The 57,671-nt window shown below is 49.7% G+C and carries 50 protein-coding genes and 2 tRNA genes (1 of these 52 running past the window's edge); 14 read left to right on the forward strand and 38 right to left on the reverse strand.

Annotated elements, in window-relative coordinates; genetic code table 11:
• Positions 1-326: 326 nt before the first annotated feature.
• Positions 327-680 carry a DUF3397 family protein gene (locus EKM70_RS03275; RefSeq protein WP_125545222.1) on the reverse strand — a complete coding sequence of 118 codons (354 nt, stop codon included), beginning with the start codon at positions 678-680 and terminating at the stop codon, positions 327-329.
• Positions 681-913: 233 nt separating this feature from the next.
• Here EKM70_RS03275 and EKM70_RS03280 point away from each other — a divergent pair, with 233 nt between their 5' ends.
• Positions 914-1,036, forward strand: coding sequence for a DUF4044 domain-containing protein (locus tag EKM70_RS03280; protein ID WP_125545224.1), 123 nt, complete (start codon positions 914-916; stop codon positions 1,034-1,036).
• 149 nt (positions 1,037-1,185) lie between these two features.
• Here EKM70_RS03280 and EKM70_RS03285 read toward each other — a convergent pair whose 3' ends face one another.
• The 4 genes from EKM70_RS03285 to EKM70_RS03300 form a co-directional block, all read right to left on the reverse strand.
• A complete protein-coding gene (locus EKM70_RS03285; RefSeq protein ID WP_125545226.1) occupies positions 1,186-3,504 on the reverse strand; it encodes an FtsK/SpoIIIE family DNA translocase in 2,319 nt (772 codons plus the stop codon).
• 23 nt (positions 3,505-3,527) lie between these two features.
• Positions 3,528-4,040, reverse strand: coding sequence for a tRNA (cytidine(34)-2'-O)-methyltransferase (locus tag EKM70_RS03290; RefSeq protein WP_125545228.1), 513 nt, complete (start codon positions 4,038-4,040; stop codon positions 3,528-3,530).
• Positions 4,041-4,399: 359 nt separating this feature from the next.
• The gene (locus EKM70_RS03295) at positions 4,400-5,257 is read right to left on the reverse strand and encodes a methyltransferase domain-containing protein (protein WP_125545230.1); all 858 of its coding nucleotides are present in this window, start codon (positions 5,255-5,257) and stop codon (positions 4,400-4,402) included.
• The gene (locus EKM70_RS03300) at positions 5,244-6,425 is read right to left on the reverse strand and encodes an AI-2E family transporter (RefSeq protein WP_125545232.1); all 1,182 of its coding nucleotides are present in this window, start codon (positions 6,423-6,425) and stop codon (positions 5,244-5,246) included. The genes EKM70_RS03295 and EKM70_RS03300 overlap by 14 nt, the downstream gene beginning before the upstream one ends.
• Before the next feature lie 79 nt (positions 6,426-6,504).
• Between EKM70_RS03300 and EKM70_RS03305 the strand changes: the two genes are divergently transcribed.
• Complete coding sequence (locus EKM70_RS03305; RefSeq protein WP_164506314.1) at positions 6,505-7,137, forward strand: copper homeostasis protein CutC; 633 nt, start codon at positions 6,505-6,507, stop codon at positions 7,135-7,137.
• A 156-nt stretch (positions 7,138-7,293) separates the two neighbouring features.
• Here EKM70_RS03305 and asp1 read toward each other — a convergent pair whose 3' ends face one another.
• The 9 genes from asp1 to EKM70_RS03350 all read right to left on the reverse strand — a co-directional run bounded on the left by asp1 (position 7,294) and on the right by EKM70_RS03350 (position 23,341).
• Complete coding sequence (gene asp1, locus EKM70_RS03310; RefSeq protein ID WP_125545234.1) at positions 7,294-8,793, reverse strand: accessory Sec system glycosyltransferase Asp1; 1,500 nt, start codon at positions 8,791-8,793, stop codon at positions 7,294-7,296.
• 2 nt (positions 8,794-8,795) lie between these two features.
• Positions 8,796-10,346: a glycosyltransferase family 4 protein gene (locus tag EKM70_RS03315; RefSeq protein ID WP_125545236.1), complete on the reverse strand. Its 1,551-nt coding sequence runs from the start codon at positions 10,344-10,346 to the stop codon at positions 8,796-8,798.
• Between the two features lie 15 nt (positions 10,347-10,361).
• Entirely contained in the window at positions 10,362-11,876 is a 1,515-nt protein-coding gene (locus EKM70_RS03320; protein WP_125545238.1) for a glycosyltransferase, read from the reverse strand.
• A gap of 36 nt (positions 11,877-11,912) precedes the next feature.
• Positions 11,913-12,116, reverse strand: coding sequence for a hypothetical protein (locus EKM70_RS03325; protein ID WP_125545240.1), 204 nt, complete (start codon positions 12,114-12,116; stop codon positions 11,913-11,915).
• Positions 12,117-12,131: 15 nt separating this feature from the next.
• Positions 12,132-13,526 (reverse strand): glycosyl transferase family 1, encoded by a 1,395-nt coding sequence (locus EKM70_RS03330; RefSeq protein ID WP_225416365.1) that lies wholly within the window; start codon positions 13,524-13,526, stop codon positions 12,132-12,134.
• 456 nt (positions 13,527-13,982) lie between these two features.
• A complete protein-coding gene (locus EKM70_RS03335) occupies positions 13,983-20,273 on the reverse strand; it encodes a KxYKxGKxW signal peptide domain-containing protein (protein WP_225416371.1) in 6,291 nt (2,096 codons plus the stop codon).
• A 696-nt stretch (positions 20,274-20,969) separates the two neighbouring features.
• Positions 20,970-21,875 carry an RluA family pseudouridine synthase gene (locus EKM70_RS03340; RefSeq protein ID WP_125545244.1) on the reverse strand — a complete coding sequence of 302 codons (906 nt, stop codon included), beginning with the start codon at positions 21,873-21,875 and terminating at the stop codon, positions 20,970-20,972.
• Positions 21,875-22,675, reverse strand: coding sequence for an NAD kinase (locus tag EKM70_RS03345; protein WP_125545246.1), 801 nt, complete (start codon positions 22,673-22,675; stop codon positions 21,875-21,877). The genes EKM70_RS03340 and EKM70_RS03345 overlap by 1 nt, the downstream gene beginning before the upstream one ends.
• A gap of 3 nt (positions 22,676-22,678) precedes the next feature.
• Complete coding sequence (locus EKM70_RS03350; protein ID WP_125545248.1) at positions 22,679-23,341, reverse strand: GTP pyrophosphokinase; 663 nt, start codon at positions 23,339-23,341, stop codon at positions 22,679-22,681.
• A gap of 317 nt (positions 23,342-23,658) precedes the next feature.
• Between EKM70_RS03350 and EKM70_RS03355 the strand changes: the two genes are divergently transcribed.
• Positions 23,659-24,309 carry a DsbA family protein gene (locus EKM70_RS03355; RefSeq protein ID WP_125545250.1) on the forward strand — a complete coding sequence of 217 codons (651 nt, stop codon included), beginning with the start codon at positions 23,659-23,661 and terminating at the stop codon, positions 24,307-24,309.
• Positions 24,310-24,427: 118 nt separating this feature from the next.
• Positions 24,428-25,288 (forward strand): DegV family protein, encoded by an 861-nt coding sequence (locus EKM70_RS03360; protein ID WP_125545252.1) that lies wholly within the window; start codon positions 24,428-24,430, stop codon positions 25,286-25,288.
• A 75-nt stretch (positions 25,289-25,363) separates the two neighbouring features.
• On the opposite strand, the gene pepF is transcribed toward EKM70_RS03360, so the two are convergent.
• From pepF to EKM70_RS03390, 6 genes are all read right to left on the reverse strand, one after another.
• Entirely contained in the window at positions 25,364-27,181 is a 1,818-nt protein-coding gene (gene pepF / locus EKM70_RS03365; protein ID WP_164506315.1) for an oligoendopeptidase F, read from the reverse strand.
• A gap of 62 nt (positions 27,182-27,243) precedes the next feature.
• A complete protein-coding gene (locus tag EKM70_RS03370; RefSeq protein ID WP_125545256.1) occupies positions 27,244-28,338 on the reverse strand; it encodes a competence protein CoiA in 1,095 nt (364 codons plus the stop codon).
• Positions 28,339-28,430: 92 nt separating this feature from the next.
• Positions 28,431-29,078, reverse strand: coding sequence for a tRNA (guanosine(46)-N7)-methyltransferase TrmB (gene trmB / locus EKM70_RS03375; RefSeq protein WP_125545258.1), 648 nt, complete (start codon positions 29,076-29,078; stop codon positions 28,431-28,433).
• A gap of 60 nt (positions 29,079-29,138) precedes the next feature.
• The gene (locus EKM70_RS03380; protein ID WP_125545261.1) at positions 29,139-29,930 is read right to left on the reverse strand and encodes a phosphotransferase family protein; all 792 of its coding nucleotides are present in this window, start codon (positions 29,928-29,930) and stop codon (positions 29,139-29,141) included.
• Between the two features lie 58 nt (positions 29,931-29,988).
• A complete protein-coding gene (locus EKM70_RS03385) occupies positions 29,989-31,215 on the reverse strand; it encodes an ABC transporter permease (RefSeq protein WP_125545263.1) in 1,227 nt (408 codons plus the stop codon).
• Positions 31,212-31,946: an ABC transporter ATP-binding protein gene (locus EKM70_RS03390; protein ID WP_125545265.1), complete on the reverse strand. Its 735-nt coding sequence runs from the start codon at positions 31,944-31,946 to the stop codon at positions 31,212-31,214. The genes EKM70_RS03385 and EKM70_RS03390 overlap by 4 nt, the downstream gene beginning before the upstream one ends.
• Positions 31,947-32,079: 133 nt before the next feature.
• Between EKM70_RS03390 and EKM70_RS03395 the strand changes: the two genes are divergently transcribed.
• The 3 genes from EKM70_RS03395 (at position 32,080) to EKM70_RS03405 (ending at position 33,894) form a co-directional block, all read left to right on the forward strand.
• A complete protein-coding gene (locus tag EKM70_RS03395) occupies positions 32,080-32,538 on the forward strand; it encodes an HIT family protein (protein ID WP_373875083.1) in 459 nt (152 codons plus the stop codon).
• Between the two features lie 2 nt (positions 32,539-32,540).
• The gene (locus tag EKM70_RS03400) at positions 32,541-32,861 is read left to right on the forward strand and encodes a hypothetical protein (protein ID WP_125545267.1); all 321 of its coding nucleotides are present in this window, start codon (positions 32,541-32,543) and stop codon (positions 32,859-32,861) included.
• Positions 32,862-32,973: 112 nt separating this feature from the next.
• Complete coding sequence (locus EKM70_RS03405) at positions 32,974-33,894, forward strand: peptidylprolyl isomerase PrsA (RefSeq protein ID WP_125545269.1); 921 nt, start codon at positions 32,974-32,976, stop codon at positions 33,892-33,894.
• Between the two features lie 73 nt (positions 33,895-33,967).
• Here EKM70_RS03405 and EKM70_RS03410 read toward each other — a convergent pair whose 3' ends face one another.
• From EKM70_RS03410 to EKM70_RS03450, 9 genes are all read right to left on the reverse strand, one after another.
• Positions 33,968-34,933 (reverse strand): 3'-5' exoribonuclease YhaM family protein, encoded by a 966-nt coding sequence (locus EKM70_RS03410; RefSeq protein ID WP_125545271.1) that lies wholly within the window; start codon positions 34,931-34,933, stop codon positions 33,968-33,970.
• Between the two features lie 10 nt (positions 34,934-34,943).
• Entirely contained in the window at positions 34,944-37,571 is a 2,628-nt protein-coding gene (locus EKM70_RS03415) for an ATP-binding protein (RefSeq protein WP_125545273.1), read from the reverse strand.
• Positions 37,561-38,784 carry a metallophosphoesterase family protein gene (locus EKM70_RS03420; protein ID WP_125545275.1) on the reverse strand — a complete coding sequence of 408 codons (1,224 nt, stop codon included), beginning with the start codon at positions 38,782-38,784 and terminating at the stop codon, positions 37,561-37,563. Before EKM70_RS03420 ends, EKM70_RS03415 begins: the two co-directional genes overlap by 11 nt.
• An 87-nt stretch (positions 38,785-38,871) precedes the next feature.
• Positions 38,872-39,216, reverse strand: coding sequence for a YlbF family regulator (locus EKM70_RS03425; RefSeq protein WP_125545276.1), 345 nt, complete (start codon positions 39,214-39,216; stop codon positions 38,872-38,874).
• Between the two features lie 92 nt (positions 39,217-39,308).
• Positions 39,309-41,402, reverse strand: coding sequence for a PBP1A family penicillin-binding protein (locus EKM70_RS03430; RefSeq protein ID WP_125545278.1), 2,094 nt, complete (start codon positions 41,400-41,402; stop codon positions 39,309-39,311).
• Positions 41,403-41,573: 171 nt separating this feature from the next.
• A complete protein-coding gene (locus EKM70_RS03435) occupies positions 41,574-42,041 on the reverse strand; it encodes an arginine repressor (protein WP_125545280.1) in 468 nt (155 codons plus the stop codon).
• Between the two features lie 157 nt (positions 42,042-42,198).
• Positions 42,199-43,890 (reverse strand): arginine--tRNA ligase, encoded by a 1,692-nt coding sequence (gene argS, locus EKM70_RS03440; RefSeq protein ID WP_125545282.1) that lies wholly within the window; start codon positions 43,888-43,890, stop codon positions 42,199-42,201.
• Between the two features lie 317 nt (positions 43,891-44,207).
• Positions 44,208-44,278, reverse strand: a tRNA-Gly gene (locus EKM70_RS03445).
• A 79-nt stretch (positions 44,279-44,357) separates the two neighbouring features.
• On the reverse strand, positions 44,358-44,585 hold the full coding sequence (locus tag EKM70_RS03450) for a DUF2187 domain-containing protein (protein WP_125545284.1): 228 nt from the start codon (positions 44,583-44,585) through the stop codon (positions 44,358-44,360).
• A gap of 320 nt (positions 44,586-44,905) precedes the next feature.
• Between EKM70_RS03450 and EKM70_RS03455 the strand changes: the two genes are divergently transcribed.
• The 3 genes from EKM70_RS03455 to EKM70_RS03465 all read left to right on the forward strand — a co-directional run bounded on the left by EKM70_RS03455 (position 44,906) and on the right by EKM70_RS03465 (position 47,144).
• Positions 44,906-46,141 carry a peptidoglycan recognition protein family protein gene (locus EKM70_RS03455; RefSeq protein ID WP_125545286.1) on the forward strand — a complete coding sequence of 412 codons (1,236 nt, stop codon included), beginning with the start codon at positions 44,906-44,908 and terminating at the stop codon, positions 46,139-46,141.
• Positions 46,142-46,208: 67 nt separating this feature from the next.
• The gene (locus EKM70_RS03460; RefSeq protein ID WP_125545288.1) at positions 46,209-46,739 is read left to right on the forward strand and encodes a dihydrofolate reductase family protein; all 531 of its coding nucleotides are present in this window, start codon (positions 46,209-46,211) and stop codon (positions 46,737-46,739) included.
• 63 nt (positions 46,740-46,802) lie between these two features.
• Positions 46,803-47,144 (forward strand): DUF1516 family protein, encoded by a 342-nt coding sequence (locus tag EKM70_RS03465; RefSeq protein ID WP_125545290.1) that lies wholly within the window; start codon positions 46,803-46,805, stop codon positions 47,142-47,144.
• 102 nt (positions 47,145-47,246) lie between these two features.
• Here EKM70_RS03465 and EKM70_RS03470 read toward each other — a convergent pair whose 3' ends face one another.
• The 4 genes from EKM70_RS03470 to EKM70_RS03485 form a co-directional block, all read right to left on the reverse strand.
• A complete protein-coding gene (locus tag EKM70_RS03470; protein ID WP_125545292.1) occupies positions 47,247-47,960 on the reverse strand; it encodes an aspartate/glutamate racemase family protein in 714 nt (237 codons plus the stop codon).
• 6 nt (positions 47,961-47,966) lie between these two features.
• Positions 47,967-49,223 (reverse strand): carboxylate--amine ligase, encoded by a 1,257-nt coding sequence (locus EKM70_RS03475; RefSeq protein ID WP_125545294.1) that lies wholly within the window; start codon positions 49,221-49,223, stop codon positions 47,967-47,969.
• 165 nt (positions 49,224-49,388) lie between these two features.
• Positions 49,389-51,272 (reverse strand): asparagine synthase (glutamine-hydrolyzing), encoded by a 1,884-nt coding sequence (asnB, locus tag EKM70_RS03480; protein ID WP_125545296.1) that lies wholly within the window; start codon positions 51,270-51,272, stop codon positions 49,389-49,391.
• Positions 51,273-51,418: 146 nt separating this feature from the next.
• On the reverse strand, positions 51,419-52,123 hold the full coding sequence (locus tag EKM70_RS03485; protein WP_125545443.1) for a Crp/Fnr family transcriptional regulator: 705 nt from the start codon (positions 52,121-52,123) through the stop codon (positions 51,419-51,421).
• A 132-nt stretch (positions 52,124-52,255) separates the two neighbouring features.
• Here EKM70_RS03485 and EKM70_RS03490 point away from each other — a divergent pair, with 132 nt between their 5' ends.
• Positions 52,256-53,665, forward strand: a complete 1,410-nt coding sequence (locus tag EKM70_RS03490) for a C69 family dipeptidase (RefSeq protein WP_125545298.1) — start codon at positions 52,256-52,258, stop codon at positions 53,663-53,665.
• Positions 53,666-53,732: 67 nt separating this feature from the next.
• Positions 53,733-53,972, forward strand: coding sequence for a hypothetical protein (locus tag EKM70_RS03495; RefSeq protein ID WP_057879102.1), 240 nt, complete (start codon positions 53,733-53,735; stop codon positions 53,970-53,972).
• Between the two features lie 160 nt (positions 53,973-54,132).
• Here EKM70_RS03495 and EKM70_RS03500 read toward each other — a convergent pair.
• The 3 genes from EKM70_RS03500 to EKM70_RS03510 form a co-directional block, all read right to left on the reverse strand.
• Positions 54,133-54,216 (reverse strand) — tRNA-Leu (locus EKM70_RS03500).
• Between the two features lie 62 nt (positions 54,217-54,278).
• The gene (locus EKM70_RS03505; RefSeq protein ID WP_125545301.1) at positions 54,279-54,563 is read right to left on the reverse strand and encodes a heavy metal-binding domain-containing protein; all 285 of its coding nucleotides are present in this window, start codon (positions 54,561-54,563) and stop codon (positions 54,279-54,281) included.
• 5 nt (positions 54,564-54,568) lie between these two features.
• Positions 54,569-55,066 (reverse strand): VanZ family protein, encoded by a 498-nt coding sequence (locus tag EKM70_RS03510; protein WP_125545303.1) that lies wholly within the window; start codon positions 55,064-55,066, stop codon positions 54,569-54,571.
• Positions 55,067-55,565: 499 nt separating this feature from the next.
• On the opposite strand from EKM70_RS03510, the gene EKM70_RS03515 reads away from it, so the two are divergent.
• Positions 55,566-56,039, forward strand: coding sequence for a MarR family winged helix-turn-helix transcriptional regulator (locus EKM70_RS03515; protein ID WP_125545305.1), 474 nt, complete (start codon positions 55,566-55,568; stop codon positions 56,037-56,039).
• 59 nt (positions 56,040-56,098) lie between these two features.
• Here the strand turns inward: EKM70_RS03515 and EKM70_RS03520 are convergent, their stop codons facing one another.
• A complete protein-coding gene (locus EKM70_RS03520) occupies positions 56,099-56,773 on the reverse strand; it encodes a CPBP family intramembrane glutamic endopeptidase (protein ID WP_225416366.1) in 675 nt (224 codons plus the stop codon).
• A gap of 266 nt (positions 56,774-57,039) precedes the next feature.
• Positions 57,040-57,336 carry a hypothetical protein gene (locus EKM70_RS03525; protein WP_125545307.1) on the reverse strand — a complete coding sequence of 99 codons (297 nt, stop codon included), beginning with the start codon at positions 57,334-57,336 and terminating at the stop codon, positions 57,040-57,042.
• Between the two features lie 269 nt (positions 57,337-57,605).
• Here EKM70_RS03525 and EKM70_RS03530 point away from each other — a divergent pair, with 269 nt between their 5' ends.
• A protein-coding gene (locus EKM70_RS03530) for a glycoside hydrolase family 65 protein (protein WP_125545309.1) crosses the window boundary here: on the forward strand, positions 57,606-57,671 show its start. The gene runs 2,652 nt beyond the window's last position; 66 of the gene's 2,718 nt are visible here — the first part of the coding sequence; the start codon lies at positions 57,606-57,608; its stop codon lies off the right edge, out of view.

Consider the following 57,671-nt stretch of genomic DNA (forward strand, 5'->3'; position numbering starts at 1 on the left):
GTGCTAGTGCGCCACGTTGAAAACGTGATAAAGTAGATGTACCCAAAGTAATCACTCCCTATATTGGTTGGAATTAGCTACTACCATTGTAAGTGATTGCTTTGGGCTTTTTAATTTCTGTTCGGATTAATTATAGAATTTGCCAAGTTAAACCTGTCAGTATGATTTCTCGTTCTTTTAAGGTAAGATGATGATACAGGCTCATAGTCTGAGTCCTCCTTGTAATGGTGTTGTGGTGATTCCATTTTACAAGGGCTCAGGCTATGAGTCTTCTTTTATGTTCTAATTAGCGTTGCACTTCAATTGTAAATTCGTCATGCATAAAATTAGCTGATGGCCAACAGGAAGCAAACCGTAAACCCTAGCAACCAATATAAGTCGGTCAACCGCCAGAAAGTCTTGAAAAAAGTGGGATAGAGGATCTCGTGGTCCTGAACCGCCTGAATGATGGTCACCAGGATACCAATTGCCATCCAACCAATCACCAGCCAGGGTAAGACCAGCCCCGCCCCATGCGGGATGAGGGCCAACGCGCAGACCAAGAATAAGGGGGCCATGAGGTCCCAGACACTCAATCCGGTTGGCCAACGCTGTCTGAGCAACCCCTTCACCCCACGAATTATGATGTAGCCAATTGCCAGTATGGCCAGTTTCCCGGCTGGCGATGACCAAAACGACATTCTACTTCCCCCCACAACTTCTGTTCTAATCCCGCCGATTGCCTAGCGCTTCAGACAGTCTCTGAACGGACAAGTACCGGCGACTCTTCGTTATATTATAGGGATTTCCATCACCAGTTGCAATTCACTTTTATAACAAGTCGTTGACAACTTTGCCGCGACTGTTGCATTTCACCCCCACCCACGGTAAACTAATTGAGTAAATTGGGACGCAAAGAGGTGGCTATTCGCGCATGGAAAAGAAAAAGAAATCAACATTTCAAAAAATTACCAATGTCTTCGTTTGGATCATGATTATCGCAACTATCGGCTCCTTAGTCTTCGGGGCAATTGCATCCCTCGGTTGGATGGGCTAATCATATCTGTCGCTACCTTCGTTCGTAGGGTGGCGCTTTTTTTTGCCGGCATCTAGCAAACTCACTTAACAAACAAACTGGCTGCAACTTAAAAATGCCATCACCAGCAATCGGAATTAACCAGATTGCCTGTGATGGCATTTTAAATTCTATTCGTTAGGATCCGTCTTATCGGGTTGCTTGTACACCTGGCGGGGCTTACTCCCCTCCTGAGGGCCAATATACCCGCGTTGCTCCAGGTCATCCATGATCCGAGCGGCACGATTATAGCCAATCCGGAACCGCCGCTGTAGCAGCGATGTACTGGCCTTCTGTTGGTCCACTACAAAGGCTAAGGCATCATCAAACAGGTCGTCATCGCTGTCGCCAGCCTCCTCCTGCTTGAGTTCCTCATCGGTAACCATCATATCTTCATCGTAATCCGCCGTCTGCTGCTGTTTGATAAAGTCCACGACATTCGCCACGTCCTCATCCGGGATAAAGGCCCCCTGAACACGCACGGGTGAATTGGCATCGACGGGTTGATAAAGCATGTCCCCGCGACCCAGCAGCTTTTCAGCACCGTTGGTATCGAGAATCGTCCGCGAATCAATCCCACTGGAAACCGCAAAGGCAATCCGAGACGGGACGTTGGCCTTAATCAAACCAGTGATAACATCGACAGATGGCCGTTGGGTAGCCAAGATCATGTGGACCCCGGCCGCTCGTCCCATCTGAGCGAGGCGAATAATCGCATCTTCAACTTCGTTAGAAACCGTCATCATCAAATCAGCCAATTCATCCACGACGACCACGATATACGGCAACGTTGGCCGGGCCTGATCGTCTTGGGCATTGGCCTTGCGGACGAAGGCATTGTACCCGGAAATCTTCCGTTGCCCAAATTGAGAGAACAGCTCATAGCGTCGTTCCATTTCGGCTACCACCTTGTGTAACGCCCGGGCCGCCTTCTTAGGCTCCGAAACCACCGGTGTCAATAGATGTGGAATCCCATTGTAAACGCTGAGTTCAACCTTCTTGGGATCAATCAACATCAGCTTCACTTGGTCGGGCCGGGCATTCATCAGCATACTGGTAATAATCCCGTTGATGGCCACGGACTTCCCACTCCCGGTCGCCCCGGCGATCAGCAAGTGCGGCATCTTTGTGAGGTCCATGGTGACCACTTCACCCGTAACATTCCGCCCTAATGGCACTTCTAGGGGCTTATTCGGATGCGCGGGTTGCGCCTCAACCACGTCCCGAAAGGCAACGGTTGAGACTTCCTTATTAGGCACTTCAATGCCAATCAACGACTTTCCTGGAATGGGTGCCTGAATCCGGATACCCTTAGCCGCTAGCGCCAAGGCGAGGTCATCGGCTAGATTAACAATGCGCGACACCTTGACCCCGATAGCGGGATGAAGTTCATATTCCGTCACCGATGGCCCCAGGCTGACATTCTTAACCTCAGCATCGACACCAAAACTATCCAGTGTCTGTTTCAAAATCTTGGTATTGGCATCAATGGCATTAACCTCATCCGTCTGATCGGTCGGTGGAACCTGCTTTAACAGCTCAGAAGTAGGTAATTGATAGTTTGGATCGACCGGCGTTCCACTAGTTAAATCGGGATCCGCCTCAGGTGTTGGCTCCTCCTCAACCGGTGCTGGCTTGGGCTTCGCTGTCGGCCGCTCATTAGCCACCGTGATGTGATAGCTAGGTTCGCCATCCTTAGGTTGGGGCTTAGGTTCGGGAAAATCCTTTTTCTCGGGATCGGCAATCGCCGCCGGCTGTGGCTTACGCGAACGCGCCTGATGCTTTTGTTTAGCCGCTTCACCACCGCGTCTCAGAGCTTGACCACTGGCGTGCATCCCCCGGGACAACACGCCCCAGACGGTCTTGATCCAGCGTTGCAGGTCGGCGAAAGGAATCTGAAAGAACACAACAACCCCACCCGCCATGATGATCCAGGCAGCAACCTGTGCCCCCACCAGGGCGATCAACCAGGCCACAATACTGAGTTCTAGGGCCCCAATGACCCCACCACCCAGTTGGCTGGTTAGACCACCCGTGAATAGATCGGCCAGACCCGCATGCCAGATGGTTGGAATAAATTGCGCATGTTGATTGGCTGTGACAAAGTGGGTCGCCGTGATCCACAGTAGCCAGCCAGCATAAATTAAGCCACCGCCGACCAAGTAATGGCGCGCTAGCCGAGGCCAGGTCCCGGTGACAAGTAACGCCGCGCCTAAGGCTCCGATAACCACCAATCCAAATTGATAGCTATCCCCTAGAAACAAGCGAACTAAATTCGCACACAGCGTTCCCAGAAGTCCCAGATGAAATAATCCCAGGGCCACCAAGGCAATCAGCACCAAGCCGATCACATTACTGGTATACGGAAACGGTTGGTGACTCGTTCGCCGACGCTTAGCTGGACGCCGTTTCGTGGTCTTACGACGCGTTGTTTTTCGTTTGGTCGCCAAAGAACGGCCTCCTTTCAATCAAGTTACTTCAGTTTATCATGGGGGTATTGGTGTACCCGCTCTAATCCTGGAAAGCTCTGCTGACGCAGAACTTCGTAAATAACGATGGCCGCCGAGTTCGACAAGTTCAACGCCCGAATATGGCTATCGTCTTGTGGAATCCGAATGCACTTCTCCATGTTTTTCCGCATGAAAGGTTCCGGCAACCCCGTTGTCTCCTTCCCAAAGAGGAAGTAGTGGTCGTTGTCATTAAGCTGGTAGTCCGGATCGGTGTAGTCCTGATCCGCAAATTTTGAGACTAAGTAGAGCTGGGATAGATCTGAAATAGAATCCATAAAAGCTGGTAGATTTTCGTGATAGCGAACATCCACCTTATCCCAGTAGTCGAGGCCGGCACGCTTCAGGTGCGCATCGTCTACGGAAAAACCCAAAGGCTTGATTAAATCTAAAATGGTATCGGTTCCCGCACAGGTCCGGGCGATGTTTCCTGTATTAGCCGGAAACAATGGTTCGAATAAGGCAATGTGATTCGTCATAACTCTCTTCTCCGTTCTGCTGGTTAAGTCTGTCTTCCGATTTGCGGGCAAATTCCCCGCACCGTCTCATTATTATAGTCACGTCTGACGCGCTTTGACAAGGGACCATCGCGACTATTTTAGTGGTCAAAGCCACTGGTCAAGTCCGCCTTTTTTCACCGAGGCAACGCACCTACCATCCCCTGTCACATAAAAAAGCAGTTCCTCGGTGTTGAAACGGCGAGGGGCTGCTTTAGTGAAGTGCACCTTGTCAGCCACCAACAGCTATTCGCTGATGTCGACTGCCAAACGATTTCTCATATTCAATATAACACCGTGTTGTGAGCCGCGCAAGTGCCCTGCTCTGCGCATAATGCCCATTATTCCGCGGCTTTTTGGGCGATCAGCAAGGTGACATCGACCGTAATGTTGTCAAACGGTTCGGCCTGAATGGCAGCCAGCCGTTCCGGTGTGGCTCCCCAATGCATAGGTGTCATGACGGTTAAATCACTGAACAATGCCGAAGATACCGGGAACTGGTAGCGAATCCGTTTCGTTGTGGCATTAGGATAATGTTGTTCGAAGAGTCGCAAGACCTTCCCATTATCGTAAGTGGCGTGGGCACTCCCAGCTGGAAAGATGCTGTGCCGCAATTCGATCAGGTAATCCGCATTCGGAATCACCTTAAGAAGCTGACCACCGGGAGCTAACACCCGATTGAATTCCTGATAGGCCGAGGGTGAGAACAGGTCAAGGATGGTGGTAAAGGCCCCGTCGCTAAAGGGCATCTTGGCCAGATCGGCAACGCAGAAGAACGCCGAACTTGCTAGTTGTGTCCCCAGATTGATTCCCGCCTTTGAGAGGTCGAAACCAATCGCGGTGTCTCGTTGATCGCGTTGCGCCAAGACATCTGCCAATGGCGTTCCCTCACCACAACCGACATCCAAGATCGTCTGGGGGTTAGCTGGCATGTTGGCCGCGAACTCTTGGGTAATTCCCGCAAATAGACCCGCCTGCAACAGACGGCGCCGGGCAGCTAACATGTCGTTGTCATATTCACTGGCCACCGAACGCTGCATGAAATACAACGTCCCCTTTTTGGAAAGATCCACGCTATGCCCGTTGGGACACACGAGGCTGTGACCAACCACCGCATCATATGGGGTCAGACAGACTGGACAACGAAAGAGCCCCGTGTTGGCGGTTAGAAAGGCCGCCGCCTCATCAATTTTCTTCATTTGAATTTGCTTCCTTTTCCGTAACTGGCGGGACTTCAACGTAACCGCCCGCAAAATTTTGATACCAGTGGAAGCCTTCTGTGGCAACCACTCGGATAACCGCATAGCCCGGAATTCCTAGGACCACACCCAACACACCAAACGCCTTCCCGGCTAATAACAGGATAAAGATGATCGTGAGCGGGTGAATCTTGAGGGAGCTGCCCAATACCAGTGGTGAGATGAAGCGGCCTTCGACGGTCTGTTCCACCACGAAGACAATCAGGACCTTCACCAACATCCAAGGTGACATAAAGGCTGCCACCACAACGGCCGGTATCATCGCTAGAAACGATCCGAGATACGGTACCAGGTTCAAAACCCCGGCTAAAATCCCCAGTAACAGGGCAAACTTCAAGCCAACGATTAGAAAACCAACGTAGAACAAGACAGCAACAAAGAAAGCAACGATTAACTGTCCACGAACATAGTTACTGACCTGTCGATTCATTTCGACCAGTAAATGTTTGGTCGTGTCCCGATACTTAATTGGCAGTATCTTGACTAAATGATCGGGTAATTGATGGCCATCGCGCAGGAGATAAAATAGGATGAACGGTGCGGTGACAATCGCCACCACCACCGAAGCCACTCGGCTGACAATGCTTCCTACCGAGGAGAAGGTCGTCTTGGCCAAACTAGAGGCTGCCGTGGAGGAGCTATCTGAGAGCTGCTGATTGAATTGGTCGAGTTGCGACTTCAGGCCGCTCAACCGATCGTCCTCGAGCCACAGAGAGGCGGTTCTCGTGACCTCTTGCCAGTAGTGTGGCCACTCCGTCACCAGGGTTGTCAATTGTTTCTGAACCATGGGAATGAGGCTTCCAATCCCCCAGACCAACAGTGCCGCGACAATCACAAAGAGACCGGTAATCGTCCAGGTACGCCCGATCCCCCGCTTTTCGAGGCGATCGACCACCGGATTCAAGAGATAGAACCCCACCCCTGCAATGATGACGGGTAATCCCACGATCTGCCAGACCAAAACAAGCGGCGTCGCGAGCCATGGGACTTTACTTAACACTAACAAAATGAGTAAAATGAGGAGCGTGATTGTTAATCCTGATACCAGGCGGTTGTTAACCACCCAGTTCCAGAACCACGACCGATTTTTTTGAGACTCTGTCTTCAAGGGCTTCACTTCCGTTAATATAGTGGGTATATTGTACCATACCCCATAGACCGGTGACGACTCTTGCGGAGAGAAAGGAATGAGACATTTGCGAATTATCGAACCATTACTGGAAAACTATGCGGATCTACCCAACGCCATTGAGGCCGGTGCTAAGCGCATTGCCCTCGCCGACAACCTCGCCGTTGGTGGCACCACCATTAGCAAGGGGGTCATGGGTGAGGCCGTTCGTTACGCCCACGAACACCAAGTTACCTTAGACGTCCTCATCGCCCCTAGAGGGGGCCACAGCCCCTACAACGACGTCGAAATCAAGATGATGGAGGCCGACTTACTTGAGGCTCAGCAATTAGGAGTCGACGGGGCAATCTTTGGGGCTTTGACCACACAACAAACCCTAGATGTCGAGGCCCTCAGCCTTCTAATCGCCGCGGCTGGTGGCATGACCATCACCTTCAGCACCGCCTTCGACGACATCCGGCCCCAAGACCGGGGAACTGCCGTTGACTGGCTCAGCACCCAAGGCTTTGACTACGTTTTGAGCACTGGAAATGCTAGTGAGGACCGGTTAGCCGACTGGACTGCCTCCAAGCGTCTCCTAGACTCCGTCAACCTGACCCTGGTTCCTAGCGGCCTGACCGCACAGGAGATTGAACCCGTGGCCAAGGAACTCGGCGCTAACTTTTTCTTTGGGACGGACGTTCTCAACTAACTTTTGACCATACGAAAGGCCCTTCATGTCATCGATTGACGTGAAGGGCCTTTTTCTAGTGAACCCCTTGGCAATTCGTGTTGGCCGACGAAACCGCATTTTCATCGACGTTCACTAACTCCCAATCATCCCAACTGTTCACTGCCCACAGTCTACTTACTCCGCCAGATCGGCCAGCAAGGCTTGCCACTTCTGACGGGTAGCCGTTGCCGAATAGTCATTGGCACGTTTTAGACTGTTTTTCATGTAGCGACGCTGGAGTTTAGGATCCTTTAAGTAATCACGAACCTTCCAATAAAGCAGATCCTGGTTGTTTCGTTCGACGAGATTTCCATTCTCACCGTCGACCACCATTTCATTAGGTCCATACCGAATGTCATAGCTGATGACTGGTACGCCGAAACTCAATGCTTCCAGGGTAGTCAACGAGAACCCCTCTTCGACACTCGTCACCATTTCTAGTGAAGCCTGCTCGTATTCCGCCGTAAGGTCCGGAAGATAGCCGCGGAAGAAGACGTGATCGGTCAACTGGTGCTCGGTCACATAGTCCCGCAGACGTTGTTCTTCGACCCGACTGCCGAAACCAAAGAGGTGTAACTCAATGTCCGGAAATTCATCGACCAACCGTCCCACCACTTGAACCTGTTCCATGACCTGTTTTTCTGGTGATAACCGCGCCACACCAATGATCCGGTGGGGCTTTTTCTTACGCAAATTGACCCGTTGTTTCGTGGTATAACCAACTGGAATCACCACGACTGGTGGCAGATTTGGGAAGCGTTCCATCAGATCCGTCCGCTGTAGGCTGGTCGAAACCACGATGCGGTCAAACTGTTCCGGATGATCCAAGACGTAACGATAGGTATTTTTCAGAGGCCCTTCAATCACGTTGGCTTGATCCCGAGCGTGGGTACTGTGGAAGACTGCACACACCGTCACATCCGGTCGTGTGGCCCCAAATGCCGGCGCCAGTGGACCGTTCTTATCGCTGAAGTACACGTCGCCGGCCTGATAGAGTTCGTTAAAGAAGAACGTTTGTAGCTCGCGTTCCGTGTCAAAGAACCACTGTTGACCACGATAATCATTCAGAATAATCTGATGCAACTTCGGTTCGCCGGGATTATTGGTATAATACTTTTCTATTTTGACGTGTCCTGCAGTATCCAGGTACACTTCGTTTTGAACCTTCTGATTGTCATGCAGATAGCTCACCCGACTCAGAAAGCCACGACTGTCGTAGTGTTCTCGCTTAACCTTCATGCGCTTGGCATCGAAGTAGTTCAGGTAAACCAACTGTTTCAATGACTCATCGCGGAAGTGGGCGTACATTAGGAATCGTCCTTCGGTGGTAAAAATCCGAATGTCGGGAGCCGAAGCCACCTCTTGTAACCGAAAATGGCAGGTTTCTTCCCAATATTTACACCAGTCAATGGCCTTGACTGGCACACTCACCGTATCTTGAAAGTAGTCGTAAAGGCTGAAACAATCGGGACCAATACCGAAACGTTCGGCATTGGCATGAATACCCGGATTGTATCGGGTATAGACACACTTGGCGGGAAGATTGGCCGCCTTAAAAAGCTTCAGACGGTTAACCTGGCCTTGCTCAATCCCTGTTAGTTTGGCATTAAAATACACCGCCACAAAATAATTCATGATTAGGCCTCCTCAGCCACGGCGCGTTGGGCCTGCGTCTGGCGATCAAAGTAGTCTAACAGAACTTGCCACTTAGCAAAGACCGCATCTTCCGAATACCGTTGCGCGTTCTGATAAGCTGCCGCACTGAAGGCTGCCAAACGATCTTGGTCACCCAGTAAGGCAATCATGTCGTCAGCCAAGCCCTGAACGTCACCATCAGTCGTTAACAAACCACTCTCGCCATTAGCAATGATATCGCTCGGGCCATACTTCACATCGTTGGCAATCATGGGAACCCCATGTGACTGTGCTTCCAGTAACATCAAGGAGAATCCTTCCGCCCGACTCGGTAATAATCCCAGCTGAGCACGGTCATAGACTGCCGCAATGTCGTGGGTGTAGCCCTTGAAGGAGATGACATCACTTAGCCCACTGTCGGCTACCTGCTGCTTGAACTTCTTCTCGACATCTCCGTTGGCATACCCCCACAACTCAAGGCGCGCATCCGGGAACTTCTGGTGAACTTGAGCGAAGGCTTGAATCGAATGATTTTGTTGCTTTTCGGGAGCCAAACGAGCCACATGAACCACGAGGTGCTTCTGGCGTTTGCTAAATGGCTCCTGTGGTGCAGCTACCTGTTCATCGGTCACATAGCCAACGGGAATCGTAAATGCCGGAATGTCAGTGCCAAAACGATCAGCCACGTCTTGGGACTGTTCTGGCGTTGCTGAAATCACAGCATCCCACTTGTGCCAGTTCATCAAGGCATTTTGATAGTTGTTATTGAGTGGCGAATGAATCATATCGGTTGGATCCGCGACATGGTCATTATGCAGGTGTAAGACCTTGAAGGCTGGGGTCTGCATGTTAAAGAGTGCCCAGTCACATTCCACGGTCCGGTCACAGATATAGACATTGGTTTCCCCATTGGCATTCAATTCGTCGTAGAAGAACCGGGTCAACCCGTTCATCCCATTGAAGGTCCGGCTACTGCCGTCACCATAATTCAGAACCCGCCACGACAGATGTTCCTTACCCGCGTGGTCGATCAGATGACATTTTTCGATATGCACTAGACCATCTGGACCGAAGTACTGCTCCTGGACGATCTTGCCGTCCCAATCAAAGAGCTGTTCCAAACACTTGAAACCACGCGTGTCCCACCAAACCATCTTGAGGGTCCGGCCGTTCACGTCAAAGTACTGAATATTACTAATCTCATCCTCGGTATCCTTACGTAGGTAGATAATCATTAACATCTTCCCCTGCGTGAACACCTGGATCTGATTGTCTTTTCGCGTACTGGTCGTGTTACGTGGTAATGAAAAATCATTGAGAGTCAGTGGCTTACCAGCCACCTCTTCACTCCCACAGAAGAATTCAAATAAGTTCACGAAGTTTTCTCGTGGAATACCGGCCTGTGCCAGAATATTGGTCAGTTCCATTGAGAAGATTCGCGTCACAATTTTTGCTGGGATGCCGTTCTTATGGAAGAGATGGAGCCGATTAATTTCCGCGTGTTCAATCCCTGATTTTGAGTATTGCATGTTGTCATTTAAGAAATAATACATGAGGCGTCCTCCCTTCTATGCCTGTAAGAAACGTTGCCAACGGTTCCAGACTCGACGCTGGGTCCAGGTTGCATTAGCGGTCTGATAAGCCGCATGGCTCATAACCTGTAGCTTCTGCGGATTGCTGAAGAGGTCCACCACGTGCTCAGCCATTGCCAGTGAGTTCCCGCGATCAATCAGATAGCCATTGTCCCCGTCTGTAATGAGGTCTCTTGGCCCATAATTGAATGGGTAACTGACCACTGGAATGCCGTGACTCATGGCTTCAAACATTCCCATAGGCCCTCCGTCTGCGATCGACATGTTCACCAGAACTTGGTAAGTATCGTACTTCTGTGATAGTTGTGGATCGTAGTCCTTAAAGGTCACATTGTGTTCCAGATGGCGTTCGCTAACCAGATCAACCATCTTCTTTTGGTACTCATGATCCCCGTAACCGTAGAGGTCAAATGTCGCGCCAGGAACCCGATCCTGAACTAAGGCAAACATCCGTAGCAACTGCTCTATCTGCTTGTCTTGGGCAATCCGGCCAACATATAGCAAGCTGTTGACTCGACGATCGGTCGGTGCAATCTCATCACGACCATCCTTAGCAAGTGGCGCCATCGTAACCGCCGGCAGATCAGTTACATTAGCTTCAGGGAAACGGGTCCGCAAGTGTTCGGCCTGTTGGGCCGTCCCTGTGATAAAGCCATCGAAGTGCCGGAAGTGCTCAAAGGCCGGCTTCAAGAAGCCATCCAGGTCACCATGGATCGGATCATCAGGTGAGACGGCATGATTAATTGGCAGGTAAATATACTTCCGTGAGCCATCATCCAGATTGAGAAGCGGCCGAACTCCGGTACCTGGTCGATCACTGATGAAGGTCGTCGTTCCGGCATCCTGCTTGCTAAGTTCTGCCAAGAAGAATTCAAATAAGTCATCCTGATTCTGGAAGAACCGGTCACCCTGGCCTTGATAGTCCTTCAAAATAACCCGCGAGACCAGCGGATTCCCGTTAGTGTCGGGAACGCTATAAATTTCAATTGCGGTTTGACCAGTCGGCGTGTAATACCGTTCCAGAACTAATTTTCCATTCTGCCCAAAGTATTGTGTGGCCGAACGGAATCCCCGCCAGTCCCACAGGTCCGTTTCAATCAGGTTCCCCTGATTATCCGCATGTTCATGATAGAAGACCCGGCCAATGGTTCCCGGGATGAATCCAACGCGTCCGAGATTGTCATCACCATTGAGTACTTGACTGAAGTTAGCCCCCACAACCACTTCGGTTTCTACTGGCAGGCGTAAGTCATCGGTTCGCACAACCGTCGTTGGCACCGCCGTCGCCTGTTGGAAGAAGTCAAACATGTTGACAACTTCATTGTCGGCAATGCCAAACGTTGTCAACGTCCGGTGTAACAACCGATCGTAAATCTTCGTCACAATCTTGGCGGGTTCTTGATAATGGTTAAAGAGTTTCACCCGGTTCATTGCGGTATGTTCCACACTCGAATTCTTTTGCAAGATGTATTCATTAATAAAGTAATACACGACTGCCACCTCATTCTTTTCGACTAATTATTCCCGTTACTCTTCCCAGGGATACTTACCTTCATCATTTTTCTCCGTGTGTTTCATCATGTATTCCGTGCGCTCGTCCATCCGCTTACGGGTCTTCCGCTTATGTATGGACCGGAAAACCAAGACAACGATTCCTAAAACAAAATAGATGGATAGCCGTAGGAAAAATTGAATCTTCTTGTACGCAAAGATACTCGTTAAAACTAGCATGCAAGTGACTCCTCTCTAATACTTATAGTCATAGTAACTAATTAATCCGGATAGGAAATGTTCACAATCATCAATCCGCGTTCGGAAATGGTCGTTGCGGGCGTAGAAACCGCCGACCAATTTGGCTGGATGGTAGAAGTACATCGCCACCTCAGGGAAGAAACTACCGGTCAACAGCTCATATTCAGCTCGATACTGCCAAACAGAGCGCAGTGTCGCAACATCATAGGGTGCTAGCAGATCGTCATTGCCCGTAGCCTGGATGGTATCCGTCATCTTAACGGCTGCCGTCAGTAATTCTAAACGCGTCGGGTAAGGCATCAGTTTGTGCTTAATGTTTTCCAAGTCCTCAAAAGCATTCTTCAACCCCATCGCCATATAGTCACGGTTGTTGCCAAAGATTCCTAAGGCATCGTTGACGGCATAGGCGATCCAGTGGTCATGATTGCGGCCATAATCGTGGGCCACCATGAAGTCCAAGGTCTCCTGAATCAAGTTCTTCACGCGTTCCTCATGCGTCATCGCGTACAACCGAGACATGGCAAAGACAATTTCACCTTCATAATAGATAATTCGAAAGGCATCCTTGACGCTCAAGTCTGATCGTAACACATGATTGAATCTACCATCGGCCTGACGAAAGGCTTCGATACCTCTGAAGGCTTGCAGCGCTGGTTTCTCAAATTGCGTCTCGTGAGTCACTTCTTGATACTTGCACAAGGCCAGAATTAGCATGGCTTGCGCTCCAAGCTTCAGCTCCGCCTCGCCCTCTTTGGGTTGTTCGACAACAAACAGGGCATCGTCTTTCACCATCGTCAAATGCTCAAGACCCCATTTTAAAGCACGCTTGGCTTGTTTAAGATCATCATGGCGCTTAGTAAACGTAATCGCTTCCAATAAAGCATAAATCGAAGAGAAGTGCCGCACACTATTATAGTTACTTAAAACCCGTTTGATGCTGGGGAAGTAACCATAAATGAATCGACCATCAGACTTGATTTGATTCTTCAGGTAGGTTTCACCTAGCCCCAAGTAATCCACAATCTCTTGTTTAGGTTCAGCCAACTGGCGAACGCCCAGTAATTGTGGGTGGTTATCTTCTAATCCCCAGACACGATTTCCATCCGTGAAAACACCACTAGTCGTAAAGGTCCAAACACTATCGCCGGATTGAATATCAACATCGTTATTTCCATTACGTTTCATGAGATATTCGGTAATTGCTGAATAGTTCACGGTTGCTTTTGCCGTTGTCTTGCCGACTTTATAGTCTTGAGCCGGTTCGAAAAACTCATGACCATTAATCTCCATTTCTAGCAATGCCGTCCGGAAGTCTTCATCGAAACTGACCCCCCCCCCGCCAGAAATTAGCACGTGTGATTCTAGCCAAATCTGTCGTGAATTTTTCACGACTAATTTGCTGAATAGAGTGAATGGTTTCTACCCGAACCCAGGATGCTGACATCGCTTGGGTTAGCCGATGTTCAACCTGAATCCAAGCCTTCTTAAACGAGTCGGCACGGATGACCGTCACGGCCGCACGATGCCTTTTATCGGAAATAGACACCACCAACGTGGATTGCCCCGTTACGCGATTCTGAAGATTACCGCGGTTAATTAATTCCCCTTTCAAACGCTTAATTAAAGCCTTTTTCATCTAATTTCACGCCCCCATAAATCCTTAGTGTTTTACGTGAAAGCCCAATAGAAAATTAGTCTAACTAAATCTCATTCACTATAAACTAATAATACTATTTCTTTCGCGTATTGTCGATTAATAGCCTCGACCTATGTATGAATCCCCACAGTTTGACCTGTGGGGATCCGCTCATGTAACGTTGCCGTTACACTTTGTTCATTGTGTTACTAAACCGTGTGATCATCGTCACTGCCATTTTGACGGTGCTTGCGACCGAAGAACCACCATGAACCACCCGTTGCGGCAGCAATCGCTGCGATGATTGCACCCCAGAGTGTGGTGTGATTGTCCTCATTGTTATCAGTCGTTGGTGTTGCATCGGCAGAGTTACCAGAGTGCTGGACATCGCTACCATCACTAGTCTTGGCGTCCCCTGACTTGTTTTGCTTGTCCGAATCGTCATGACTCGCATCATCGGAGATACCAGTTGTTCCAGCGGCCGTCAAGTCAACTGGTGCTGCTTGGCCTTGAGCCGCATCACCGGCGTAACCCAACGTGGTTGCCGTGCCACCTGCAGTGCCCGAAACATTGGTACCAGAACCCGTGCCATTGTTCGAACCACCATTTGTGCCACTGCCGTTACCCATGCCGGAACCAGAACCTGAACCTGAGCCTGAACCGGAACCACCGTTCCCGCCATTTCCACCGTTTCCAGCATTCCCATCAGAATCGTTATCTGAGTCACTGTCTGAGTCAGAATCACTGTCGGAATCGGAGTCACTATCCGAGTCTGAGTCACTGTCAGAGTCTGAGTCGCTGTCGGAATCCGAATCACTGTCGGAATCGGAATCACTGTCGGAATCGGAATCGCTGTCGGAATCAGAGTCACTGTCGGAATCGGAATCACTGTCGGAATCAGAGTCACTGTCGGAATCAGAGTCGCTATCTGAATCGGAATCGCTGTCAGAGTCGGAATCACTGTCAGAGTCGGAATCACTGTCAGAGTCGGAATCACTGTCAGAGTCCGAGTCACTATCGGAATCCGAATCGCTATCTGAGTCGCTGTCTGAGTCCGAGTCACTATCCGAATCAGAGTCACTGTCGGAATCGGAATCACTATCTGAATCAGAATCGCTATCTGAGTCTGAGTCACTGTCGGAATCAGAGTCACTGTCGGAATCAGAGTCGCTGTCGGAATCAGAGTCGCTATCTGAATCAGAGTCGCTATCCGAGTCCGAATCACTGTCGGAATCGGACTCGCTATCTGAATCAGAGTCACTGTCGGAGTCCGAATCGCTGTCAGAATCCGAGTCACTGTCGGAGTCCGAATCGCTGTCAGAATCCGAGTCACTATCTGAATCGGAATCACTGTCGGAATCGGAATCGCTGTCCGAGTCAGAGTCGCTGTCGGAATCCGAATCGCTATCGGAATCGGAGTCGCTGTCGGAATCAGAGTCACTGTCGGAATCGGAGTCGCTGTCGGAATCAGAGTCACTGTCGGAATCCGAATCGCTATCTGAATCAGAGTCACTGTCGGAATCGGAATCACTATCTGAGTCAGAGTCACTATCTGAGTCCGAATCACTGTCGGAGTCTGAATCGCTATCTGAATCAGAGTCACTGTCGGAATCAGAGTCGCTGTCGGAATCAGAGTCGCTATCTGAATCCGAGTCACTGTCGGAGTCTGAATCGCTATCCGAGTCCGAATCGCTATCGGAATCAGAGTCACTATCCGAGTCCGAATCACTGTCGGAATCGGAATCGCTGTCTGAGTCTGAGTCACTATCCGAATCAGAGTCGCTATCTGAGTCCGAATCACTATCTGAGTCCGAATCAGAATAACTGTCCGAATCTGAGTCACTGTCGGAATCAGAATCACTATCCGAATCGGAGTTGTCGTCAATTGCTGCGGCTACACCCGCCCAGTATTTAGCATCACTGGCTGCAGATGCGGCACTATCCTTAGCTGCTTTGGCTTCATCCGCTGCAGCTTTTGCCTTCTCAGCGGCAGACTTAGCAGCGGCGTTATCGCCGGCCACGTTCTGTGCTGCGTTTGCTTCGGATTGTGCTGCCTCAGCATTTGATTGTGCCGTTGAAGCTGCGGCTAAAGCTGAACTGGCTGCGGACGCTGCGGACGCCGCGTTAGAAGCAGCATCTGCAATTTCAGCATTCGACGTATTAGCAGTGGCATACTTATTAGCAACATCAGCATATGAGCTAGCCAATTTTGCATACTCTTCAGCATCGGCCGCTTCTGAAGCTGCGGCTAAAGCTGCGTTAGAAGCATCGTCACTATCCACGGCGTTAACCGTCAGGTAGGCACGTCCTAAGTCGACGGTAACCGTCGTTCCCAGAGTCGTCTTAGCCGTAATTCTCAAGAAGTAGTAACCGGCTTGCGAAGTCTTTACATCGGATAAATTAAGCGTATCTTCCGTTTGACCATCCAACTTCACAATGTCAGTTCCATCAGCAGTTGTTGAGTAGTACCACTGGTAAGTAATCTTGGAAGCATCCCCAGTGTTACCCGCACCAGCATCTGGTTGGAAAGTGACGGAGTTCCCGGCATCAACTGCCTGGTCTTCAAGTCCGTTACCCACTTGGATAACCTTGGAATCAGAATAGGTTGTCCCATCGGCGTTCGTTACCGTAGCTGTAATCGTCACGGTTCCCCGTGCATTTGTGGAAGTTGCCGTAACAACCCCGGCGTTGTTAACCGTAGCGATACTTTCATCACTACTGCTCCAAGTAATATTACTCGTGGAGTTCGTTGGATTGGTTGTCGCAACATAAGTCCCTGGGTCAGAGTTCAACAGGTAATTGTCCCCACTGATCGTGATCCCAGTAGCTGGAATTTCTTTGTCATAGACATCAACTTCAGCTAAGTTACTGTACAGCTGAGCCCCAATTAAAATTCCATAATCAGAGTACATCTGGAATAGCAATGTCCCCTTGAAAGTATCGTTGGTCTTCACAGTCAACGTGCTGGCGGTGGACATCTTCATCCCCCACCCAGCGTTGTTTTCCGCGGTAGCACTTTCCAAGTAACCTTGAGAAACAGCATCGTCGGTGGTCATCCACTTACCGTTAACCTGAACATACCAGGTCACACTAGTCGTAATCGCTGCCAGGTTGATAATCCCCAGCCGTGAAGTCCCAGTTAAAGTAAAGGTTTGACCTTGCTTCGTTGACGTCATCGTTGCTGGTTGTTGGGTATAGCCGTTGGTGATTGGAATTCCCCAAATCATCGTGGCATTTCCGGAAGGCTTCTTCTTGTAAGAACTCGTGTCGTTGGAATAGTTAACCGCGTATGATGCGGCTTCCGTACCGGATGAAGCAGAAACCGTTGCTGCGGCAGCATATGAATTGGCATCTGCCAAAGCGGTGCTGGCAGCGGCAGCAAATGAGCTGGCCGCGATGAAGTCTCCAGCGCTAACTGCTGAAGAGGCTTGGGTCATGTAACTGTTAGCGGCAAAGGCTGCGCTATCCCCGGATGCTGCAGCTAATTCAGCAGCCTGTGCGTATTCCTGAGTATCCGCGACATATGAAGCACCTAAACTCGTATTCGCCTTGATGCTACTTGATAATGAGGTTGCAACACTGGCGGCTAAAGTAGCGGCTTGAGTGGCTAAAGCATTGGCAGCATTGGCTGCAGAAGCAACTTCGGAAACGTGAGACGACTGGGCATCCACGATGATCTTCGTTGCGTCACTAGCGGCACTAGAAGCTTCCACCGATTCGGATTCAGCCAGGATCAGGTTTGACGCCGCATCCTTGGCTGCCCCAGAGGCTGCCGTGTAATCCTTAGCGTTGGCTGCCGACGTTGCGTATTGTTGCGCCTTAGCTGCATACGAAGCGGTCTTAGCAGCTGCACTAGCTGCCATTGAGTTGGCAATCGTTGCACCAGAATTGAATTCCGGCACATTGTTATAAGCGTTGTTGGCATCTTGGGCGTGGGTTGCAGCTTCGGTTGCTAATGAAGCCGCGACACTCGCCGTTGAGGCAGCGGTTGCAGCGTAACTATCTTTCAAGTAACTTCCAATAGTTGCATCCTGTGTAATCCGGGCAGCTTCTGACAGCGCATTATCCACGTTTTCACGGGCTAAGGCTGCAGCTGAGCTAGCCAAGACACTGTAAGATGAAACTTTTTCAGCACTTGCGGCGGCAACTAGGGCTGCTGAGCTAGCACCACTGTAGTCCCCAGCTGCTTCTAAAGTTGCAGCAGCGCTTTGGGCGGCAGCGGCCGATTTGGCTTCCGTAGCGGCTTCAGCGGCATACGATGCGGCGCTCTTAGAAGCGGCGGCGGCAGCAGTCGCGTAGACCTTCCCGGAAACCATTTCATCAGGTTCGAAGTCAGCTAAGGAGTTCATGGTAATGACAGCTTCGCTGACCGCAGTAGCCTGTGTATCGGCTTGCTTAGCATAACTTGCGGCTAAGCTAGCGGCCTTCTTGGCTTGGTCCGTGTAAGTTCCCTTGGCATCGGTCACAACAACCGTCAGAACGTTACTTGCTTTCTTAAATGAACCACCGGTACCCAACATACCCTTTTTACCAGAAGCAACATATTGGTAGTAATACGTTCCGGCGGCATTTGGCGTTAAGGTGACGGAAGCATTCTTCTCCGAAACAGTTGTCGGATCCGTGGCTTGTTTCCACGTCTTGCCATCGGTTGACACGTACCAAACGTAAGTTGCACTTCCGGAAAGTATGGTGAAATCACCGATTGTCGCGGTCAACGTGATACTTTGACCAACATCAATCGCAGACTTATCAACATCGAAATCAGTTGAAATACCACCCTGATCATCCGTCGCATTATTTTCCACGTTGGTATCGAATTGAACAGCTAAAGAAGCTGCCTTAGCAGCATCACTGGCGGCCGTTGCGGCAACTACCGCGGCTGAGGATGCTTGAACTGCTAACGAACTGGCTTCCTTAGGTGTTGCGGCAGTCTTGGCTGCTTTAGCAGCTGAATCGGCAGTAGCAGCGGCATTGGCAGCCGTCACTGCAGCACTGCTAGCGGCGGCAGCATAGGAACTCGATTGATCCCCATGGTAACCGGAAGCCGCATTGGCGTAACTCGAGGCAGCACTAGCAGATGAAGCCGCGGCACTAGCCTTAGAAGCGGCATCCGAAGCGGCATCCCCGATAGAGATGCTGACCGCTGCACTGGCATAGGACTTCGCACTGTCACGGAAAGCATTGGCAGCATTGTTATTTGCTGTCGCCGTCTCTTCCGCCAACGTAGTCGAAGCCACTAATGCCGTACTTGCCGCTTCATAATTACCGGAAGCGGCAGCAGACGTTGCCGTCACGTAGTAAGAATCGGCGTCATTGGCTAAATTAACGGCCGTTTTGGCTGCTGATTTAGCATTCTCGAAGGCAACGTTGGCCGATGATGCGGCAGACAACGCTGCGGAGTTATTTTTATCATATTGTGTCGCTAAGTAAGCTTCATTAGCTGCTGCTGAAGCTTCAGCGGCAGCATTTGATGCCGCGCTAGCTAGGCTGTGAACCATGCTAGCATATGAACTTACCATGTCTTTAATCCCAATGGCCGCGGCGGAACTCCCCATGCTGGCGTAGCTAGAAGTTGTCTCGGCATAGGACTGGGCTTCTTTGGCAAAATAGTTCGCTGAGGAACTGGCTTCACCGTACTTGATCCCGGCATCCGCGCCCCCAACTTGTGAGTTCAAAGCATCGAGGTACATGTTCGCTAAACTATTATAGTAATCGGCAAATTTGTAAGCTTGGTCGGTTTCGGCATAAGCACTCTTGGCCGCACTGTTGGCTGCCTTAGTTGCGGCCGTCGAAACTAACTTATCGTAGCTAGAAGCTGCACTGGCAGCCTTCGCTGCGGCTTTGGCTGCGGCTGAAGCTGCCACAGCTGCGCTACTGTCACCTGCTGAATTGGCGACTTCATCTGATGAGGTATAGAAGGTCATTCGTGAAACATTGGCCTTCTTGGTTACCGCAACCTTGTTAACTGACGAGGTTACCGCAACATTTAACGTAATATCAGTTCCAGCTGTTTCAGCCAGCTTATTTACCTGGCTTGCTGAAATGTCTGTACTGGCACTCGTGGCTTCCGCACTGCTGGTTGCAACGGCACTAGTACTCGTGGCCTTTTCTGATTTTTGTGCTGAACTGCTGGCGGCTGAACTAGTGTCTACACTTGAGCTTGAATCAGCTGAAGTATCGAGATCGTCACTGGCGCTCGTCGCTTCTACCACAGCTTTATTAGCTGCAGCGACCTGGTCATCTGTAACACGACTACTTTCATCGGTAGCATCCGAGGCTGATTTCTCCGCCTCCGAGGTTGCCGATGAATCTCCTGAACTTGTTGTCCTAACTTGGGCACTTTGGGTCTTATCAACTGTACTGGTGGTATCCGCACTGGCAGTTAACTGGCCCGCCCCTAAAAGCGAAAAGGATGCCATAGCAGCGAAGACCCAAGTCTTCCCTGCCTTGAACATCTTATATCGTAATTTAGGATCGCCTCTAAAAGCTTGTTTCCGCATAAATTTCACTTTTAAGTCGTCCTCCTTCAACTGTGACTCAGTTCCTAAACTTTAATAACGAGAAGGGCCTCCGGATTTGTAAGCGATTTCAACGTCGCTCGACCGAAATAACCGTGTATGGTCTATACTTATGTCTCCAAAAAGGAGCCCCCCTATAAACCACTTCCCATTCGAGAATCATCATAGCACAACTTTACTATACGTACTATTTGAAAGCTTAATTTAAACTTATAATTGACTATGCAGGGTCCTAAGATTAGAAGGTTCAAATTATGTTCGAACGACACCCTTAAGCTGTTGGATGTATGCATTTCACTTGTAAAAACAGATTTAAAACTGCGACCATCAGTTGCATAAACGCTTATGCAGCAACGTATTTGTACAGTTCGTAAATTTAGAAAGCATTTATCACTTGCTCACTGATTTTTAGCAGTTAAAGTCAACTTACTTTCGTCTTGAAAATTGAAACGCTTTGTTAAATTTGTTTTTAATGAGACTTTACTCACACCATTGCTAATATGTGCAGTGTTAATGAAGGCCATAGGAACTTATTTTTACGATAAATTTGTTTATAATTATATAAACGATTACCTTAAGATTATAAATTGACCACACTTACTTAATTGTGTAACAGCTTAAAATCAAATTTTTGCGAAAAAAACCGACGTCGTATTTGCTTACGAAGTCGGTTCATCTTTATTTCTGCTTTAAAATTTCATTTTCAATCACACAAGCCATATCACTAGATAGCGGGGCAAAACAGACAATCTGCTGGTCAATGAAGGGTTCATAGAAGCTTACCCGGGCACAATGGAGGGCCTGTCGGTGAATCCAGGGATTGGTCTGCCGACCATACAACCAGTCGCCAATCAGGGGATGCCCTACAGCCTCGCAATGGACTCGAATCTGATGTGTCCGACCGGTATGTAGCTTGAGGGCCAACAGACTGGCCGACTTGGATCGCGCACGCACCCAGAGCTCTGTCTTCGCCTGGCGGCCATCTGGCCGAACGGTCCGTTTGACAAACGAATCGGCTGCTCGACCAATCGGCGCTTCAATCACTAAGTGGTCCTGAGCAAATGCGCCCGAGGCCACTGCAATGTAACGCTTATCTAACGTTTTCAATTTTAGCTGTTTATCCAATACCGAATGCGCAAAGTGATGTTTGGCAAATATCACGACGCCACTGGTCTCCCGATCCAGTCGGGTCACGATGTGTGTCACCGTACTAGGGGCCTGAATCGTCATTAGGTGCCCTTTCACACGATTAGCCAAGGTATCCTCCGAATAGATGTGAGACGGCACAGAGGCCATGCCAGCCGGCTTATTCACCACCAGGAAGTGATCATCTTCGTATAAGATTGCTAAAGGCTTAAAAGATGGCGAAACATGGGGATTCGTGGGTTCTGGCGGTAGTGTCAGCCCCACAATCTGGCCAGGCTGAGCCATCTCAATTACGCGAACCTCACGACCGTCCAGACTAACCACGCCGCCATGAAACTTGACGCGTTTCAGAAAGGTTCGGGTGACACCATGGGCCATTAGAACCGTTCGAACATGGATCGGTGCGGTTCCTGTAACCCGCCAAGCAAAACTGGTCATTAGCGGTCCCTCCCAATGAAGGACGACTCGACCCGTTGCCAGAAATGGGTGTGCCGATACTCAGCAAAAGAGATCCGCTGTTTAGCGATCTGGTAAGTAATGGCCTTGATTGGCCGGCCCTCAATAGCTAGCTGATCACACATCAAAATATTATCTGTGGCGGCAGTGGGTTCGATTCGAACCCACTCATCTGCGGGAATAATCAGCGGTGATCCCAGTGTCCGGAAGACCAGATTGTTAATTGAGGCAATCTCGGCCATTTGGACAGCATCGAAGTGTGGGCTAAGCACAGCCCCCCCAACAGACTTGTTATAGGCGGTCGATCCAGTCGGCGTCGACAGGCACAGGCCGTCTCCTCGGAAGCTTTCAAAGAGTTCACCTTTAATGTAAACATCGGCCACCATGGTTCCCGAAACCTTCTTGATCGTGGACTCATTCAGAGCCAGCGCCTCGTCTGGATGGGTACCATCCGCATATTCAACCTTGATGTTCAACAAGGGGTAACTGACACTTTGCCCGTTGTCTTGGATCAGGCTCTTAATGAGTTCTTGAACTTCGTAATCGCGCCAGTCCGTATAGAACCCCAGGTGGCCAGTATGAATCCCGACAAAGCGCACGTGATCTAGCCGATCGTTGTAGTGGTGAAAGGCTGAAAGCAACGTCCCATCCCCGCCAACGGTCACGACAATATCGGGATCGAGGCTATCAATAGTGATGCCCGCCGCCGTGAGCCCGGCCTTTAACGCCCGGGCAACCTTCATCGAGGCCGGCCCATTATTCCCAAAAATTGAAACCTTCATGCGCTAATCTTCCTTATCTTGAGAACGTTCCGGTGGCGTCCCTGGCTGTCCCCCACTCTTGGGGGTGTAGTGTTGGGCTTCCTGGATTTCTTCTCGAATTTCTGACATTTCCGTGTCTAGCTTAAATGCGGCTTCCGCAGCCCGCTGTAGCCGTTGACTGAGTTGTTCCGGAAAGTCACCTTGGTACTTGTAATTCAATGAATGCTCAATTGTCGCCCAAAAATTCATGGCTAATGTCCGCACTTGAATCTCTGCTAAAATCTTCTTTTCTCCCGTGACCAATTGTACCGGATACTCAATCACAATGTGATAGGACCGATAGCCACTGGGCTTTTCGTTATGAATGTAGTCCCGTTCTTCCAAAATCGTGAGGTCGGTACGCTGGCGGAGAAGATCGACGACTTGATAGATATCCTCAACAAATTGGCACATGATTCGTAAGCCCGCAATGTCCTGCATATCCTTCTCGAGGCGCTCCTCAGCGACGTGCCGGCGCGTCATCTTTTCCTTGATGCTTGCCACTGGCTTCACCCGACCCGTAACGAATTCAATGGGTGGCCGTTGATTTTGGTTTTCAAATTGCTTTCGAATGCCGCGGAGTTTAACTTTCAACTCACTCACAGCTTGTTGATAGGGTAATAAAAATTGATCCCAATTTGCTATCATGATGACTTTCCCCCAACCTTGTTTGCACGTCTCATCCTTAAATTTTACCATATTTCACGGTTTACCGAGACTAATTACCTTCTATTTGAGACGCGTAATTTTTTCCACCCCTAACTTCCCGGTTCACGAGGCGTTTAGCTTTACCTAAGTCGAAAAATGTTGCATGATTAGGGTGCGTTTTAAATGGACGGTTTTTATCTCAAACAAATGTTCCGGATTGCTATTTTTTGAAATTTTGCTAAAGTAGTGCTATTGTTACTTTTTGTTTGGCGACCCTTGCTGATTGCCAACGAGGACAAATTATAGGAGGAAGCAATGTGTTAGAAGTCTATTTGTTCGTCAACCCATTAGGCGCTCGCTGTATGCGTTCCGAGCGTAACATTATGAAGTTGGCCGATCATCTTAATAGCAAGGTCTCATTTCAATTTGTGCCCTTACTCAATCAGCAGATTATTGAACAGGCTTTACCTAAGCGGCCAACATTGGCCGAACGGAATGCCTCCTTCAGCGTGTATTACCAGGCAATCTTAGCCTATAAAGCCGCCCTATTCCAAGGGAAGCGGAAAGGCCGCGATTTCCTCTTGAACATGCAAACCGCTGTCGTCAGCCATCATGAGTCCTTCTCGCAAGAGTTGGCCTTAGAATTGGCGAAGGATTGCCGGCTCGACCTCGATATGTTTAACGAAGATTGTCAGTCTGATCTTGCCAAACAAGCGTTTAAGACCGACCAGAAGTTAGCTGCCGAAATGAAAATTCAACAGTCTTCTTCTGCTGTCATCTTCAATTGTGATGTTTCCCAATACGGGTTGCTTCTAAATGACGTCACCTACGACTCACTGTGTGACGTTTGCGAGAGCCAGGGTGTTGCGACGAAAGAGATGTTAATGGGTGAACCTAATTACCCGACTAATAACCAAACGCCCTCATCACTTACCGGGGGATTGCATCCTCATTTACGAGTGTTATAAATCGTTTTACCTAAAAGTCAAGCTAACTTAGCTTGGCTTTTTTGATCCTGCATGGCTGGTATTGTGTCTGGATTATGGTATGATTGAGCCATTAATTTTGGGAAAAGGAGCAACTCCTATGCCAACAGCCATTGTCACCGATACCGCAGCGTACCTCACCGCTGACCAAATTGCAGCCAACCCCATTACCGTGCTCCCCATCACGGTCATTTTAGGAGGCCATCAGTACCCGGAATCGAAACTGAGTCGCCAAACCTTTTACGATTATCTGAAGAGTGATCAGGAGCTCCCTACGACTGCACAAGTCTCCTTAGGCCAAATCGAAGAGGCCTACGATCGTTTGGCGGCCGCTGGATTTGATGAAATCATCTCAATTCATCTCTCCAGCGGAATCACCTCCTTCATGAATAATCTGCGGGTCTTCTGTCGAGACTACACCAAGGCCAAGATTTTTCCAGTAGACTCCCTGGTAGCCAGTGCAGGTGAGGCTAACCTCTGCCTGCTAGCGGGTAAACTCATCCAGGCTGGCCAGACCGGTGAACAAATCGTGCCCCAACTTGAGCACCTTCGCGATACGCAACAAGTGTACTTCGCTGTGGATAATCTCAGCCACCTGGCACGAACGGGTCGTCTGAGTAATCGTTCGGCCATGATTGGCAATCTCCTCAATATCAAACCCCTTCTGACCTTTGATCAAGAGGGAAAAATTGTGGCTATCGGTAAGGAGCGGACCATGAAGAAGGCCTTTCATTACATGACCGCAGCCCTCGGTAAAGAACTTGCCACCACGGACTATCCCATGCACGCCACGGTCATCGATGCCAACGACCCCGAGCTTGCACGCCAGTGGGTCACCGACCTCCACACCCTCTTCCCGCAGATTCGCGTGAGCCAGAGTCAACTCGGCCCCGCCATCAGTGTTCACACGGGAGAAAAGACGATGGGTATCTTTTGGCAACAAGACTGGCAATCCATTTAAACTCATTAAACAATCAACGGATGATTCTATAAAAAAAGCTTTGGCAGTTAGCCAAAGCTTTTTTCACACATCAATTTATTCTTTTAACTCACGAGCGAGTTGGGTAAACTCGGCTAACCGTTCGTCGAAGGTCTTAAAGGCCCGATCGAGATAGTCAGGTTGAGTCATATCGACCCCGGCACGCTTCATCACTTCAAGTGGTGAAGCAGAGTCCCCAGACTTCAGGTAATTCAAGTAAGCCTCACGCTTAGCAGGATCACCACTCAAGATGCGTTGTGACAAGGTGGTCGCTGCTGCAAACCCAGTTGAATATTGGTAAACATAATAGTTGTAGTAGAAATGTGGAATCCGGGTCCACTCGTCAGCAATCTGCGGATCGGAAATGACATTGTCCCCATAGTAGCGGGCGTTCAAGTCACCATAGAATTTGCTCATGAAATCAGCCGTCAATGACTGACTAGCTGCCGCTTGGGTGTGAATGTAGTCTTCAAATTCGGCAAACTGGGTCTGACGGTAAACAGTCCCCTTGAACCCATCCAGATAATGATTCAAGACATAAGCCCGAACATGAGGATCGGTTTGAGTCTTCAACAGATAGTCCGTTAATAAGTTTTCATTAGTTGTTGAGGCAATTTCAGCCACAAAGATCGAATAGTCCCCATACTGATAGGGCTGGTTGGATCGTGTGTAATGACTATGCATGCTGTGACCCATTTCGTGAACCAAGGTAAAGAGACTCTCCAGGCTGTCCTGCCAGTTTAGAAGAATATAGGGCTTCGTATCATACATCCCACCGGAGTAGGCCCCAGTTCGCTTACCTTTGTTTTCCACGACATCGATGGCCCGGGTATCAAACATCTTCTGCACATTAGCCACATAGTCTGGACCTAATACGGACAAGGCCTTCAAAGCTTCTTGTTGGGCTTCAGGATAAGTGTACTTCAGGCTAGGTTCTCCCGTAATTGGCGTATAGAGATCATACATATGGAGTTCTGGTAAGCCCAAAATCTCCTTACGTAATCCCACGTACTGGTGCAGTGAATTCAGATGCTGGTTAACGGTCTTCACCAGGGTGTCGTAGACCACCGCTGGAATCTCATTGCTACTCATGGCCGCTTCACGAGCCGACCCGTAATGCCGGACCTGAGCCGTATAATTGTGGGTTTTAACCTCACTAGCTAAGGTCGAGGCAAAGGTATGCCGGAACTGCTGATAGACGCTATACAGGGCCTTAAAAGCTTGTTCTCGAACCTTAGGCGTGGTCGACTGCAGCAGAACGCCATAGAGGCCTTCGGACAAGCGGACATCGTGACCCTCCTCATCCTGAACGACTGGGAATTGAAGGTCAGCATCACTCAAAACACTGTAGGTCTTAGCAGAAGCCCCGAAGATATCCCCCGCACCGGCTAACAATTTTTCTTCCGGTGCTGATAAGGTGTGGTCACGCCGTTGGCCCAACACATCGAAGACATGCTGATAATCAGCTAACCGTGGTTCAGCATCAATCAAGCTCTGTAAGGCTGCTGGTTCGAGTCCCAGGACTTCCGGTTCATACCAAGATGTCGCCGCAGCTACCGTTGCAACCAGGCTTTCAGCTTGACCCGAGAGATCCTGGGCATGGGCATTACTGGTATCTTGATCATTCTTAAGGGAGGCGTAAACGTATAGCCGCTCTAGCTGTCGATTGAGATCGAAGATAGCCGTTGTCACCTGGTAAAGTTGTTCGCCACTCGTGGCCAGTTTGCCTTGAAGCTGGGCCACCTTTTGGGCTTGAGCCTTGACCGCGGCTACCGCCTGATCAAACCCACTATCATCGGGATAAATCGTCGTCAGGTCCCAGGTCAATGCCGTTGGAACCGCTGAGCGTTCGGGAATTTGTTTCACTATCCTCATCCTCCTTTAATTTTACATATAGATAGTTTAACACTTTTACCGCGACGTTTGGCGACCGCAACTTATTTTCTCTCATTATTTTCTAACCATTTTCGACCGTCTTGAGACCACGTTGGCTTCACCGCGACCTGCCAACCAGTGGTGGTTCGATGCAGGTAGTGGGCTGTCACCAAGTCCGCCAGGAGGTCGTTCAGCGCCAAACGCAGTGCTGCTCTTCCGCTGAACCGAATGCCACCCGCACAGTGGCCGCCTACTAAGGCTAAGCCTTCACAGGCCAACTGCCAGAGAGCAGACACGGTCCACTGTGTCTGCCGTGAAAAGATCCACGCTCCCACGACAACCCGCCAGAGAATCGGTCCTCGACCAAAGATCGGCAAATAGCCTCGTGTCGTGCTCAAAACTGGGGGAAATCCCGGTAGGTTCTTTCCCAATAGGTAGAGCGCCTCTTGAATGAGGCGAAGTCCAGTATTGCCGCGCAATAGGTCCAGTGTCAATTTTCGTCGATAAGTCGTCAGGTCCACCGGTGGTTGGGGTGCTGGTTGTCGTGGTCGGCGTAAGTCATCCACGGCAGTTAGCCAACTGGTCGTCGCGACAATTTTTCCGACCGCTGTCTGTTGCAAGTGATGATCTAGCCGTAACCGTTGTTGAGACACATCCCAGAAAAGAAGACACAGTCCCCAACCCGGCATCCGCCAAGCAAATCGGTCGACTAGCCCCCAATTCAAGTGTTGGCGTTGATAGCGCTCGCCTAAAATCCAGCAAGGAAACACAGCCATCCCCTGATACCCTGTCGTTCGGGTAGCCACCTGATCACGACCGATGGGACTGCACTGAAACTCAAGGGCTACCGGTTGACGATCACCACGATCAAGCCAGCAATCCGCACGCTGGTCAATCGTCGGCAAGATTTTCTCCAGCGTCGGCACCCCCCACGCGGTAAAGAATGTGGCCAACTGACGTTTCCCCAAAACGTGCTGTAACGATTCACCCTCCGTCGCTACAGCGCAGTCCCCCAGAGTCTGATGTGCAAAATACGGCGGTACCACTCGCCCCCGATGCAAAACCACGCGCTGATGACAGGCCGGACACTGATAATCCGGCTCTCGGTCCGCACCACTGGCATCGATTAGCTTTCCTGCACGCCATGCAATCAACACAACCTCACCCCCTTACCAGCTAATTCCGTGATTAAGGGGCAAAAATTTTAGCCAAAATAAAAAGTTAGGTCATGATGACCTAACTTTGTCGCTTAGGCTTCGGTTGGAAAGTGGGCGATCACCTGGTAGATGGGCCCCTTAGCCGAAAACTTCTGTTCATATTCAGTTTGAATATCTTCGACGCCATCAGTTGCGGCATGAAGATCCAGCCAGACCCCATCGAACACCATTGGGAAGTTGTTTAAGCTCCACAGGGAATATTCGAAGAGCCCACGATTATCGGTCTTAAATTGAATCTGGCCACCTTCTGCTAAAACGTCTGCATAGTGGGCCAAGAAGACGGGGGATGTCAACCGCCGCTTAGCGTGCCGTGTCTTAGGCCAAGGATCGGAGAAATTAAGATAAATATTCGTAATCTCACCTTTAGCGAAGAAAGTATTGATAGCCTCGCCATCCGTCCGAACCATTTGAATATTGGTCAGCTCACTGGCAACAACCTTCTTCAGTGCTGCCGCAATCACTGACATCTGAATTTCAATTCCAATAAAGTTCTGGTCAGGGTGTTGTCGCGCCATTTCAACAATGAATTGGCCCTTCCCCGTCCCAATTTCAACATTCAGGGGTTGGTCTTTAGGAAAGCGACTCTGCCAGTTGCCCATCAGAGCTTCTGGCGTTTCCACCATTTGATCGGGGTGATCGGCCAAATAATCCTTCGCCCACGGCTTATTACGTACACGCATCGTATATCCTCCTTTAATGACAACGGCGGGCGCAAGGTTATCCTCGCTCCCGCCAAAAACTCAGTCTGTGACTGCCTCTCGAGTCAGTCGTTCGAGTAAAATTAAATGTTGATTCATGATCTGGAACCGTTGTTGATGATAGCTTTCCGCAATGACGGTCAAGCAATGAACTCTGGCATACCAGTTCACCCGAGCCGTTAAGTCCGGGGTCACCCGTTCGCCGTAGTCCTGTAACCAACGTTGCCATTCCTCGACGGGCACATACTCACAGAGTAACGCCCCAAGGTCCAGCGCTGGATCGGCAAAAGTTGCTGCATCCCAGTCCACCAGATAGAGGCGACTGCGATCGGACAACAACCAATTCTTATGATTTAAATCACCATGACAAACTTCATAACGGGTCTTGGGCAGCTGTGGCTGTTCACTCTGCAAGGCAGCAAAGGCCGATTGGATTAACGGATGACGCCGTAAATCCAAAGCCAACGCCGGTTGCAAGTGTGTCAATAGCTGGGCGGGCGTGGTGAAACGTCCGCCGACTTTTAATAACATATCATGTAATAAATGGGAATGGTGTACGCGGTGCAATAACCGAGCCACGCGTTGCTCGCGCATTTCCTCACGATGCAGTGTCCGGCCATTCAACCATTCCTGAGCGGTCATGACGTCCCCAGATGCCAAGCGTTTCGTCCACACTAACCGCGGTGTAATACCTTCCATGGAGAGTGCAGCCAGAAATGGTGATGCATTCTGTTTTAGAAACACCTTTTGTGAGGCTTTAGTCCCCATATACGCTGTGCCGGTATTACCGCCCAGCGGATACAGACTCCAGCCGTCACTTATGTCCAGTGCCATGTCCACCCCTCCTCGATTTGTCAGCTATTATTAATTCTATTGGGAAATCGAGGCCGCGTCAACCCCTATTTTCGGCCGACCGCTTCAAACGTTGCGGTGTATAGATCCGTGCCAGATACCAAACTTCGAGCACCTCAACAATTAACGTCACTGCCGCTGGCAAGAGCTGCTGGTTGGCCACCACGACGACGATCCACAACAGGACTGCCGTCACACTGAGGATCAAAGTCATCAGGGTCACGAAACTCTTCAACCGTTGGGCACCCGCTACCGGATAGACGTGGGTGAAGACAATATCATCGTATTGGTGGAAGAATGGCAAGAGTTGAAATCCAATCAGATAGATGAAGAGCGCCGCAAGGATCACGGGTAGCCACTCACCTCGAATAAAGTACAACAACAGCATGCCAATCACCGTCAGTCGGACAATCAGGCCACTGAACTCGGTCCCCCGGGCCATCCCCCGACTAAACAAATAGAGGTAGGTTTGGTCATGCGCCGGTTTAATCAACTGGAAAAGGCCATCGAGATAGCGACGACGTTTGATGGTTCCAGATAACATCGGTACTTCGGTAAACATGTTGAAGAACCGGTAAATGCCGAGCATCCGGTTATCCTCAATCTTAATCTGTTCTCGCCAACGAATCTGTTGCGTTTGCCAATGTCGTTGGAACCAAATAGCGACCGCAACATCAGCCACAATGGCCAAAACCAGAGCCACAATCGGCGTCAGCCACAGGCCACAAGCTAACACAATGAGACTCAGTCCCCATTTGACGGGCCACCGATTCATCCGTGTCTGCCCGGTAACCTGATAGGCACTGGCAAGGTCCAACCGCAGCAGGGTATCCTTTAAGGCTACCTGCGTAATCAAGAGGAATAACACGGGTGTCACCGTCCACCCGAGAGTCACCGCTAAAAATGGTGACAAGAGGAAGATCGCGATGACCTGAGTAGCTTGTGCAATCACCTGGCTGTACCGCCGTGCGGCAACCAGATAGGCGTGCATGGCCCGCTCCTTAGGAAGTAAGAAGACACGGTCGGCATCCTCAATGAGGGTCGCCAATCGGCCAATCTGGGCCACAATGGTCAGCACCAGCAAGGCAACCAGTGGGGCCCACCATTCGTGACCGTGGAGCTGTTTCAGCACATTGGAATAGCCGAGTCCCAAACCACCGAGGAAGAATAGTAACGCGAAAACGAAGAAGTCATTGAAAACCAGCCGTAGATACTTCGCCATTTCCCGGAGATGGCGCTGCAGCCGAGTCTTAAATAAACCGGTCATGAGCGATCAACCTTCGTCATCGAAAGGTAGATATCGTTCAGTGATTCCCCCGCTTCCGGAAGAGCGGCTTGTAATTCGCTGAGGGTTCCTTCAGTCTTCACCTGACCATCGTGGAGCAACACGAAGCGATCACAGTATCGCTGGGCTGTATCCAAGACGTGGGTGGACATCAAGATGCTAGCTCCCTGACGCTTACGTTCCTCAATCAGATTCAGGAGGTCATTAACGGCCAATGGGTCCAGTCCCAGGAAGGGTTCGTCAATGATAAAGAGTTTGGCTGGCGTCAAAAAGGCACAGACGATCATGACCTTTTGCTTCATCCCCTTGGAAAAGTTCGCGGGGAACCAATCCAGCTTATTATCTAAACGAAATGTCTTCAAGAGCTTGTGCGCCGTGGCCCAGGCCTTTTCATGATCCAAATCATAGGCCATCATGGTGACCTCAAGGTGTTCTCTTAGGGTCAGTTCCTGATACAAAACTGGGGTTTCAGGAATATAGGCAATCTGCTGCTTGTAAGCCTGACTATCCTGATCAATGGTCACCCCATTCAGGGTAATCGTCCCCTGATGAGGCGTTAACAGGCCAATGACGTGGTTAATCGTGGTGGACTTCCCGGCACCATTTAATCCGATCAAGCCTACCAATTCGCCGTCCTTAACATCAAAACTAATATCTTTTAAGACGGGAATTTGGGAGTAACCTCCCACAACATGGCTGACTTCTAAAGCCATAAACATCCCTTCATTTCTTCATAATTTAACCGCACCATTATACCATAGGCGACCCGACAAACGAACGGTTGGGATGAAACAGCAGTGATTGCTGGTGTATAATGAAAGAACTACAGTGAAAGAAGGAGATTTAATGGCGACTATGACGTTAGAACCACATTACGATGATGATTGTGTTTTTTGCAAGATCTTAAAGGGCGACATTCCCAGTTATACCGTTTATGAGGATAACATTGTGAAGGCCTTTTTGGACATCTCCCAAGGCACCCCCGGCCACACACTGGTCATTCCTAAGACCCACGTGCAAGACATCTTTGCCTATGACGAAGACCTGGCTGCCGCTGTCTTCACCCGGATTCCCAAGATTGCTCGGGCCATCAAGGCTGCCGATCCCACGATTTTGGGGATGAACATTGTCAATAACAACGGTGAAGTGGCCTACCAGTCCGTTCTCCACTCCCACTTCCACCTGATTCCACGCTACACGGATCACGATGACTTCAAGATGATCTTCAAGGATAACGCGGCAAACTTCACCCCAGCTTCATATGGCGTCATTCAAGCTAAAATTAAGGAACAATTGGAGGATTAACCATGGGAATTAGCCGATTCATTGGCGGTCTCACCCTTGCCACCGGCGTTGGTTTGGCCGCTTACCTTACCTTAACCAAACAGGACCCGATCACGTGGGCCAAACACCTGAAAGCGCAAGCCCAACACACGGCAACTAAGGCTAGTGAGGCGCAGAACGCTCAGGAACGCTTGACTGAGAGCGCTCAAAAGCTCGGTGCGGCCGTCGAAGCCAGCACTCCTGCTCTGGAAGATATTCAGCACGACATTGAGAAGTTTCAATTCAAGATTGCCCCCCGTGTTGCGGTGATTCAAGAGACGTTGGATCGTTGGGAACAGGACTAAATTTGAACTTTTTGTAAAGCTTCTCGTACCTTTTTGGGTTTGCGTTTTTTTGTGTTATGATGTCTGAGTATGGTGTTTACACCAATCTTGATGAATGGATGTGTTGAGCAATATGAAGAAATGGTTAATCGCCCTCGCTGGTGTGTTACTGACTGTAACACTTGCTGGTTGTGGGAACCAAACCGTTGCCACTACTAGTGGTGGTAAGGTCACAGAAAGTGCTTACTACAGCAGTCTTAAAGGGACTTCTTCTGGTAAGCAAGTTCTGCAACAAATGATCTTAAACAAGGTCTTGGAAAAGCAATACGGTGACAAGGTTAAGAAGTCTCAAGTTACCAAGCAATTTAACCAATACAAGGCACAATATGGCTCATCCTTCAAGAGCGTTCTTTCCCAAAGTGGGATGACGGAATCCAGCTTAAAGACTGAAATCCGTTCGAACTTACTTTTGAAGCAAGCCGTAAAGGACAACGTTAAGGTAACGGATGCGCAACTTAAGAAGCAATTCAAGAGCTACGAACCAGAAGTTACGGTTGCCCACATCTTAGTTTCCAAGAAGTCGACCGCTAACACGATTATCGACAAGTTGAAGGACACGAAGAAGAGCGACTTGACTAGCGAATTTACTACTCTTGCTAAGAAGTACTCTACTGATACTGCTACCAAGAACAAGGGTGGTAAGTTAAGTGCCTTCGATAGCACCGACACTTCTTTGGACTCAACCTTTAAGAAGGCTGCCTTCAAGCTGAACACGAACGATTACACGGCAACTCCCGTTAAGACCCAATACGGTTACCATGTTATCTTGATGTTGAAGAACCCTGGTAAGGGCACTATCAAGGAACACAAGGCCGAATTGACTAAGCAAATCATCGACAATGACATGAATGATTCAACCATTCTGCACAACGTGGTTGCTAAGGTCTTGAAGAAGGGTGACGTTTCTATCAAGGATAAGGACATGAAGAACATCCTGGCTGACTACTTGTCATCAAGTTCCAGCACTTCGACGACTTCATCTTCATCTAAGTAAGCGTCATAACTTAAAAGACATCCGATTTCGAAATGAAATCGGATGTCTTTTTTAGTTTCTATTTAATGATGCCCTACTCTTCGGGCTTGTCCGTCGACGGTCGGTAGAAACGCCGACCGTCCATGGCAAAGACCCGTTCCGAAAACTCACCCGGCTCGGTGTGTTCTACCACGGTATCTAACATCATGATTGAGGCATCAAGCTCATCGAGTTGATGTAAGACGTCCGCCTCACGCAAGGCTGGCCGTACGGGTGACCCATACTCCAGCAACCCATGATGACTCAGAATCATATGCCGTAAGAGCAGCACGTCCTCGGCTTGCGGGTCCAACTTCAAAGGATCGCAAGCACGAACCAACTCACCATCGATCAAGACGATGTGCCCAATCAGATTGCCCGCCAGCGTATAGACCGTCGACTTGGGGCCGGATAATTCAATCGTCTTGCCCAAGTCATGTAGAATGGCCCCCGCGTACAACAGTGGCCCGTTGAGATCGGGATACTGTGCTACCACTGAATGTGCTAATTTCAAAATGGAAATGGTATGAAAGGCCAAGCCCCCCTTGAAGGCATGATGATTACTCTTGGCTGCTGGGTAGGTGAAAAATTGTTCCTGGTACTCCCCTAGCAGCTTGCGGACCAATCGGTTCCAAGTTGGTTGGGTAATTTCAAAAATCGTTTGATTAATGTAGTCTTCCATTTCTTTGCGATTCATGGGTGCCTGCTCGATAAAAGCCTCGGGATCGGCTGGCTCGCCCGGCTTGCTGAGTCGCAGATGGAAAATCTTGATCTGGGGATGCGTCTGATAGTTCTCCCGCTTTCCCTGCAAGTGCACGACTCGCCCGGCGACGTAGTTTGCAATGTCTTCTTCCGAAGCATCCCAATACTTCCCAGAGATTTCACCGGAACGATCTTCGAACACGATGGCAATGTATTGTTTCCCATTTTTAGCCGTTCGCACGTCGGCTGACTTTAGCAAAACGAATAAGTCAACCGCCTCGTCGACGGCATAGTCCATCAATTGTTTGGTTGCTGCCATAATAACCCTCCTAGTCCACTAATTGGATAATCTGTTGTTCGGCAACGTTTTCGGTCACGGCAGTATCCGCCGTCATCAGAATCACCTGAGTCTCACGACTAATCTCATCAAGTAATCGGTAGGCCTGCCGGCGGCGTTTCACATCAAAGTTCACAAAACCATCATCAATGACCACGGGCATCTGAACCTGTTGTGTCATCACGATGGCAAAAGCCAACTTGACGGCAAAGTCGAGTTGTTCCGCGGTTCCTCGCGACAACTGACTGACTGTGCGCCACTCACCATCGTGGCGGCGAACCCGCAACGTTGTTTCCGTTAACTCAATTTCAGTATACCGGTTTTCAGTTAATTTGCCATAAAATTCACTAGCTTTGGCGACAATCTGTGGCAATCGGTCACTGGAAGCCGCCGCCAATGCAGCGGCAATCCACTGGCTAGCTAGCCGGTCAACTAGCCACCGCTGGGTGGTTGCGATCATCCGAGTCTCCAGATCAGCTAACTTCTGTCGCAACACCGCTTGGGTTCCACTCGTAGTTAATTGATCGATCTGGCCAGCCAAAGTGGCCAGACGTTCGTTACCCGAATCCAACTGGGCCTGCGTTGCCGCCAAGCGCTGACGGGCCCGCTCAAATGCCGCCTGGAGTGTTGCCTCATCGGTCACCCCTTGCAGGGCAGCTAAGTCAGTCTTTCCCAGCTGGTGTGCGAGATCGGCACGGCGTTGTTGCCGTTGATCTCGCTCCTGGACGCTCCGATATTGCTGGTAAAAGGCTTGCGCATCCGCCACGTTACGTGTTTGCAGAAAGGTTGTGACCGCCGTGGTTGCTTGCTTCAGCCTAGTATGGTCGCGGGTAACCCGCTCACTTAAGGCACTGAGGTCACTGTCACGGGTTGCTAATCGCTGTTGTTGCCGTTGCAAATCCGTCAGTTGGTCCACTTGGTCTTGGAGCGGCTGGTCGACTAGCTCGGGGAGTAGCGCCGTCACTGTCGTTTGGAAAGTCTTCACCTTCTGCTGAGCGGTCTGGAGATCCGTGGTAACGCTCTCTAACTGCCGCGTTAGGCGTTCCCATTCCGCAATCACTCCCTGCGCCGTGGCCCACTCCTCCAAAGGAATGTCTGCCATACCATGGCTCTCTCCGATGGTATCCAGCCGATTGGTCAACTCGGTCGTGGTACTCGTTCCCTCACGTAGCTGTGCTTGTAAGTCACGAATATCAGCTTCCAGCTCATCCGTCTGCTGGCTAGCAGGGGTTCCACCCGAAACGATGAAGGCCCCGTAATAGCCAACGGCTACCCCGACCAAGGCCCCACCAAGTTTAAGGAAGGCCGAGGGGAGAAATAATGAACCAATCAGTACGACCAACCCGGCGGCTAACCAACCGATCTGTTTATCCGCCAAGGGATTGCGCTGTTGTTGCCGCGTTGGTTGCTGTTGGCGGAACTGTTCATTCAAGTCATTTAGATTCTGTTGCAGGCGGCGCCGCTTCTGATTCGCCGTGGTGAGATCTTGGCGTAGCTGGTTAACCTCCTGTAATGTCGCCAACGAGAAGGCTCGCGGCATCTGCCCCTGATGGGCATACTGTTGTTCTATGCTCCCCGCGCGGTCCTGAAGATCGGCCTGCTGAGCATGGGCCTGTTCGGCCGTGTGCTTCGCCACTAAAGTTTCTGGAATGGCAGCCAGTGTAGGTGCCAGGCGATCGGCCGTCTCCAAGTAGCGTTGAAATAACGGCGTCAGTTGAGCCGCCTGGCGTTGGGCCGCCAGTTCCTGTTGATCATGGATCAGGCTTTCCTGCGTCACGCGTTGTTGGTTGACCAGCCGTTCCAAGGTCGCCGCATCTTCGGGGGCAAACCCAGCTTGCACCGGATCAGCCGCTGTAGCCAATGTCGCCCATTGTTGATAGATGGGCCATTTTGCCAGACGCTGTTCGCCAATGGCCACCTGTTGCCGATCGGCCTCTAGCTGCGTCCGCAAGCTAGCCTGATGTTGATTCAGTTGGCGCTGTTGGTCAAGCAGACGCCAATACTTCGGGTAGGCCGCATTCGCCCGCTCCAATTTCAGACGCAGATCTCGATACTCTTGGAGGTCGCGATTCAACTCCGGATTACGGCCCTGCGGCTTGTAACGGGCATTCGCTGCCTCATCCAATTGACTGGCCTGATCCAACCAGAAGTCACTTCCCACGGCCCCAACGTGCCGCAAATGCGCCACCAGTTCCTGCTTAGACGTCGTAAAGACTGCAGCCAACCGGGGCTCGTTGATGGCATAAACCTGTTGAAAAAGGATCGCGTCCATCGGTGCCAGCAGATGAGGCAAGCTTTCGGCAGGTAACTTCAGGTCACTTGTCGTATTATGTAGGGTCACCTTACCCCCGCGAGGACCATCGACGCGGGTGACCAGATAATCCTGGCCACCGTGGGTGAAGGCAATCTCACCACCAAACCGGCTCCCATCCAACGGTTCATACCGTAGCGTGGGATGCTTCTTTGTAGGAAAACCAAAGAGAATAGCGCTAATAAACTGCGTCAAGGTCGACTTTCCCGCCTCATTGGGCCCCAGAAACACAGAGAGACCGGGACGCAGGTTGAAGGTCCGATCGTGAAATTGACCGAATCCATAAATTGTTAATCGGTTAAGATGCATGATCATCCTCCTCTCCCGCTAACGCAGCTAATAATTTTGTGGCTTCCTCCCGTAGGGTTACGGCCGTCTTGGGGTCTGCAAACCAATCAGCCAAAGCCGGTTCTTGAGCCAATTTGCCAAACTGTTCTTGTAAATTCTCAGGCGTAAAGACTTGGTCGGCACCCACTGACCAATAGCGCGTATCCAGTTGTGGAGCCGCCGTAGTCCCGACTGGTGAGTCCCAGCGTAAGGCCACGACAACCCTTTTGACCGCCTGCATCACCCGCCGTTGCGTCCGCTGGAACAGGGCCAGCCAGTCACCACTGGTAATCTGAGCCTGTTCTGCAGCCGAAAGTGCCCCATTCAAAGATAAGGTCGGCACTACCAGCTCCGGTGTCATCGCCGGTTCACGGCTCAACCAGGTCGTCAGGCAATCCCCAATCTCGGCCAGCGTAGGATTGGGCGTCGTCAGGGCTAAGGTCGGGTTGGTCCATACCAAGGCAGCCGTCGAGAAGAACTCGGGAACCAATCGATGGTCCTGATTCGTCACCAGGTAGGCCCCGCGATCACCAGTCTCCGTGCGATCACGGCCCTGAGTGTTACCAGCATACAAGACTGGTGGATTTTCATTTAGGCGTTGTCGCTGATGGATGTGCCCCAACGCCCAGTAATCATAGCGTTTGGCCAGCAGCTCTGCGACCGTAAACGGTGCATAGTGATCGCCACTACCGGTAGCCACGGCCCCGTGAAGCATCCCCAGATGCCAGTCGGTGGCGGCATGTACGGGGAAATCTCCTAGTGGATCGCGGTCCACCCAACGCTGATCATAACTAAAGCCACTAATAGCTACCGTCGTGCCATCCTGCAGTGTGAGTGTCGTGGTCGTCACCTGCGGCCCCAGTACGGTCACATTATCCGGATAGGCAATCGACAGATGCTGATCCGCCAGATAATCATGATTACCAAAACCCAGAATAACTGGGATCTTCGCTTGGGCCAAGCGGTCAAACTGTTCAATCAGATAGGCCTGAGCAGCCACACTCTGCTCCGCACGATCGAAGAGATCCCCTGCTAACAGGACAAAGTCCACCTGCTCGGCCAACGCCCGGTCAAAAACCTTAGTCGCCGCCGTAAACGTCGATTCTCGAATCTGCGTCAATAGTGACGCAGGCAGATCTTGCAATCCCCGAAAGGGACTATCTAAATGGAGATCCGCTGCGTGAATAAATTTCATGTTGTCTGTTCCCTCCCCAAACGACGGTTTAAAAAAATCGTCGGCACCGACCCTCCAAAGTGAGTGGTTGCGCCGACGATTTCGTCCTTAGCCCTTGTAAATAGCTTGAATAGGCTCCGTAATAGTCTTGTTTAACTCGGTTAACAGGTCGTTTAAGCCCCGTTCCTTTTCCATCAAAGCCTTGATGGCATCCTTCTTGGAGACCCGTCCAGCAACCTCTTGGACGTGTTTCATTTCGTCCTCGGTTGGTTGTTGGCCCGTCATCTGCTTCTGTTGTAAGTTCAATTGAACTTGTTCAAATTCCTTAAACAGTTGGAAGGTTTCCTCGTCCGCCTTCATCGTTGCAAAGGCAGCCTTTAAATCTTTAAACTCTTGCGTATCTTGCAAAACTTGGGCAGTCTTTTCACCCAGAGTGTGCATGTCGTCAGCCATGAATGTTTCCTCCTCGATGGGCCGTGGCCCGGATTAGGTAATAACCACTAACCATTGTACCATGCTTTGGTGACTGACCCCAGCGTCATTTGTTAATTGACAACGGACTTAGCCTTTTCCCACCAGGATTTCACCTTATCGGCGGCATTATTAAAGGACTTGCCGGCATTGTCGATCCCCTGTTGAACCTGATCCCAAATGTCCGTTGACGAGGACCCAGAGTTTTCGGCCTTGGCCAACGTCGACGCATCCTTCGTGGTAAACGAGGTGCCCTTGGTGTTCGGCAGGATACTCTGCATTTCAGCCTGGAAGAGTGGGCCTTCACCAGTCCCACTCACGTTCTCCAAGTGATGTTTATCGCTGGTGTTGTCAAAGCCTTCCCAGGTCGTCACGACGACGTCTGGCGTATACCCGACAATCCATTTGTCACGCGTGGCATCGGCATCCCCATCGGCTTCGGTACTCCCAGTCTTCCCGGCAATTGTATAGCCATATGGCTTGGCTGAAGCCCCGGTTCCGTAGTTAAAGACGCCCATCATCATACTAGTCATCTGCTTGGCCGTCTTGGCCGACATGACCTTGGTCGTCTTCGGTGCACTGTCCTGGGTATCAACGACCACATTTCCAGAAGCATCGACAATCTTACGAATGTAGTGGGCCGAGGACATGGTTCCTCCGTTAGCAAATGAGGTATAAGCTTGTGCCAGTTGTTGCGGTGAAACCCCGGTCTTTAAGCCCCCAAGAGCCAAGGCAAGGTTCTTATCGGACTTGGACACGGGTAGTCCAAACTTCTTCACGGAGTCGTAACCCTTGTCGACACCGATCTTATTCAATAGCCAGACTGCTGGCGCATTGGTACTCTGTGCCAGCGCTTGGTACATCGGAATTTTCCCGCTGTACTGATTCCCATAGTTACCTGGCGTATAATTATTCGTCCCATAGGATTTCTTCTTATCCGTCAGCTCGGAATCATAGTAGTAACCGTTCTCCAGGGCCGGTGTGTAGACGGCAAGTGGTTTAATCGTGGAGCCCGGTTGCCGCTGCATCTGCGTAGCACGGTTGTACCCTCTAAAGACGTGCTTGCCCCGACCACCGACGACGGCTTCCACGCCCCCGGTGTCGGGATCAATGGCAATGCTGGCCGCTTGAACTTTGGTACCATCACTGGCATTGGCTGGGAAGTAGCTGTCGTTTTTGAAGAGCGCCTGCATCTGGGCCTGATTATTCTGATCCAGGGTTGTATAAATCTTGTAGCCGCGGTTCATGATTTCGGACTCTGTTAACCCATACTTGCTGACGGCCTCGTTGATCACCGCGTCAAAGTAGTACGGATACTTATAGGTATTCTTGTAAGTATAATCATCACTAGTTGTCAGTGCCGTTGCCTGATACTGCTTGGCCTGTTCGGCAGTAATCGCCCCAGTCTCAGCCATGAGGCCTAAGACGACATTCCGGCGAGAACGAGAAGCCTGAGGGTGCTTAATCGGATTGTAGCCACTCGGTGACGTCAACATCCCCGCTAGTACCGCCGATTGGGGCACCGTCAGGTTGTCTGCGGTAGTACCAAAGTAACGTTCCGCAGCGTCTTGAACACCCCAGACCCCATTGTCAAAGTAGGCGTTGTTCAGGTACATCGAGAGAATATCCTTCTTACTATAGACATTCTCAATTTCGATGGAAAGAAAGAGTTCCTTGAACTTCCGGGTAAAGGTCTGTTCCTGTGATAAGTAGGCGTTCTTAGCCAGTTGTTGAGTTAACGTACTTCCCCCACCACTGATGTAGTCCCGGCGGAGAATTTTGTTTTTAGCGTACAGTAAAAGCGCCCGCGCATAGCCCTTAAATGAAAAGCCATATTCGTGGTAAAAATTCCGGTCCTCGGTCGAGACCACGGCGCTTTGCACGTTCGGGGAAATCCGCTTTAGGGGCACGTAGGTCCCTTTTTGCGAGTATAAAGTCCCCGCCTTTTGATTGCTCCGGTCATAGATCTTGGTGGGATTTTCTAGGGCCGCCTTCAGGTTACCCACGTTAGCGGTCTTCGCCATAAAGGTCATGTAACCACTTAACGCTAGAAAGCCACTCAACAGAATCACAATGATCCACCGGGTCAATTGATACCGATGCCAGACTTGTTTGAGGCGGGATCTAACGCCCGACCCCTTGCTCTGATTAGGTTGTTGGGTATTCATTCAATAGCCTCTTCTATCTCAGTTATAATATGGCTATTTTAGCATAAACACTGTGTCTAGCCGCGCTTTCACTGAAACTTTACGAACCTTTAACTTCACTTAAGCCGTTGAAAAACACCCGGAAACCAATTGAAAATGGGATTCCCGGGTGTTAGATCTTTCATAATTAAATTAATGAATAATATCAGGATTCATCTCTGCTGCAATCTCGTCGTGGAGGCGTGCCGCAATCTTGGCATCGGGGCTGATGATAAAGATCGTGTCGTGCCCCGCTAACGTCCCGGCAATCTCTGGTAAGTTCAGATCATCAAAGATGGCTGCCAAGAGGTTCCCGTTGCTCGGCAGCGTTTTCAAAATATTGACGAATTCGACTCGCGTCAGGCCCGTGACCACCTCGTTAATCGTCTCGCGGAGGTGTTCTTCCTCACTACGATTCCCCGCCTTAAAAATTGTATAACGGAGGTGCCCATGACCATCCTGGGCCTTAACGATTTGCATTTCCCGAATATCGCGCGAGATGGTGGCCTGGGTGGCCTGAATGCCGACTTCCTCCAAGTGCTCCATTAATTCTTCTTGCGTACCAATCGGATACTGATTAATTAACTGCTCGATTCTTGCCTGCCGCATACTCTTTTTCATTGTGACCACCCTCCCGCATAAAATTGCATTAAGTATAACAAAGGATGCGGAATTAAGCCACATGTCTCTGCATATTTATAAAGTAAGTGTAACAAATATTCTTTTTTTACGCAAAAAAGTCACCCCGCGTTAGCGAGGTGACCCGATTAACTTCATTTTACATTTCGTCTGGTGCTTGCACCCCTAAGAGTCGTAGAGATTCCTTCAAGACCGTAGAAACAGCCTTAACTAAGGCTAAACGTGCTGGTAATTCAGCATCTTCGGCCAGAATCTTAGAGTGCGCATAGTACTTGTTGAACGTCTTCGACAAGCGAATGGCAAACTTGGCAATGACAGATGGTTCTAATTCGGCACAAGCCATCTTGACCGTTGCTGGGAAGTCAGCCAAGGTCTTAATCGTATCCCAAGCTTCGGGATCAGAGATCGCGTTGCCCCCGGCCTTAACGTCGACGTTTGCCGCCTTGCGTAAGATACTTTCGGCACGGGCATGGGCGTATTGAACGTAAGGACCCGTTTCCCCTTCAAACTTCAATTGGTCAGCCAATACGAAGTCAATGGCATTGGTCCGTTCGTTCTTCAAATCTCCGAAGACAATGGCCCCAACCCCAACTTGATGTGCGACTTCTTCCTTGTTAGGTAGATCAGGGTTCTTCTCGTTGATTTCTTCACCCGCTAATTTAACGGATTCTTCGAGGACCTTGGCCAACAGGATAATCCGGCCGGAACGTGTTGACAGCTTCTTACCGTCAACCGTGATCAGTCCGAATGGCACGTACTGTAACTTGGAAGCGGATGGCAACCCAATTTCAGTCAGAACGGCCTTCAACTGTTTGAAGTAGTAGGCTTGTTCGGACCCCACCACGTAGAGGTTCTTGGCTGGGGCGTACGTCCGGTCACGATAAAGGGCCGTGGCGATATCCCGCGTGATGTACAGTGAGGCGCCATCACTCTTTAAAATCAGTGCGGGGTTCAAGTCATACTTACTCAAATCAACGACTTGGGCGCCTTGAGATTCAACTAGGAGGTTCTTGTCCTTCAAGATCTGGACAACTTCTTCCAGCTTATCGTTGTAAAAGGCTTCCCCGTTGAAAGTATCGAAGGAAACACCTAATTCATCGTAAACTTGGCTAAATTCTTGCAGTGAGGCTTCCCGGAACCAAGCCCACAACTTGTGTGCTTCAGGGTCGCCGGCTTCCAACTTACGGAACCATTCCCGGGCTTCGTCATCCAATTCTGGATGTTCCACGTCCTCCTTATGGAAACGAACGTAGTATTCAACCAGCTTGTTGATAGGGTCTTTCTTGACATCGGCTTCGTTTCCCCACAGCTTGTAGGCCGTGATGAGCTTCCCGAACTGCGTCCCCCAGTCACCTAGGTGATTATCTTTGATGGGGTGATAGCCGTTCTTCGTGAGAATTTCAGCGATCGAATTTCCAATCACTGTTGACCGCAAGTGACCCATGGACATTGGCTTGGCAATGTTCGGTGAGGACATGTCGATAGGTACGTTGCCCCCGGCACCCTCTTCGTTCTTCCCATAGTCGGCACCCTCGCTCAGGACCGTCTGCAACGTCTCTTCACTGAACGCATTCTTATCGAAGAAGAAATTTAAGTATGGGCCAACCACTTCAACCTTTTCAAAGCCGGTCGTGTCGAGCTTAGCTGCCACGTCCTTAGCAATCTGTTGTGGTGCTTGGTGCAAGACCTTTGCTAACGTAAACGTGGGGAAAGCTAAGTCCCCCTTGTCAGACGTCTTGGGCCGTTCAATCTTGTTGCTAATCTCTTCAGCCGTCAGCTGACCGTCTAACGCCGCCGTCAAGGCTGCTGTTACTTTTTGTTTGTAATCCATCCTTATTTTCCTCCCTAAACAATTGTCCATCGCAGATAACTACTTTCAGTCTACACCATCTAGCCCCTGGGACAAAAAAACGCCCCTTACAAAATAAATTGTAAGAGACGAGGTAAACCCGCGGTACCACTCTGATTGACTTGAAAGTCCACTTTAAATTCATTTAAATGTTCGAACTGACAACGCCCGTTCGGTAGCGTCTGTGATCCGGCTCGCACCATTCCGGACTCGCTTAACTTAGACACACAACCTACTAATCGTATCAGGTTAGCTTTCGAATAATAAGAAAGACGACCAACTGGCCGCCCCAATTCGAAAGCGGGTGACGGGAATCGGACCCGCGACGCAAGCTTGGGAAGCTTGAATTTTACCACTAAACTACACCCGCACAACACAAGAAAGTATAGCATACCTCTTGTGAGTTGTCATTGTTTTTTTGCAAATTAATTCAAAATTACCCAAGAAAACTAGTCTTTATCCACTTTCTTTTCGGTAATCTTTGCCGCCGACTTGCGGACGACAGCGCGGTTGTTCATGTCTCCAACCGCCGTCTTATCAGCTGGATTATATTCTTTAATCTCAACTAAAACTGAATTATCATACACTTTGGTCACTTCACCAGTAAAGCCGTGTTCCAGAGGACCAAATTTTTTCGCCGCAACGTAATCGCCAACTTTGAGTTCAACTTCAGCCATTGTTCGTCGCTCCTTTCGTATGCAAAGTAACATTATAGTCAAATTGACTGGCCACCGCAAGCAATTGAATTGTAAGGAGTTTGAAATAATTGGGGAATTCCGAACACTCTGTGACTTATTTCGAGCCGTTCTCCCAAAACCCGATAGTTGTGCCCAATTACTATCGTTATTCACCGCAAGATAGCGTTTTCCCGAACGTCACCCCTACTTTTCCTAACTTTCCCAACCGTACGCATTTACCGCAAAATAAGTTATAATCAAGGCGTTGTATTTCAGCCGAATCAATTGACTCAAAACAAACGAGGAGGAGACGTTTAATTATGAAAAAATGGCACCTAAGCGCGGTTCGGGGAATCGCCTTAGCCGTGGGATTTATGGGCCTGTTCTGGGCCGCAACCCCGGCTAGCGCCAATTCAATCAATACTTATATCAACAATCAGGGTTACGCCACACCGAAGATTACTACACAGATCTGGAGTGGCTTCCCTAAGAACAGCTACCGTTACGGCAAGCCTGAAGGGGTTGTGGTCCACGAAACCGCTAACCCCAAGTCCACGATCTACAACGAAATTGCCTACATGAAGAACAACTACCAAAATGCCTTTGTGCATACCTTCATCGATGCCGGTAATATCATTAACGTGGCCAATACCAAGTATCTCTGTTGGGGATCGGGTTACTATGGTAACCAACGCTACGTTCAGTTTGAGCAGGTCGAAGTTCACTCCAAGTCCGCATTCGCGAATGAATTGAACAAGTCCGCCTACTATACGGCCTACATTCTGAACAAGTATGGGTTAAAACCTAAGCGCAATACCACGGTTCTCTCCCACCACGATGTGTCGAACAACCTGGGCGGGACCGATCACACCGATCCAGACGGTTACTGGAAAGCCAATGCTAAGGCTTACTTTGGAACGACCTACACCATGGCCGACTTCATGAGCCTGGTGAACACCCAGTATGCCAAGATCACCGGTAACAGTAGCAATAGTGGCAACACAACGGATGATTCCAACCAACACACCTCGGCCAAGCCTAAGACGGTCAAGTACTACGCCGGAACCAATAACGAAACGGCTACCTTGGCGAACAACTACACCAACTGGACCGTCTATAACCACGTCAAGGGCACCGCTAAGGCCCGTAAGATTGGTTGGGGTAACCTGAGTGCCGACCACCGTGGTGCTAAGGTCTACGTCGACAGCAGAGGGGTTAAAAAAGGCGGTTGGAGTGGCACTTGGTATCGGATCCGCTTTGCCAAGCACTCCACCTACAAATACTGGGTCTGCAGTAACGTCTTAAACTTCCCGAAGGTCACCTATAAGGATGCCAATGGGACTAAGACGCTAAACACGACCACTAACTCAGCTCTGTACAACCACGTGCTCAATTCAGACTACCTGAGTACGGTCACGGCCCACACGCAAGACTTCCAAGCCGGCCAAACAATCAAGTTGAATAAGAAAGGTGTGAAGTCTTCGGACAATTCCACCTGGTATCGCGGAACCATTGGGAGTAAATCCTACTGGGTTAAATCCACGAGCCTGAAATAAAAATAAGACGTGATGAAATGGAGTTGGAATTTTTCCAACTCCATTTTGCCACCTAAGGAGCTTTCTAATGGGTAGAATTCAATTTTACGGTGCCGTCTCCCTCGATGGTTTTCTCGCAACCGAAGATGACCGTCTGGATTGGCTGACCGGTCTCACCGACCTCCCTGCCAACATCGGACAGGCAACGCTTAGTCAGATGACTAGTGCCATTCTGGGACGAGTCACCTATGACACCATCCAGGCTGACGTGACTGAAGGCCTCACACTGAATCCTTACAACACCGATATGCCAGGCTACGTCCTGACGCATCAGTCGCGTATCGACCAGGGCCCCATCCATTTCACGGCGACACCAGTTGTTGAATTAGCACAGCGGCTACAAACCAAAGGCAATGTTTGGATCGTCGGTGGCCAGCAAGTCCTGACGCCACTCCTCGCGGCCAATCTTGTAGATGACCTTTACCTCCAGGTTGCCCCAACCCTATTGGGACACGGCAAACGCCTCTTTGGCGAACTCGCCACACCCCAGACGTTTGAACTGACCGCCGTTCACCAATACGGGCCACTGGCCGAAATGGTCTATCGCCGACAAAATTAATGCCACCGATCCGTCCGAATATGGTAGGCTGGTAATAGTTAAAACTTTAAGGAGGCATTAGTCATGTGGTTGGCCTTACACTTCTGGACGTGGATTATCTTGACTATTCTTGTGATTCTCGGGCTCACACGTCATTCTGAAAAACGGGTCACGCAGTTCCTACTGATCGCACGGATTGCCTACTTGGTCATGATCATTAGTGGTGTCGTCCTCTCCATTCGGACGTTTGTGCACGCCCCGATTCTAATCAGTCTGAAGTTCATTCTGGGTATCGCCACCATCGCCCTCATCGAAATTAGTTTCGGGCGGAAGATGGAACGTGATACCCCCCATCTGATTTATTGGATCTTGGGCGTCGTTGCTCTGATCACGGTTGGCCTGGGACTCACCCTCGCTTTCAAATAAGACCCTGATAAGGTGTCGAGACGATTGTTCTCGGCACCTTTTTTTGAGATCTAAAAGAGGCATCCGGGTAGTTAACCTGGATGCCTCTAACTCTGACAATGCTTAGTCAGTTTGCCGTAGCTTTAACGCCATTTCCAACGTCCGGTCAACCAGAATCGATTGACTATCTGCCACCGGAATGGTGCGTTCTGGTTCACGTTCCTGAGCTAACGATAGCTCCGTGCATCCCAGAATCACAACATCGGCGTGTCGTTCCGTCACCATCTCATTGAGAATGTGATGGTACAGCTTAGCATCAACTTCATTGTTTTCCTTGATGTGATCATAGATCAGTGACATGGTTTCGTCCTCGATCGCCTGCGTTGGCAGTACGGGTTCGAGTCCAGCCGCTGCAACTTCATCCTCATAGACCTTATCCGTAATGGTCCCCTGCGTCCCGGTAATTCCGATGCGCTTGGCTTGCGGATAACGACGCTTAATCTCCTTAACCGTTTCACGAGGCATGTGTAGCAGTGGCACATCCGTCGCTGCCTGCAGGTCATCATAGAAGTAGTGCGCCGTGTTGCAAGGCAACGTAAAGAAAGCTGGCTTCAACTGACTCTGTTGTTGAATATCTTCAAGCAGACTGGGTAACGGATTGGGTTGATTGTGATCCAAAATATAATTTGTCCGATCCGGAACTGTCGCGTGGTTCACCAGAATATAATTCAAATACTCCTGATCGGCGTGCGCAGGCGTCCGTAGATTCAACTGATGAATATAGCTCTCGGTGGCCATGGTGCCCATGCCGCCAATAATCGTAAAGAATTTTTGCATGGTGAATTACCCCTTATTTTCTGCGAAGTATTTCTTAAAGTTAACCGTGTAATTGTGCTGCATCCACTGGATCAAGGCCCAGCGTTTCAGATTCATATCTTGGTCATAGTGATACGTGGTGCCATACTGACCGGCGGCAATCAACTTCAGGGCCCGATCCTTGTCGGCATTTTCCCGCGTGTACTGTTTGAAGACTTTCACCGGCACACCCAACCATAGCGCATGCTGACTCTCGTCCTTGTTACCGTACACCGTCGGGGCATCCTTCAGACTGTCCTTCACGTAGTCCTTAACCACCCAGTCAGCCAAGTTATAGCCGTTCAAGGTCACGAAGAAACTACTCCGGCCTTGACGCAGGTTGATTTCAAACAACTTGAAGCTGTGATCCCGGACATCATACTTCATATCGAAGTTCGCGTAACCGATAAACTCGATGGCTTCCAGGAACTTCTGGATGTTCTGGTAAATAGTTTCGTTGTATTCCGGAATGATCGCCACGTAATTACCGATGGCCGATGGGGCTGGGTCTTCCAACAATGGATGACCCAGACACATCATCTTTACCTTGTGATTCCGGTCAACGTAGGCATTGAGCACCCGCATGTTACTGTCATCTCCGGGAACAAAATCTTGGAGAATCAAGTCGGACGTATAGCCGTTGGCATAAACCTTCTGGACAATGTCTTTGAACTCTGCCGCTGACTGAATCCGAAAGGCCTTCTTACGGCCCTCAAAGTGAACGTCTAACCATTCCACACTATTGGCTGGCTTCAACGCGACCGGATAGTCGAAGGGTTGTTCGACCGGCTGGCCACTTGTGGCTTCCGCCTTGGTGATAATTCGCGTTGCGGGGTATGGTAAGCCATACTGATCGCAGACCTTGTAGAAGTTTTCTTTGTTATTCAGATGCCGCAGTTTGTCGTAATCAATGTATGGGCAGATGAAGACGTCTTCCAATTCTGCCTTGTGCTTACTGATTAACTCGGCATAGCCATCCCCACACCCGATTAAGATAACCGGCTCGGGATGATCGGCGTAACGTTCCTTTAATTTACGCATAGTTTCAATCCAAACGGGATCTTCATCGAATCCCGGAATTAATTCTAAATTCACAATCTTGGTGTAACGCGTCGGTGCCAATTGAATGCTGGCAAAGGCTTGAACGGGTTGATGGTACAGGTCATAAAATGAGCGTGCCATGCCGTAAACGTTAAAATCACTCCCCAAAAGAACTGGGGTAAACTTGACTTCCTTGGTTTCCATAACGGCTTAAAGTCCCTTCACAACGTTTAAATAATTGAGTTAAGTACTGGGTGGGGAGTCCCCCCACTCGTTTTTTTCTAGGTAAACGCAATCAAGGTTGTTAGCGGACGAGTCCAATAGCAACCTTGATCGTTATCGGCCGACCATTTCTGGGGCCGGATTCAGTTAGATTTGGGTCCGGTGCACGAGATCCACCGTCTTAGCCGTCGTGTCTTCTGGGAAGTACACTTCGTACCAGAGGATGAAGGTGTAGATCGTGAAGATCTTTTGCATGCTGGACTTACCGTTGATGTGTTCGTGAAGAATCTCCATCAAGGCATCCGTGTTAAAGAACTTGTGGGCCACGTCAGAGTTAAAGGCTTCAATGATCCGTGACTTGTAAGGTTCCGTCTTGATCCAGGTTGCAATTGGGGATGGGAAGCCCATCTTTTCCTTCTTTGCGACCCGTTCTGGTAATTCAGATTCGGCAGCGGTCCGCAGAGAAACCTTAGTTTCATCCGCATGAATCCGCGTCTTAACTGGCATGGTTGCGGCAAACTTCGCCACTTCCTTGTCCACCAATGGTGTCCGAACTTCCAGCGAGTTCGCCATACTCATACGGTCGGCCTTGTGTAAGATGTCATAAGGCAACCAAGTGTTGATGTCGAAGTACTGCATCTGGGTCATTTCGTCTAAGCCCTTAACGTCATCAAACAGGTGCTTGGTGTAAGCTCCGGCATCTTGGTTGAGGCTGGGATTCTTCAAGATCTTGTTGCGATCGTGATAGTCGAACACGTAGTTCACCCGGTAGTACCGTTCGCTCAGTGGTTGCGCTCCCCGAACTAAGAACCGGCGACCGTGGAACCGTGGCAGCTTTTCGGCAATCCCACCCATCATCTTGCGGATACCCTTAGGAACCCACTTCTGATAGCGTTCGAACGGAATGGCTTCGAGGTAGGTGTTGTACCCCCCGAAGAATTCATCGGCCCCTTCACCAGATAAAGCCACCTTCACGGACTGACGCGTCCCCTTAGACAGGTAGTAAAGTTGCATAGCTGATGGGTTAGACAATGGTTCATCCATGTAGTACATGATCGTTGGCAGAATGTCGAAGTAATCATCACCAGTCATGTAGAGTGGTGTGTTCTTCTGCTTGATTTCCTTGGCAAATTCCGTGGACCAGCTTAATTCACTGTATTTGGAATTCTTAAAACCTAAGGAGAAGGATTGGATCGGTTTTAACTTAGAGGCTTCATTCAACACGTAGGAAGAATCGATCCCACTAGACAGGAAGCTCCCAACTTCAACGTCGGCAATCATATGTGTCTTAACAGACTCGTCAACGATGCCACGAATCTTCTTGGCATCTTCTTCAACCGTTTGGGTGTTGTCGATGTGGTCGTAATTGAACTTGTAGTACCGGTGCGTTTCCGTTTCGCCGTTGGCTCGGTGAATGAAATACTGACCTGGTAAGACTTTATAGACGTTCTTGAACATGGTTTCCTTTGAAGGAATGAATTCAAAGCTCAGGTGAATTGGTAACAAGGCTTCGTTGAATTCCTTCTTAAAGTTAGGGTGTTCCAAAAATGCCTTGATTTCTGAGGCCCAGAGGAAGGTCTTGCCATCGTCGTAGTAGTACATCGGCTTGATACCGAAGTGGTCCCGCGCACCGAAGACTTCGTTCTTGGTCTTGTCGTAGATGGCAAAGGCATACATCCCACGCAGACGGTCCAACAGCTTAGGACCCCAAGCATCGTAACCGTGGATCAAGACTTCAGAGTCCACGTCCGTTTGGAATTCGTAACCGAGCTTTTGCAAATCGGCCCGAATTTCTTGGTAGTTATAGATTTCTCCATTAAAAGTTAAAACTTTGGTTTGGTCTCGGTTGTACATGGGTTGCTTCCCGTGAGCCAAGTCAATGATTGACAGGCGACGGAAACCCATGACGGCTTGGTCATCCTTAAAGTATGCCTCGTCGTCCGGCCCCCGGTGCTTAATCCGGTCTGCCATATCGTTAATCGTGGTAGACGGAACATCTTTTTGATTCACATAGCCAACGAATCCACACATGTGCGTATCCCCTTTTTCTCGTTAATAGTCAGTTTAATTTGAACGTTCATTAATATTTAATGAAACACAACACCCATTATTCTAGCAAATTTGATTCGTGAATACCATATTATTAAAGATTCTTAAGCTGATAGTAAACACTGCCATCATTCTGGGGCGAACTCGGCCAGTTGATCGACATCGATAATGCGCACCTGACGGCGGCCTACCGTCTCGATGGCCCCTTGTTTGGCTAGCTGGCGTAGCTTACGACTCATGGACTCGGGGGTCATGCCTAGGTAGGCTGCCAGATCCTGTTTACTCATCGGTAAATCTAACAGCTGTGCGCGGTGACCGCTAATCTCTAGCAGATAACCTGCCAATCGTGGCAGCGCATCCGGAATTGCCAGCAAAGTAGCCTGGCGTTCGGCCGTCTTCAATCGATCGGCCAAAGCCCCTAGTAATGCCATTGAGAGCGTAGGAAGCTCGGTAATCAGATCCGTTAAGGCTGCCCGCGAGATGGTACAGAGTTCAGTGGTTTTGGTTGCTTGCGCGTAGGAGGTATGAATTTCATCCGTAAACAACGCAATCTCCCCGATAAAGTCGCCGGGATTCAGGACGCGCAGGATTTGTTCACGGCCATCCTCGGCCAAATGATAGAGCCGAACCTGTCCGGTATTCACGATGTACAGCGTTCGAGAAAGGTCGCCAGTACTGAAGACGGCATCCCCTTTACCCGCATGAATCGGTCGAGTTACCTGAGCCACGGAGGTCAGCTGATCGTCCGCTAAGCCCTGAAAAATCGGCACTTGCGACACACATTCCAGTTCTCGTTCGATTGAATGTTGATGGTGTTGATGTCCTTGTTCCATGACCACATCTTCCTTTCTCATATCCTCTATTCTAGCAAACTCCCGGCCAAAACCGGTAAAGAAAGCCTTCCCACGTGGATTGTGCTATAGTGACCATAATGAAACCGTTAACTTATTGAGGAGGAATTTTTCATGTCCCGAATGCTACATCAAGCCTGTACCTCATTTTTAGCCGGTAAAAACGCCACGATCGATGGGAATCCCCTGATCGCCCGCAACGAAGATAACGGCGTGGCCATTTGGCCCAAGCGCGTCGTGGTCCACATGACTAACGAACCCCGTAATTTGAACTTTATCTCCAAAGGTAATGAGTTTAGAACGACCCTCCCCGAGAAGGCCTACCACTACAGCGCCGTCCCGGACACCGACCCCTCAGCTGGCTTCTACGAAGAAAGTGGAATCAATGCCAAGAATGTCGCCATGAGTGCCACCGAGTCCGCTTATGCCAATAGCCGCGTCTTAGGTGTCGATCCCTTAGTAGCCAATGGGATCGCCGAAGATGCCATGGTAACCGTGGTTCTGCCCTACATTGATTCGGCAAAGGCTGGGGTCCAACGACTGGGACACTTGGTCGAAACCAATGGTGCTGCGGAGAGTAATGGCATCCTCTTTGGCGACACCGATGAGGTCTGGTATATGGAAATTGTTAGTGGTCACCACTGGGTAGCCCAACGGATTCCCGACGACGCCTATGCCGTAGTTGCCAATCAACTGGCAATTCAGGACATTGATTTTGATCGCCCACAGGAATTCATGACCTCAACTAATATTCGGCAATTCGTCCAGAGTCACCATCTCAACCCTGACGGCAATCGATTCAACTCCCGTCATATTTTCGGGACGGCAACCGCCACAGACAGCCACTACAATACACCACGGGTCTGGTATGGGCACAAGCTCTTCACTCCCAGTGCTTTTGAAAACCCAACCGATCAGGAACTACCCTTCATTCAACACGCTGAAAAGAAGATCAGCCTGCCCGAAATCGCCAACTTTCTGGGATCCCATTATCAAGAGACCCCCTATGATCCCTTGGGTACGGGCACCGAAACGGAGCGGCATCAATTCAGAGCGGTGGGCCTTTCACGGACACAGAACTCCCACATTCTCCAACTCCGTCGCGATGTTGTCCCGATGTTAGCCGGCATCGTTTGGCAATGCTTCGGGAACCCCGCCTTCAATCCCTACGTGCCCTTCTACGCCCAAGGCGACCAGTTCGCCGCTGCGTATGCCGCCGACAACACGGACTATCAGAGCGAGAATCCCTACTGGGCTAGCAAGCTACTCGACGTACTCAGTGAAAGCCACTATCACGAAAATCGCCAGGTTATTGACAACTTCTTGGGATCGACTCAGGCCATGGGCTACCAACGCCTACAAGCAGGGGATGCCATTCCAACCCCCAATTCCGCTAGTCTCGGCAGTTTAAATGTTGACACGGCCGCCAAATATGCTGCCGCCATTCAGGCACAGGCCGGTAAATTAGTTCAAGCCAACGCCGCCCTTTCGGATCTGTCTTTTACCATGGATGCCAACCTGTAAATTGGTATCACTCAAAAGCCAAATGCGCTATAATGAATTTAAGCTAGCCCCGAAAGGAATGATTATGATGGATGAAATTGTACTTTTCAATCCCGGTGACTCCATTGGGAATTTTCACGATTATCACGAGGCCGTACAGACCGCGCAGATTTATCAAGAACGCCATACAGAATCCGGTCACGTGGTCGTTGTTAAGAGCGACAACGGTGCGCCGTCTTTCGATATTTTCTTAGCGGAGCAACAGCTGGATAATGGGCAAAAGAACCCGTCCACGAGCAAGCGTTACACAATCTCTAAGAAACTTTAGGGCGTCACGCAATTAGAAATTAACCCAGTCTGCACAAAAGGAGGTCGGCCATTTTGACGGACCTTCTTTTTTCTACGTGGAAATAAAAAATAGGAACCTCGATAAACGTTAATTTACCGAGATTCCTATTTTTTGTGAATCGTTCCAAATTGTTAACTGATGCCCCGAGCAGGATTCGAACCTGTACTTGATCACTCAAACAGCGACCTGAACGCTGCGCGTCTGCCAGTTCCGCCATCGGGGCAACTCAACAACAAGTAATATATTACACTATCCGTGAATAAATGTGAACCCTTTTATTCAGATTTATTTTTTCTGCGGGAATTTAACCGCGGTCCCATAACCATGAACCACTAAAAATTTCGGTGCCACACTCATCCGGACCACCTCTGTATTGAAGCGAACTTCGATTAAACCGTCTGCACCGGCTTCCTGAGCCTGCTTCATCAATTTCTGCTTAACCGCATCAAATAAATCGTCAAATAAAGAAAATTCATCAGGCTTCTCAGAACGCATCATCGCGTGTTGTGTCGCCGTCATAATCCCTTGAATCTCGTGAGCCCGGTTGAGGCCACCCGTTGTCATAAACATTGCACTTACCTCCTAAGTTCTTCTCGTCGTTGTCCCCATGCGAAGATAAGGGCCCCCAGGACTACCCCCAACGCATTAGTCAGGACATCATTAATATCGACCCATCGATCCAGGCCAACTAGATAATTACCAAGCGCTTGTCCAGCTTCTAACGTCACGCCAATTGCAAGGCCTACCACCAACCACTGGGGCCAACGACCACCAAAATTCCAACGCCACAGTATCCCTTGTGGCATCGTCATGACGATATTCAGCCAAAACGAAGCATCAATTCCCGCGGGCTGTAAGGGCCATAACACCCAGATGCCATTGGCCCAATGGAAAGTCTGAATATCTGCAACCTGAGACCCTAGCGTCACCGTAACGGGGGTCCAAGTCAGCGCTGCCAGGCCCCAACAACCCAACCACCACCAAAGTCGCGGCCAGTTACGCTGCCGCCCGGCTTTCAGTGTTAAACCCAGAAGAGCCAAGCTAACCAAAATGAATGGTAACCAACGCATCATTGGCATTCCCCCCCTTTATACCCTTAGTATACTGATTCTTCGGTCCATCGACAATGCTTATTATGAGCCATCCAGGCCCCAGCCAGCGATACTCCGCCCACCGCTATTTTAGGCACCTCGACTAAACCGTAACGGTTGAATTCAAGTCAAATCAGCACACCTTTGCCAGCAAAAACTCAGCAAATTCTAAGTTGTTAATTATCATTCTCATAAAATTTATCTTTTTATGACAACCTCTTCTGGTATACTAAAGCCAGTTAGCGACCCAATTCGATTGTTTTCTTGTCTAACCTCTAGGTGGGCAAAAAAATCAATTCATCAATAATCATTGCACTCACCAGTCTACATGCTATATAATCGTTTTGACGTGAGGTTGACGATCTCCAGTGGGTTAACGGTCACGCCGTCACCCAACTGGCTGTCAGCAAGGTTAGTTCCTTGCTAATAACAATTTAATTGTATACAATATTCTGAAAGTATTTGAAAGGAGGCCTGTGCCATGCCAAAGGTTCCGCCAGTCTTACTCGACCAGCAACTTTGCTTCTCGATCTATTCCGCTAGCAAGAAGTTTAATCACTTCTACCAGAGTGCCCTTGCCCCATTCAGCCTGACCTACCCGCAATACATTGCGATGTTGGTTTTGTGGGAGGACGCCCCCCTGACCGTTCACCAGCTTGGTGAACGCTTAGAGCTTGATAGTGGTACCTTAACGCCACTGCTAAAACGGCTCGAAAAACAAGGTTGGGTCAGTCGCGTTCGTAGCCAAACCGATGAACGCCAGGTGTTAATTCACTTAACCGAAATGGCTACAGCCAAACGTGAAGAAGTCTATTCTCGAATCGGCCAATGCCAAACCTTGTTAGGAATGTCCGACGAGGAGATCGACGAGACGATGGCTGAATTGGCCACCGTCAAGTCCCAGTTAGATAACGTCAGTCGCCAACGACTGATTACCAAGAACATCGATAACTAAAGAACGTGCATCCAAGTTTGGAAACACTAAAGGGTCTGGGATTTCCCCAGACCCTTTTTTTAATGAATGGTGGTCACCATGGCCAACATGGCAATTAAATTATTAAAACCATGCATAAAGATCGTTGTTTGCAGCTTACCTGTCTTACGGTAAACGTACGCGAAGGTCCCACCCATGATGGCATAAATGAGCCAACTGATCGGATTGTCACTTTGATGAACTAACGAGAAGACCACACCACTCACGATAATCGGTAACCAAAAGTGGTCCTTAGAAAAACAACCACTCATTAAAATCCCGCGAAAAGTTAACTCCTCCAGAACCGGTGACGCCAACACGGCCGTCAGACTTAACATGATTAATGACAGCGGACTCTTTCCCAGAATTGTAGCAATTAAGTCATTATTTTTGGTCCCAGTTTCCTTAAAAATCACGATGTTCGCAACGTTTAGGCTCATTTCAACCACCATCATAAAGACGTAGCCTTTCACCATGAGGCCCCAGTCAGAGCCGGTTAAACGTTGCCATTTTCCCGGGACCATCCCCCGATAAATCCACAGACCAATGCCAATTGCCACGGTGAACCCAGCCACGTAGATGACCGCCCAAATGGCCTGCTGCCAGGTTGCCCCACGACTCAAGAAGGCCAAGGGTATCTGAACAATCGTGACGAGAATTAACATAACCACGAACCAACCGATGTTTTTTAAGCTTTTTAACTGTTTAAAGTTCACAATATCCGTCCTTTGTTGGCTCGCTTAACTAACCGTGGAACAGCCCGTAGAATCCCACGATCCGTTACTTCCGATTAGTCAGCAAAACCCAATTTTCTTGTTATTAATATTTTAATGGCATTTTTTCTCATTATGCGGTACTATATGGTTGCGGGCAAGTTTGAACTAAACTTCAGCTTGCGCGTGAGGCTTCTGTCCTCATTCAACAGACAGATTTCATTTTACTCCCCCAAAGTAGATGAAATTTTTACAACATAATCCCCCAATTATGTTGTAACCTTACTCTTTGGCCATTGCGACTTATCGTAATGGCTTTTTTTGTGTCGTTTTTTCTTCTGGCTCTTCTTGCTGCTTCGACGGTCGCTGGAGAATCGGTGCGATGACCGACCAGCGTTTAAAGAGAATCCGACAATCCCAGTCGTAGTCAAGGTAAAACCAACCAGACTCACGGCGGCCTGCGCCCAAGCCCCGGAAACCCAGTGCGTAGCAATCCACACTGTAGCCAGGATAATGACCACAGTTAACCCCACAATTAGACTCACTGTTCGAATGAATTTTGCCACGTCATCACTTCCTCTCAACTGTCATTGGTCAAATCTTACCACGTTTTCGACCCGTCTCACAATCTGTTTTCACTGGCACCATCAGCCTGACCGTTCAGCGAGCACTCGACGAAAAAGTGCAATCGTTTGCATTTGCGTGATACCGGCATTTATAATAATACTTATTTTGCGTCAATAGAGGGTGATTAATTGCTAATTAACAGGGGGTAGCCTAAGATTAATAGTGAATGATTGTGCAAATAATTATATAGAAAGGAAGACGATTGGGTTTGAAAATTATTACGTTACACGTTTCAGATGACGCCCTTCAGGTCAGCTATGCCCCTGCTGGAAAG

It is taken from the genome of Levilactobacillus lindianensis (assembly GCF_003946095.1).
Classification (GTDB): domain Bacteria; phylum Bacillota; class Bacilli; order Lactobacillales; family Lactobacillaceae; genus Levilactobacillus; species Levilactobacillus lindianensis.

Excerpts from the sequence above, each read along its gene's own strand:
- asnB (WP_125545296.1), bottom strand. The coding sequence starts at position 51,272 with ATGTGTGGATTCGTTGGCTATGTGAATCAAAAAGATGTTCCGTCTACC.
- EKM70_RS03465 (WP_125545290.1), top strand. The coding sequence starts at position 46,803 with ATGTGGTTGGCCTTACACTTCTGGACGTGGATTATCTTGACTATTCTT.
- argS (WP_125545282.1), bottom strand. The coding sequence starts at position 43,890 with ATGGATTACAAACAAAAAGTAACAGCAGCCTTGACGGCGGCGTTAGAC.
- EKM70_RS03390 (WP_125545265.1), bottom strand. The coding sequence starts at position 31,946 with ATGGCTTTAGAAGTCAGCCATGTTGTGGGAGGTTACTCCCAAATTCCC.
- pepF (WP_164506315.1), bottom strand. The coding sequence starts at position 27,181 with ATGAGGATAGTGAAACAAATTCCCGAACGCTCAGCGGTTCCAACGGCA.
- EKM70_RS03415 (WP_125545273.1), bottom strand. The coding sequence starts at position 37,571 with ATGCATCTTAACCGATTAACAATTTATGGATTCGGTCAATTTCACGAT.
- EKM70_RS03495 (WP_057879102.1), top strand. The coding sequence starts at position 53,733 with ATGGATGAAATTGTACTTTTCAATCCCGGTGACTCCATTGGGAATTTT.
- asp1 (WP_125545234.1), bottom strand. The coding sequence starts at position 8,793 with ATGAATTATTTTGTGGCGGTGTATTTTAATGCCAAACTAACAGGGATT.
- EKM70_RS03315 (WP_125545236.1), bottom strand. The coding sequence starts at position 10,346 with ATGTATTATTTCTTAAATGACAACATGCAATACTCAAAATCAGGGATT.
- EKM70_RS03470 (WP_125545292.1), bottom strand. The coding sequence starts at position 47,960 with ATGCAAAAATTCTTTACGATTATTGGCGGCATGGGCACCATGGCCACC.
- EKM70_RS03510 (WP_125545303.1), bottom strand. The coding sequence starts at position 55,066 with ATGATGCGTTGGTTACCATTCATTTTGGTTAGCTTGGCTCTTCTGGGT.
- EKM70_RS03490 (WP_125545298.1), top strand. The coding sequence starts at position 52,256 with ATGTCCCGAATGCTACATCAAGCCTGTACCTCATTTTTAGCCGGTAAA.
- EKM70_RS03410 (WP_125545271.1), bottom strand. The coding sequence starts at position 34,933 with ATGGCAGCAACCAAACAATTGATGGACTATGCCGTCGACGAGGCGGTT.
- EKM70_RS03505 (WP_125545301.1), bottom strand. The coding sequence starts at position 54,563 with ATGTTTATGACAACGGGTGGCCTCAACCGGGCTCACGAGATTCAAGGG.
- EKM70_RS03340 (WP_125545244.1), bottom strand. The coding sequence starts at position 21,875 with ATGACCAGTTTTGCTTGGCGGGTTACAGGAACCGCACCGATCCATGTT.
- EKM70_RS03430 (WP_125545278.1), bottom strand. The coding sequence starts at position 41,402 with ATGAATACCCAACAACCTAATCAGAGCAAGGGGTCGGGCGTTAGATCC.
- EKM70_RS03350 (WP_125545248.1), bottom strand. The coding sequence starts at position 23,341 with ATGATAGCAAATTGGGATCAATTTTTATTACCCTATCAACAAGCTGTG.
- EKM70_RS03280 (WP_125545224.1), top strand. The coding sequence starts at position 914 with ATGGAAAAGAAAAAGAAATCAACATTTCAAAAAATTACCAATGTCTTC.
- EKM70_RS03435 (WP_125545280.1), bottom strand. The coding sequence starts at position 42,041 with ATGAAAAAGAGTATGCGGCAGGCAAGAATCGAGCAGTTAATTAATCAG.
- EKM70_RS03380 (WP_125545261.1), bottom strand. The coding sequence starts at position 29,930 with ATGGCACTGGACATAAGTGACGGCTGGAGTCTGTATCCGCTGGGCGGT.
- EKM70_RS03275 (WP_125545222.1), bottom strand. The coding sequence starts at position 680 with ATGTCGTTTTGGTCATCGCCAGCCGGGAAACTGGCCATACTGGCAATT.
- EKM70_RS03395 (WP_373875083.1), top strand. The coding sequence starts at position 32,080 with ATGGCGACTATGACGTTAGAACCACATTACGATGATGATTGTGTTTTT.
- EKM70_RS03475 (WP_125545294.1), bottom strand. The coding sequence starts at position 49,223 with ATGGAAACCAAGGAAGTCAAGTTTACCCCAGTTCTTTTGGGGAGTGAT.
- EKM70_RS03405 (WP_125545269.1), top strand. The coding sequence starts at position 32,974 with ATGAAGAAATGGTTAATCGCCCTCGCTGGTGTGTTACTGACTGTAACA.
- EKM70_RS03455 (WP_125545286.1), top strand. The coding sequence starts at position 44,906 with ATGAAAAAATGGCACCTAAGCGCGGTTCGGGGAATCGCCTTAGCCGTG.
- EKM70_RS03460 (WP_125545288.1), top strand. The coding sequence starts at position 46,209 with ATGGGTAGAATTCAATTTTACGGTGCCGTCTCCCTCGATGGTTTTCTC.
- EKM70_RS03485 (WP_125545443.1), bottom strand. The coding sequence starts at position 52,123 with ATGGAACAAGGACATCAACACCATCAACATTCAATCGAACGAGAACTG.
- EKM70_RS03305 (WP_164506314.1), top strand. The coding sequence starts at position 6,505 with ATGAGACATTTGCGAATTATCGAACCATTACTGGAAAACTATGCGGAT.
- EKM70_RS03400 (WP_125545267.1), top strand. The coding sequence starts at position 32,541 with ATGGGAATTAGCCGATTCATTGGCGGTCTCACCCTTGCCACCGGCGTT.
- EKM70_RS03290 (WP_125545228.1), bottom strand. The coding sequence starts at position 4,040 with ATGACGAATCACATTGCCTTATTCGAACCATTGTTTCCGGCTAATACA.
- EKM70_RS03425 (WP_125545276.1), bottom strand. The coding sequence starts at position 39,216 with ATGGCTGACGACATGCACACTCTGGGTGAAAAGACTGCCCAAGTTTTG.
- EKM70_RS03450 (WP_125545284.1), bottom strand. The coding sequence starts at position 44,585 with ATGGCTGAAGTTGAACTCAAAGTTGGCGATTACGTTGCGGCGAAAAAA.
- EKM70_RS03515 (WP_125545305.1), top strand. The coding sequence starts at position 55,566 with ATGCCAAAGGTTCCGCCAGTCTTACTCGACCAGCAACTTTGCTTCTCG.
- EKM70_RS03360 (WP_125545252.1), top strand. The coding sequence starts at position 24,428 with ATGCCAACAGCCATTGTCACCGATACCGCAGCGTACCTCACCGCTGAC.
- trmB (WP_125545258.1), bottom strand. The coding sequence starts at position 29,078 with ATGCGTGTACGTAATAAGCCGTGGGCGAAGGATTATTTGGCCGATCAC.
- EKM70_RS03295 (WP_125545230.1), bottom strand. The coding sequence starts at position 5,257 with ATGAAGAAAATTGATGAGGCGGCGGCCTTTCTAACCGCCAACACGGGG.
- EKM70_RS03420 (WP_125545275.1), bottom strand. The coding sequence starts at position 38,784 with ATGAAATTTATTCACGCAGCGGATCTCCATTTAGATAGTCCCTTTCGG.
- EKM70_RS03325 (WP_125545240.1), bottom strand. The coding sequence starts at position 12,116 with ATGCTAGTTTTAACGAGTATCTTTGCGTACAAGAAGATTCAATTTTTC.
- EKM70_RS03385 (WP_125545263.1), bottom strand. The coding sequence starts at position 31,215 with ATGACCGGTTTATTTAAGACTCGGCTGCAGCGCCATCTCCGGGAAATG.
- EKM70_RS03335 (WP_225416371.1), bottom strand. The coding sequence starts at position 20,273 with ATGCGGAAACAAGCTTTTAGAGGCGATCCTAAATTACGATATAAGATG.
- EKM70_RS03345 (WP_125545246.1), bottom strand. The coding sequence starts at position 22,675 with ATGAAGGTTTCAATTTTTGGGAATAATGGGCCGGCCTCGATGAAGGTT.